This window comes from Pseudomonas sp. MF6394, from assembly GCF_002018845.1.
GTDB classification, from domain to species: domain Bacteria; phylum Pseudomonadota; class Gammaproteobacteria; order Pseudomonadales; family Pseudomonadaceae; genus Aquipseudomonas; species Aquipseudomonas lactis.
The window spans coordinates 1-57,671 of sequence record NZ_MVOJ01000006.1 but is presented as its reverse complement, the minus strand read 5'-3'; the positions used below and the strand labels follow the sequence as shown (position 1 = coordinate 57,671).

Below are 57,671 nucleotides of genomic sequence, written 5' to 3'. Positions count from 1 at the left end.
ATTCAATGTGGGAGCTGGCTTGCCTGCGATGGCATCGCCTCGGTGTATCAGACAGGCCGAGTCGCCTGCATCGCAGGCAAGCCAGCTCCCACAGTCTGGATTGCATTTCGGCAGGTGAGTTGGATTTGTCCCACAGGGTCTGTAGGACGTGTCTGGCAATTGGGCTTGTGCCTTGCAACCTTGCCTACAGCTACGCCAGAATCCGCCGGCTTGTGCGTCTGGATGGGCGTCTCTAAGGTTTGCCGGTCGCTGAATGTTCAGTGATCGGGTTTAGTAGCCCGTGGTGAGACGTACGGCAAATCGTCGATCAGGATCTTCCTGGATTCGATGGTGGCTGTACGGAGGGCGCTTTCGAGCGCGCCGGTTGCGTCTCCCCGGTCTACTAACTTGCGTACAGCTGCCACCCTCCGTTTAGTAGCGGGCTGGTTGCGGCTCCCCAACCCGGAGACGATCCATGGCTAACCTCTATACCGTGTCACCCAAACTCCCCACCGAAACCCTCGTGCTCAACAGCTACGAAACCTTCTCCTCGGTGCGCACCTTGCTGCTTAACCTGTCCAACGACCTCACCGGCGAACACCGCGACGTAGCGCTGGCCATCCACCAGTTAAGCGAACTGGGCGTCATGCTGGTCAGCCAGATGATGGACCGCGAAGCCCCGCTGACCTAAAGGTAAAGCGCGATCCAAATGTGGGAGCGGGCTTGCTCGCGAATGCGCCGTGCCAGTCGCCGTACAAGCTGACTGACCCACCCCTTTCGCGAGCAAGCCCGCACATGTGGCCAGTGTTGTTTTGTAGACCCAGTTATACCCCTTGGCTATGCAACCAACTCATCAACTGCGGCAACGGGAATGCCCCGCTCTGGCGCGCCACTTCGCGGCCGTTCTTGAACAGGATCAAGCTGGGAATCGAACGAATCCCCAGCTGCGCCGATAGCTGCTGGTTAGCTTCACTGTCCAGCTTCGCCAGCCGGCACTTGCCTTCCAACTGCCCGGCGGCCTGTTCGAATACCGGCGCAAACGACTTGCACGGCCCGCACCAGTCGGCCCACACATCGACCAAAAGCGGCAGGTCGCCCTTGATCTGGCTGGCATAGTCACCCTGTTTCAAATCAAAGGGTTTGCTCAGCAATACCGGCTGCTTGCAACGCCCACACTTGGGCGCGTCACCCAGGCGTTCGCCGGGGATGCGGTTGAGGCCGTTGCAATGTGGGCAGGGGATTACAAGAGATTCGGACATCGGAGGCTCCTGAGTTTGGCCAGTTGGGTATTTGGTGTCGAGACAGAGGTTTATCAAGGATATAGATACTTATCCGCTCACATTTTCGTTCTCGCCAGCGTGAGCGGTGTGGCTAGGCTTTTTGTTGTGCGCCACCGGTCTGTTTGCGGCTATAGCAAATTGCGATAGCTTGAATTCAGGTTTAACCTCCATAGCAAGATGCGATAAGGACGTTGCATGCGAGTCATCAGTGAAAGCAGGATCTGGGAAGCAAAGGGAAAATGGCCGCGCTCGGCAACAGCTTTGGATCAGTGGTATCGCGTGATCAAGCGCAACGCCCCCAAGGACTTCGCTGCGATGAAAGCCATGTTTCCCGCCACGGACAAGGTGGGTGAATTTCATGTGTTTGATATTGGCGGTAACAAGCTGAGGTTGATTGCGTCGGTGCAGTATCGAATGCAGCGCGTTTATATCAAGCACCTGCTTGACCATCGCGATTATGAGAAGGGCAAATGGAAGGAAAAAATCAGATGAGCGCACTTATACACGTTGCGGCAGAGCACTGGCCGTTCGTTTCGCCTGTGCTGCGCAAGCCGGAAAGCGAGGCAGACTACGACGCACTGGTATGCGGTTTGGATGAGCTATTGAGCCTGGTGGGTGAAGACGAGGACAGCCCGCTGATGAGCCTGGTCGACATTCTGAGCGACTGGATCGAAGCTTATGATCGTGAGCATCGCCCAATGCCCGTCGCCAGCGGGGTCGATGTGCTGCGCTACATGATGCGTGAGCACAACCTCACCCAGAGCGACCTTCCGGGCGTTGGGGCGCAATCAGTTGTCTCGGAGATACTGAGCGGAAAACGCCAGCTCAACGTGCGCCAGATTCGTTGGCTGGCCGAGCGTTTCGGGGTGTCAGTGGAGACCTTTATCTAAGAGGTCAAGACGAACAACTAATCTCCAAATGCTTACCCCAATCCGGCGGCCGTTGCGCGTACTGCTCCATCCCTGCTTGCTCCTCAAACGGCTTGGTCAGCACTTCATGCAGCCTTCGCACTTCGCTGTAGTCGCCGGATTCGGCGGCGGCGATGGCGTTTTGGGCCAGGTAGTTGCGCAGGATATACAGCGGGTTGACCGCGTGCATGCGCTCACGGCGCTGTTCCTGGGCGTAATCCCCGTCCCGCGCAACGCGGGCCTTGTATTGTTCGGCCCAGGCGTCGAACCCGGCCAGGTCGACAAAGTCATCACGTAGCCGCGTCACGGCCAGCGCCGCGGATTCATCGCCCAGGCGTCGGAAGAACAATGTGTAGTCCACGCCGCTGTTCTGCATCAGCCTGAGCAAGCGCTCCACCAACTGCTGGTCGTCGTCTTCGGCGGTGGTCAGGCCCAGGCGGCGGCGCATCAGGTCCAGGTAGTGCGCCTGGTACAGCGGCAGGTACAGGCCCAGGGCTTCCTTCAGCGCGTCAACGCTGATGAACGGCGTGAGCGCCTGGGCCAGAGCGCTGAGGTTCCACTGCCCGATCGGCACCTGGTTGCTGAAGGAGTAGCGGCCTTCATGGTCGGAATGGTTGCAGATGAAGTGCGCATCAAAATCATCGAGAAACGCGAAGGGCCCGAAGTCGAAGGTAATGCCCAGGATCGACATGTTGTCGGTGTTCATCACACCGTGGCAAAAACCATAGGCCTGCCACTTGGCGATCATTTCGGCGTTGCGCTCGACGATTTCGCGGAACATTGCCAGGTAAGGTTCGGGCTGCTCGCGGCACTCGGGGTAGTGCAGGTTCAGCACGTGTTCGGCCAGTTCGGCCTGCTGCTCGGGTTTCTTGGTGTAGTAGAAGTATTCGAAGTGCCCGAAGCGGATGTGGCTGTGGGCCAGGCGCAAAACCATGGCGCCGCGTTCCTGTTTCTCCCGCCATACCGGCGTGCTGGAGCCGATTACGCACAGGGCACGGCTGGTGGGGATGCCCAGCGCATGCAGGGCTTCTGAGGCGAGGAATTCACGAATCGAAGAGCGCAACACCGCCCGCCCGTCGCCCATGCGCGAGTAAGGCGTCATCCCGGCGCCCTTGAGGTGCAAATCCCAATGCTCGCCGGCCTCGTTATAGACCTCGCCCAACAGCAACCCGCGGCCATCGCCCAGTTGCGGGGTATAGCCGCCGAATTGATGCCCGGAATACACCATCGCCCGTGGTTCTGCCTCGGCCCATAGCTTATGGCCACCGAACAGCTCGGCAAATACCGGCGTTTGGGCCACGGCCGGGTCGAGGTCGAGCAGGGCCATGGCGGCCTTGCTCGCGACGACCAGGCGCGGCTCGTCGAGGGGCTCGGGCAATACGTGGGTCGAGAATGCGTCGCCCAGGCGTGCGAAGCGGTTGTCGAAGGTCAGTTCGTCGAGGGCTTTCACCGGCCATCTCCAGCAGAATGTCCGAGCATTCTGCTGGGGATAGGGCGTTTAGTCGAGTTTGCTGGGTGGCGGCTCCGGCGCATCCACCACTTTGCCTGCAGGAGGCTCGGGGGCGTCGGGCTTGTCGAGGGGCTCGGCAATGGTCTTGCGCTCGTCTTCGGCCGGCACCAATTTGTATTCCTGGCCGTGAAGGTTCTTCAGGTAGATCTCCATCTGCCGGAACGAGATGTTGATGTGCTGTTTCTTGAACTCACGATTGATGTAGCGGTTGACCTCGTCCAACACCGGGTTACGGTCGCCCAGATCGCGAACATGCATGCGCAGTTCGTGGTCGAGGGTGCTTTCGCCGAAGTTGAGGAAGTACACGTGGGGTTCCGGCTCTTTGAGTACCCGTGGGTTTTCTCGCGCCGCCTTGAGTAGCAATTCCTTCACCAGGTCCAGGTCGGAGCCGTAGTCCACGCCCAGTTTCAGGGTGACGCGGGTGATGGTGTCGGTCAGCGACCAGTTGATCAGTTGCCCGGTGATGAAGGTTTTGTTGGGGACGATGATGTCCTTGTTGTCGAAGTCGGTGATGGTGGTGGCGCGAATGCGGATCTTGCTCACCGTACCCGACAGGTTGCCGATGGTGATGGTGTCGCCAATGCGCACCGGGCGTTCGAACAAAATCATGATGCCGGAGATGAAGTTGGCGAAAATCTCCTGCATGCCGAAACCCAGGCCCACCGACAGCGCGGCAACCAGCCATTGCAGTTTGTCCCAGCTCACGCCGAGGGTGGAGAGCGTGGTGACAAAGCCCACGCCAGCAATGATGTAGGACAGCAAGGTGGTAGTGGCGTAGGCGCTGCCTTGGGCCAGGTCGAGCTTGGACAGCACCAGGACTTCCAGCAGGCCGGGCAGGTTGCGCGCCAGGGCGAAGGTGATGCCGATGATGATCGACGCGCCCAGCAGGTCGCCGATGCTGATGGGCACCATGCTGATATTCGTACCCGTGCCGCTGGTGTATTCGTACAGGGTGACATTATCCAGGTACGAAAATACCGAGATCAGGTCTGACCATACCCAGTACAACGCCGCGATAAAGCCGCCGAGCAGGGCCAGGCGGATCAGGCGCATGGACTGTTCGTTGACCTGCTCGATGTCCAGGGTCGGCTCTTCGATCACCGCTTCGCCGTCACCGGCCTCCTTGGCGGCCTGGCGTTTGGCCAGGGCGCGGGCGTAGGCCAGGCGCCGTGCGGCAACACCCAGGCCGCGCACGAAGGTGGCCTCGATCACCAGCCAGAACATCAGCAGGTACAGGGTGTTGATCAGCCGGTCGCTGAGCTTCAGCGCGGTGTAGTAATAGCCAAAGCACACGGCAATAAACAGCGCGATGGGCAGGGCGGTGAACACCACCCCGATCGCTTTGCGAAACAGCGAGGCCTTTTCGTGGGTTGGGCTGTTCAGCAGCAGGCGGCCCAGCAGCCAGGCCATCAGCCCGTAGCAGGTCAGTACCACGGCGATGCCCAGCACGTCGTCAGCCAGTGCCGCCGGCTGGTGTTCGGCAATCGCGACCACGGCCACCAACGCCAGTACCACCAGGCCAAGTTTGCGTATCCAGCCTTGGAGGAATTCGACCTGGGGCCTTTCCCAGCGAAAGTGCAGCTCCGCCACGCCGCCCGGCGCGAGGATGCGGTAGGCGGTGTAGAACACCAGCCAGGCCTGGGCGATCTGCAGCAAGGCCGCGCCCAGGTTGGCGTTTTGCCCGCGGGCGTCGATCTGCAACGCATAGCCGCACAGCGCCAGGCCCAGGGCCACGGGCATCGCCAGCAGGATGTTGATCAGGATGGCCTGCGGCGTATGCCACTGGCTGTCGCGCTTGAAGTGGCCGATGTCCTGGTGAACCTTTTTCAGGCGCACATACAGCGCATTGCGCCGCCACAACAGCGCGCCGATCAGCAACAGCAACGGCAGGAACAGCAGCGGGCGTTGGGTCAGGCCGTCATACAACTCGCTGACGCTGGACGCCCAGGGCAGGGTGGTGACCTGCTTGCTCAGGTGCGCCGGTACGGTTTCCAGCCATTCGGTGTCCAGCGGCTTGTTGCTGGGGATCCAGAACATTTGCTCGTCGAGCGTGGCGCGCAGGGTGCTGGCGGTGCTGAGCAGTTGTTTCTGGTTCAGTTGCAGGGTGATGGATTCGTTGAGCAGTGCGCTCAGTTCGCGGCTCAGGCGTTCCAGCAGGTCGCTGCGGGTGATCGCCACTTCCAGCAGGGTGCGGCGCAGTTGCGGGGTGACTTCATCTGGCGGCTGGTTGGCCAGCAGGTTGTCCACATAGGCGCTGGGGGAGGTGATCAGCTCACGCTGTTGGTTGACCTCGAACTGGTACAGGCGAATGTTGGCGATGTCGTCGGCCAGGTCTTTGTCCACGGTCAGACGCGGCAGGGCCTGCTTTTGTTTATAGAGAATCTTGGACAGCAGCAGGCTGCCCTTGAGCACGTTGATCTGCTCGTCCAGGGCCGAATCGCTTTGGGTCACGGTGTCCAGTTGCTGCTTGGTCTGCAGGTTTTTCTGGGTCAGGTCGTTGAGGCGGTCGGTGCTTTTGAGCAGGTAGTCGGACAGCTTGAGGTTGTCTGCGCTTTCCTTGGCCAGGATGCTACTGCCGCCGGCTTTCTGCGCTTCAATGGACTGTTGGGTCACCGTCTGCTGGGACTGGGCCAGGCGTTTCTGGTTGATCAGGGTTTGCAGGTCCTGGATTTCTTGCTCCAGGCGGGCGGTTTTTTCCTGGATCAGGTCGTGCTGGCTGTTGCCCAGGTCTTGCAGCTGGCTGTTGCCGGCCAATTCCTGGCGGCGCAGGGGAATCAAGGCATTCAGGGCCGCCAGTTCGGCGTTGAGCTGGTTGCGCTGGTCGCTGCTGAGGGGCTTGCCGTTGTCTTTGCCAAGCTTGAGCGTCGCGTTGATTTGCTGGATGCGCGTCTGGCTGCTGCTGATTTCGGTCTGGGCGCGCTCGGGGCGGGTCTGGGCGGCGATGGTCAGGCTGTTGGCGTCGGCCAGTTCTTTTTGCAGGTCGCCTTGCTGGGTGCTGCGTTGCACCAATAACTGCTCAAGCTGCGGCACCGGCAGGCTGGCGTAGCGCTGGGCCACCGGGATGATTTTGGTGGCCTTGAGGCGCGCCAGCTCACGCTGGTTCTCATTGGTCTGGCGCGGGGCCTCTTCCAGTTGGCGCTTGAGGTCGGCCAGGCGCTGCTCGTAGTCCTGCTGATTGCCCAGGTAGGTCAGGGTCTGTTGCAGGGTCGCCTGCAGCGCCTTCATGTCGGCGTCAGGCAGCTTGCGGTCGGGCAGTTTATCCAGGCTTTGCTGGACGGCTTCGGCGCTGGGCGGGTCGGCGGCGTATACGCTGCCAACACAAAGGGTCAGGCCCAGCAGGGCAGTGGCGAGAAAAGTACGCAGGGTTGGCATAGAGACCGGTCTTGCAAAGTGAAGAATCGGGGCGTCGTTGTCCCGCAGTTTAGAGGAAGAGTCCGGGGCCCGGGCGACTTCCTTCGGGGAATCTGACGCCGACTTTGCCAATCTTGTTCCCGTCCATGACGGCGACGGTCCAGATGGTGTTGTTCCATTCCACCTGGTCGCCGACTACCGGTGCACCGCCAACCTTTTGGGTAATGAAGCGGCTCAATGGCATGTCCGGGTCGATACCTTCAAGCTTGAGCCCGTACAAGGCCGAAACCGCGCCCAGCTGGGCGTCGCCTTCGAGTACGAAGTCGCCGAAGAAGCGCAAATCGAGGCCCCGTTGCGGCGCCTGGCTGAACAGTTTGCCCAGGGCCGGCAGGTTGTGTTCGTGGCCGATCACACAGAGCAAATCGCCGACTTCCAGCACTGTACTACCCGACGGATGGAGCAGTTGCTGGCCACGAAACAGCGCGGCGATGCGCGTGCCTTCGGGCATTTTCAGCTCGCGCAGGGCCGCGCCGATGCACCATTTTTCCGCGCCCAGGCGGTAGACGAACAGCTCCCACTCGCTGGTAACGTGCACTTCCAGGGCTGCGCGGGAGATCGGCGCCGGGTCTGGCGGTACGGTGACTTTGAGCAGCTTGGCCACCCACGGCAGGCTGGTGCCCTGCACCAACAGCGAGACCAGCACGATAAAGAACGCCAGGTTGAAGTACAGCTGTGCATGGGGCAGGCCGGCCATCAGCGGGAACACCGCGAGGATGATCGGTACCGCGCCGCGCAGGCCGACCCAGGCGATAAAGGCTTTTTCGCGGCCGTGGAACGCCTTGAATGGCAGCAGGCCAACCATCACCGACAGTGGCCGCGCAAACAGGATCATCCACAGTGCCAGGCCCAGTGCGGGCACGGCGATGGGCAGCAGGTCATGGGGCGTGACCAGCAGGCCCAGCACCAAGAACATACCGATCTGCGCCAGCCAGGCCATGCCGTCGAGCATATGCAAAATGCCATGGCGGCTGCGCACCGGGCGGTTGCCGATCACCAGCCCGCACAGGTACACGGCGAGAAAGCCGCTGCCGTGCAGGGCGTTGGTCAGGGCGAATACGAACAGGCCACCGGCGATCACCAGGATCGGGTACAGGCCGTTGGCCAGGTTGATGCGGTTGACCAGTTGCAACATCAACCAACCGCCGCCCAGGCCTACCAGGCCGCCGATGCCGAATTCACGGATCAGGTGCGTGAGCAGGCTCCAGTGCAGGCCGGTCTGGCCGCTGGCGAGCATGTCGATCAGGGTGACGGTAAGGAACACCGCCATCGGATCGTTACTGCCCGATTCGATTTCCAGGCTGGCGCTGACCCGCTCGTTGAGGCCCTTGCCGCCCAGCAACGAGAACACCGCCGCGGCGTCCGTGGAGCCGACGATGGCGCCGATCAGCAAGCCTTGAATGATGTTGAGGTTAAACAGCGAGGCCGCGGCCATGCCCGTGAGGCCGGTGGTAATCAACACCCCCACCGTGGCCAGGGACAAGGCCGGCCACAGCGCCACGCGGAAACTCGCCACCCGGGTGCGCAGGCCGCCGTCGAGCAGGATCACGGCGAGGGCGAGGTTGCCCACCAGGTAGGCGGTGGGGTAGTTATCGAAAATGATGCCGCCGCCATCGACCCCGGCGGTCATGCCCACGGCCAGGATAATCACCAGGATGGGGATGCCCAGGCGTGAAGAAAGCGAACTCACCAGAATGCTCGCAGTCACCAGCAACGCGCCGATCAAGAACAGGCTGTTGATGGTCGTCGCATTCAAAGGCAGTACTCCAGGGCAGGGGGGGCAGGACGCAAACTGACCATGCAGTCTGCGTGCCAGGGATTCTAACCTGTTGAATTGCTGCGCTGTCAAAAAGCTTTTTCTGATTCGCGCACAGGCAAATGTGCGAGGGGGCTGCCTCTGTAGGAGCGAGCAAGCTCGCTCCTACAAGGGTGGGGCGGTTTTTAGGGCTAGAGGCGGAAGCGGCCGACCATCCCATTCAAGTCCACCGCCAAGCGCGACAACTCACCGCTCGCCGCACTGGTCTGGCTGGCGCCCGTGGCCGATTGCACCGACAGGTCACGGATGTTCACCAGGTTGCGGTCCACTTCCCGCGCCACTTGGGCCTGTTCTTCCGCCGCGCTGGCGATCACCAGGTTGCGCTCGTTGATCTCCACAATCGCCGTGTTGATGGTGTCCAGCGACAGGCCCGCGCCGCGGGCGATGTTGAGTGTCGACTCGGCGCGCTCGGTGCTGTTGCGCATCGAGTCCACCGCGTGTTCGGTGCCTGTCTGGATGCTGCCGATCATGCGCTCGATTTCGCTGGTGGACTGCTGGGTGCGATGGGCCAACGCGCGCACTTCATCGGCCACCACGGCGAAACCACGCCCGGCTTCCCCGGCTCGGGCGGCTTCGATCGCGGCATTGAGGGCCAGCAGGTTGGTCTGGTCGGCCAGGCCACGGATCACGTCCAGCACTTTGCCGATATCCCGCGACTCATTAGCCAGGTCGCCAATCAGGGAGGCGGTGGCTTGCACGTCGGTACTCATGCGTTCGATGGCGCTGACGGTTTCTTGCACCAGGTCGCGGCCGTCACCGGCAGACGTGGTGGCGTTGCGCGAGGCTTCGGAGGTGCTCACCGCATTGCGTGCGACTTCTTCCACCGCGCTGGTCATCTCGTTGACGGCAGTGGCGGCCTGTTCGATTTCGTTGTTCTGCTGGGTCAGGCCACGGGCGCTTTCGTCGGTGACTGCATTGAGCTCTTCAGCGGCAGACGCCAGCTGGGTGGCGGAGCCGGCGATGCGTTGCAGGGTGTCGCGCAGTTTGTGCTGCATCTTGGCCATGGCCGCGAGCAGGCGCCCGGCTTCGTCGTTGCCGTCCACGGTGATCGGGCGCGTCAGGTTGCCTTCGGCCACTTCTTCGGCGGCTTCCAGCGCCTGGGCGATGGGCAGGGTGATGCTGCGGGTCAGCAACCAGGCGAACAGCAAGGTCAGCGCCGTGGCAACCACCAGCAGGCCTACCACCAGGTCAAAGGCCATGTCGTATTGGTCTTTGGCGCGCTGGTTGGTGGCGTTGGCGTCGTTGTTATTGATGTCCAGCAAGCGGGTCAACACGGCGTTGACCTGCTCGGAGTTGTCCAGCAACTCGGTGTTGAGCAGGGTGCGCAGCTCGTTGACCTGATTGGCGCGAGACAGGCTCTTCATGCGCTCTTCAATCTGACGGTACTGGCCCAATAGGCGCACGTACTCGTTGTAGGCGTTGCGCTCTTCGGTGCTGGAGATCAGTTTTTCATAGATGCCCTGGGCTGTACGAATCTGCTGATTGCGCAGTTCAAAGGCTTCCAGGGTCTTTTGCTGTACGTCCGGCTCGCGGTTGGTCAGCAAGCGGTACGACAGCACGCGCAGGCGCAGGGTCAGTTGGGTGAATTCATCCAGGGCGCGAATGCTGGGCACGCTGGCCGAGGTGATGTCCTCGGTGGCTGCACGAATTTTGCTCATCTGGTTCAGGGCGAACACACCGAGCAACAACATCAAGGCGCCAATAAACGCGAAGCCGAGGAAGGCCCTCGGGGCGATATTCATATTACGAAGAGACATGCTGGAGTCCTGGGGGAGGCGCTATCCATGCGGCCATGAGACGAGGTGTGCCCGCCTTATCGGCCCTGCGACTAAAGTCTTAAGGGGGCGCGCGCTTTTGTCGCATCGGACCAGGGGTTGGGTGAGTTCAGGAACCAGATCGGGTAAATGCAGTCACTAAGGCTCGAAAGTGCGGCCCGGCCTTGCAACATCGGGCTGCGCGGCCAGGGATAACCCTGGCATCCGAGGTGAATTTTCTTTATCGTCACCGCCCTTTTTAAACGCCCGAGAAATCAAAATGTTAGAAGCATCCCTCAGCCAATTGGAACAACTGGTCAGCGACCTCGTACAGCAGAATCAAGAACTGCTGGGCAGCAACGAATCCCTCAAGGCCGAGCTGGCTCGCGCCAAGGACGAAAACGAAAGCCTGCAACTGAACCTGATGGAACAGGAAGAAAAGCACGGCGCCACCGCCGCCCGCATCCAGGCGCTGGTTGAGCGTGTGAGTGCAGGGCCTGTCAGCGCATGAGTGAGGGCATAAAGGTCGTTTCGATTCTCGGAGAGGATTACTCGATCAAGGCACCGGCCGGCGAAGATCAGACCCTGATGCATGCCGTGACCATGCTCAAGGCCTCCCTGGCCGTTACCAAGAAAAAGTACCCGACCCTGATCGGTGACAAGCTATTGGTATTGGCCGCGCTGAACCTGTGCGCCGAGCAGATTGAAATGCAACAGGCGCACCAGCAGGAACTCGACCGTTACCAAGAGCAAGTCAGCGCCACGGTCGATGTGATTTCCAAGGTGATCGGTCAGCCTTAGAACCACTCGTCTTGCATGCCCAGGCACGTATCGTCGCGTGCCTCCAGAATCGCCAGTTCATGATGGCAGCTCGGTACTTCCCAGGTCAGGAAGTACCGGGCGGCCTGGAGCTTGCCCTTGTAAAAGGCCGCATCGGCCGCGTTGCCCTTGGCCAGCCCTTCTTCGGCGCGGATCGCCTGTTCCAGCCAGCGCCAGCCAATCACCGTGTGCCCGAACACTTTCAAGTACAGCGCCGAGTTCGCCAGGCTGCTGTTGACCTTGCCTTGGGCGAGATCGGTGAGTAGGCCAATCGTCACGCTTTGCAGCCGGTTTACCAGTTGCTCCAGGGGCTCTCGCAGTGCCGTGAGTGAAGGGTGCTTTTGCGCCCGGGCGCCGGTCTCGGCGATCAGGCGAATCAGTTGCTTCAAGCCGGCACCACCGTTCTGCGCCAATTTGCGCCCGAGCAGGTCCAGGGACTGGATGCCGTGGGTGCCTTCATGGATCGGGTTCAGGCGGTTGTCGCGGTAGTACTGCTCCACCGGGTATTCGCGGGTGTAACCGTGGCCGCCGAGAATCTGGATCGCCAACTCGTTGGCCTTGAGGCAGAACTCCGACGGCCAGGATTTGACGATTGGCGTGAGCAGGTCCAGCAGTTCGTGGGCGTGCTTGCGCTCGGTGTCGGTTGCCAGGGTGGTGGTGTCGTCGAACAGCCGCGCCGCGTAGAGGCCGAGATCGAAGGCGCCTTCCACATAGGCTTTCTGGGTCAGCAGCATGCGCTTGATGTCGGCGTGCTGGATGATCGCCACCGGGGCGGTGCTCGGGTCTTTGCTGTCGGGCAGGCGCCCCTGGGGCCGTTCGCGGGCGTAGTCCAGGGAATAAAGGTAGCCGGCGTAACCGAGCATCACCGCGCCCATGCCCACGCCGATGCGCGCCTCGTTCATCATCTGGAACATGCAGCTCAGGCCCTGGTGCGGTTTGCCCACCAGATAGCCGACGCAGTTGCCGTTATCGCCGAAGTTAAGCGCCGTGGACGTGGTGCCGCGCCAGCCCATCTTGTGGAACAGCCCCGCCAGCAGCACATCGTTGCGAGCGCCCAGGCTGCCGTCATCGTTGACCAGGAACTTGGGCACGATAAACAGCGAAATGCCCTTCACCCCCGCAGGTGCATCCGGCAACTTGGCCAGCACCATGTGCACGATGTTTTCCGACAGCGGGTGGTCGCCACCGGAGATAAAGATCTTGTTGCCCTTGAGCCGATAACTGCCGTCAGCCGCTGGTTCTGCACGGGTCCGAATGTCCGACAGGGAAGAACCGGCATGGGGCTCGGTCAGGGCCATGGTGCCGAAGAAGCGCCCGTCGATCATCGGCTGCAGGAAGCGCTGTTTCTGTTCCTCAGTGCCGAAGCTTTCGATCAGGTTGGCGGCGCCCATGGTCAGGAACGGGTAGGACGTCGAGGCGGCGTTGGCCGATTGGAAGTGCGCGAAGCAGGCCTGGGACAATAGCGTCGGCAGTTGCATGCCACCTGCTTCAAAGCTGCGGGCTGCGTTGAGGAAGCCGGCTTCAAGGAAGGCGTCCACCGCCGGTTTTACCTCAGGGATCAGGATCGCCTGGCCGTTTTCATAGCGCGGTTCGTTTTCGTCGTTCTTGCGGTTGTGCGGGGCGAAGTATTTTTCTGCGATGGTGCGCGCCGTGCTGATGGCGGCATCGAAGGTTTCGCGGTTGTGCTCGGCAAACCGCTCGCGCTGGGTCAGGCCCTCGGCATCGAGGACTTCATACAGCTCGAAAGCCAGATTGCGGGAACTGAGCAGCGTCTCGGACATGGCGGCGTACCTTTGAAGGAATTGGCCTGAGTCTAAGTGCGCGAATGGAGGGTGGATAGCAAGATTGATTTAAGTGATAGAAGGGCAGAACGCTGGCGCAAGGTGGAGCGCGATCAGTGGGGTGGCTTGTTTGCGATGGGCATAGGTATCTACACAACTTTGTGGGTTGTAACAGCAGACGGTAACCACGATGCGAAGCGAGCCGCTCTTGATCTTGATCTGCTTTTGATCTCAGGCGCCCCGTTAAACCACGCTGGCCGGAATTCGACAGTGATTTGGGGGGTAAACCGGCAGGGATGCCGGTTTAGCCGCCCCGCGCCATGGATGGCGCGTGGCGGCGGCCCCCCAAATCACTGGCGGATTACGGGCACACCGAGCCCAAGCGAGGTGCCGAGTGGTGGGGCAAGAGCGTTTTGCTTACTTTTGCGCTTTTCAAAAGTGAGCCGCCGTCAGGGCGGAACCCTAAGTGGCCGTTACCCCAGGAATGGATATGTACACAATCCAACTGCGTTGATTGCCAGACCGCCTTCGCGAGCAAGCCCGCTCCCACAGTTGGATCGTTGGGGTGTCAGGTAGATAGGCTTCGGCTGGCAGGCCGCTATCGCAGGCAAGCCAGCTCCCACACTTTTACTGCACTGTGTCAGTTAGCCGATGGTCATCAGGCTGGCGTTACCACCCGCTGCAGCAGTGTTAACGCTCAACGCACGCTCAATCACCAGACGCTCCAGCGCAATCGCCGTTTCGCCTTGCGACATACCATGCACCCCAACAATCGCCCCACCGCGCTGCGCCACTTGCTGGCACACCGCACGCAGTTGGTCGGAATCACCGTGATGCAGCACGGCGTCAAACACCACGTCGTCCTTGGTCCAGTCGGCCACGCGCTTGATCTTCGCCTGAATTTCTTTCGGCAAGCGCGGGAACAAGGCCTTGGTCAGCTCGGTTTCCGGCCATACCGCCGAACCGCCGACGGCCAATACCGCCGCCAGTTGGGTCAGCAGGTCGCCTTCCACGTCGGCCAGGCACAGCACGTGCTCGCGCGGCAGGATGGCGTAGCTGTTGCGCTCGCCGGTCGGGCCGGCCAGTTGGCGGGTGATACCGCTTTGCGACTGGGCGGCGAACTGCGTGCACAGGGCGCTCAGTTCACTGAACTTATGGCCGTCGGCCCAGGTTTTCAGGGCGGTCAGCGATTGGCTCATGGCATCACGCAGGCGCACGTCCGGCGCGGCCAACTTGTCACCTCGTACGAAGGATTGCTCGATCGCATCGGTAGGACGGGTCGACAACAAGCGGTACAGGTACAGCGGGCCACCGGCTTTCGGGCCAGTACCCGACAGGCCTTCGCCGCCGAACGGTTGCACGCCGACCACGGCACCCACAATGTTGCGGTTGACGTAGACGTTACCGGCATTGACGTTGTCGATCACCTTGGCGATGGTCTCGTCGATGCGCGTGTGCACGCCCAGGGTCAGGCCGTAGCCGGAAGCGTTGATCTGGCCGATGAGCTGGTCGATCTCTTTGCGCTTGTAGCGCACCACGTGCAGTACCGGGCCGAAGATCTCGCGTTGCAGTTCGTCGAAGCTTTCCAGCTCGATCAGGGTCGGCATCACGAAGGTGCCGCGCTTGATCTCTTCACCGTCGGCAATCGCCACCTGGTAAACGTTGCGGCCTTTGTCGCGCATGGCCTGGATGTGTTTCTCGATACCCGCCTTGGCTTCGGCATCGATCACCGGGCCGATGTCCACCGACAGGCGTTCCGGGTTACCCAGGCGGCATTCAGCCATGGCGCCCTTGAGCATTTCGACCACACGGTCTGCCGAATCTTCCTGCAGGCACAGTACACGCAGCGCCGAGCAACGTTGGCCGGCGCTGTCAAAGGCCGACGAGACGACGTCGATCACCACTTGTTCGGTCAGCGCCGAGGAGTCGACGATCATCGCGTTCTGGCCACCGGTTTCGGCGATCAACGGAATCGGGCGACCCTGGGCATCCAGGCGACCGGCGACATTGCGTTGCAGCAGGCGCGCCACTTCGGTAGAACCGGTGAACATCACGCCTTTGACGCGATCATCACCCACCAGGCGGGCACCGACGCTTTCGCCCTGGCCTGGCAGCAGTTGCAGCACGCCTTCCGGAATGCCAGCTTCAAGCAGGATGCGTACGGCCTGGGCAGCCACCAGCGGCGTCTGCTCGGCAGGCTTGGCCAGCACCGGGTTACCGGCAGCCAGTGCAGCAGCTACCTGACCGCTGAAGATGGCGAGCGGGAAGTTCCACGGGCTGATGCACACCACCGGGCCCAATGGGCGGTGGGCGTCATTGGTGAAGTCGTTGCGCGCCTGCACCGCGTAGTAACGCAGGAAGTCCACGGCTTCACGCACTTCGGCGATGGCGTTGGCGAAGGTCTTGCCGGCTTCACGGGCCAGTAAGCCCATCAGCGGCTGGATCTCGCCTTCCATCAGGTCGGCGGCGCGCTCCAGGATGGCAGCACGTTCGGCGGGCGGGGTGGCCTGCCAGATCGGCGCGGCGCTGATGGCGCACTGGATGGCGTTGTCGACGTCTTCGACGGTGGCTTCCTGTACCTGGCCGACCACGTCACGCAGATCGGACGGGTTCAGCACCGGTTGGGCCGCTTCATTGCTGGCGACGCAACCGAGCATCGGTGCGGCCTTCCAGTTGTTGTGAGCAGTGGCGAGCAGGGCGCAGGACAGCGAGGCCAGGCGATGTTCGTTGGCCAGGTCGATACCGGCCGAGTTGGCGCGGTCGCTGCCATACAGGTCACGCGGCAGCGGAATACGCGGGTGCGGCAGGCCGAAACCGCCTTCCTGGGTTGCCATTTGCTCGATGCTGGCCACCGGGTCGGCTACCAATTCCTGGATCGAGATGGACTGGTCAGCGATACGGTTGACGAACGAGGTGTTGGCGCCGTTTTCCAGCAGGCGACGAACCAGGTAAGCCAACAGTGTTTCGTGGGTGCCAACCGGCGCGTACACACGGCACGGACGGTTCAGCTTGCCTTCGGAAACCTTGCCTACAACCTGTTCGTACAGCGGTTCACCCATGCCGTGCAGGCACTGAAACTCGTACTGGCCGGGGTAATAATTCTGACCGGCGATGTGGTAGATAGCCGACAAGGTGTGGGCGTTGTGCGTGGCGAACTGCGGGTAGATGACTTCCGGCACCGACAGCAGTTTGCGTGCGCAGGCAATGTAGGAAACGTCGGTGTACACCTTGCGGGTGTAGACCGGGTAGCCTTCCAGGCCTTCGACCTGGGCGCGCTTGATTTCGCTGTCCCAGTACGCGCCTTTTACCAGGCGGATCATCAGGCGGTGGCGGCTGCGGCGGGCCAGGTCGATGACGTAGTCAATTACATACGGGCAACGCTTCTGGTACGCCTGGATCACAAAGCCGATACCGTTCCAGCCGGTCAGCTGCGGCTCGAAGCACAGGCGCTCGAGCAGGTCCAGGGACAGCTCCAGGCGGTCGGCTTCTTCGGCGTCGATGTTCAGGCCGATGTCGTACTGCTTGGCCAGCAAGGTCAGCGACAGCAGGCGCGGGTACAGCTCGTCCATCACGCGCTCGTACTGCGCACGGCTGTAGCGCGGGTGCAGGGCGGAGAGCTTGATGGAGATGCCCGGGCCTTCATAGATCCCGCGGCCATGGGAGGCTTTGCCGATGGAGTGAATGGCTTGTTCGTACGACGCCAGGTACTTCTGGGCGTCGTGTTCGGTGAGTGCGGCTTCACCGAGCATGTCGTAGGAATAGCGGAAGCCCTTGGCTTCGAATTTGCTCGCATTGGCCAGAGCTTCGGCGATGGTTTCGCCGGTCACGAACTGCTCGCCCATCAGGCGCATGGCCATGTCGACGCCCTTGCGGATCATCGGCTCGCCGCTCTTGCCGATGATGCGGCTCAGGGACGAGGTCAGGCCTGCTTCGTTGTGGGTCGACACCAGCTTGCCGGTCAGCAGCAGGCCCCAGGTGGCGGCGTTGACGAACAGCGATGGGCTGTTGCCCAAATGCGGCTGCCAGTTGCCGGTGCTGATCTTGTCGCGGATCAGTGCATCGCGGGTGCCTTTGTCCGGGATGCGCAACAGCGCTTCGGCCAGGCACATCAGCGCCACGCCTTCCTGGGACGACAGGGAGAATTCTTGCAGCAGGCCCTGAACAATACCGGCACGGCCGCCGGCACTCTTCTGATTGCGCAGTTTTTCGGCAATGCTCGCGGCCAGCTTGTTGGTGGCTTCGGCCATCGGGGCTGGCAGGCGCGCCTGTTCGATCAGCATCGGCACCACTTCCGGCTCGGGGCGGCGGTAAGCGGCGGTGATCGCGGCACGCAATACCGATTGCGGCAGGATGCTCTCGGCGAACTCAAGGAAGCACTGGTGGGCGTGGTCGGCCTGGACCTCGCCGGCATCGTCGGCCTCCTTGCTGCTCAAGCCATTGAGCTCGGACAGGGTTGCACCACCCTCGAGTTTCTCCAGGTAATTGAAAATCGCCTGCTTGATCAGCCAGTGCGGCGTGCGATCAATGGAGGTCGCGGCGGCCTTAAGGCGTTCGCGGGTCGGGTCGTCGAGTTTGACCCCAAGGGTGGTCGTTGCCATTTTTTTATCCTCATGGGTGCCACTACCGAGTGGCATCTGCTGGCGGCAAGATTAGCTTTGCCCATCCCGAGGTGCAACCGGGTGCAACCCTTTTGTTGGTTAAATGTTCGACGCTTGATCGGAAAAAAATAAACACACGACCGAATCCGCTCCGCGCTGGTGCATTTGCTTCTGAGATCGGCTGTTCTTGCTCCGAAAAGGAGCAAAAAAAGCGCGTTTGTCCTAAAACATACTTGGGTGCAACTTAATCGGCAGAAACTGGTTGCACCTTATTTGCTTTGTTGAATAGCATTCGCGCACCAAGGTGCAACCAACCCTGTGGGTGGGTTCATCGGCTGGCGGCTTTCCTGGGGAAACGCCAGTCATAAATGCGCGGCATGCAGGTTCGTCTATCCGGTTATCCACGGGTGGCCGTCCCCATGACCGTCGCTACATAAAAACAAAGCCAGGGCGTCACTCCTATGAGCGTTAGTAATCCAACCCTGATCACGTTCGTGATCTACATCGCAGCAATGGTGCTGATCGGCCTGATGGCCTATCGCTCCACCAACAACCTTTCCGATTACATCCTGGGCGGTCGCAGCCTCGGTAGCGTGGTGACAGCTCTGTCCGCCGGTGCTTCCGACATGAGCGGCTGGCTGTTGATGGGCTTGCCGGGCGCGATCTACATGTCCGGTCTGTCGGAAAGCTGGATTGCCATCGGCCTGATCGTCGGTGCTTACCTCAACTGGTTGTTCGTGGCCGGCCGCCTGCGCGTGCAGACCGAACACAACGGCGACGCCCTGACCCTGCCGGATTACTTCTCCAGCCGCTTCGAAGATAAAAGCGGCCTGCTGCGGATCATCTCCGCCGTGGTGATCCTGGTGTTCTTCACCATCTACTGCGCCTCCGGCATCGTCGCCGGCGCCCGCCTGTTCGAAAGCACCTTCGGCATGTCCTACGAGACCGCGCTGTGGGCCGGTGCTGCAGCGACCATTGCCTACACCTTCATCGGTGGTTTCCTGGCAGTCAGCTGGACCGATACCGTACAAGCCACGTTGATGATCTTCGCGCTGATCCTCACGCCGATCATCGTGCTGCTGGCCACCGGCGGTGTAGACACCACCTTCCTGGCCATTGAAGCCAAGGACCCGACCAGCTTCGACATGCTGAAAAACACCACCTTCATCGGGGTTATTTCGCTGATGGGCTGGGGCCTGGGCTACTTCGGCCAACCGCACATCCTCGCGCGTTTCATGGCGGCGGACTCGGTGAAGTCGATCGCCAAGGCGCGTCGTATTTCCATGACCTGGATGATCCTGTGCCTGGGCGGCACCGTGGCAGTGGGCTTCTTCGGTATCGCTTACTTCTCGGCGCACCCGGAAGTGGCAGGCCCGGTGACTGAAAACCCTGAGCGTGTGTTTATCGAACTGGCCAAGATCCTGTTCAACCCATGGGTTGCCGGTGTGTTGCTGTCGGCCATTCTGGCGGCGGTGATGAGCACCCTGAGCTGCCAATTGCTGGTGTGCTCCAGCGCCCTGACCGAAGACTTCTACAAGGCGTTCCTGCGCAAGGGCGCGTCCCAGCGTGAACTGGTATGGGTCGGTCGCCTGATGGTTCTGGTCGTGGCCTTGATCGCCATCGCCATGGCCGCCAACCCGGAAAACCGCGTACTGGGCCTGGTCAGCTACGCCTGGGCCGGTTTCGGTGCAGCCTTCGGCCCTGTGGTACTGATCTCGGTAATCTGGAAACACATGACCCGCAACGGCGCACTGGCTGGCATCCTGGTCGGCGCAATCACTGTGATCGTATGGAAACACTTTGAATTGCTGGGCCTGTACGAAATCATCCCAGGCTTCATCTTCGCCAGCCTGGCGATCTACTTCGTGAGCAAGATGGGCGCACCGACGGTGGGTATGGTCGAGCGTTTTGATGCTGCGGAAAAAGATTACAACTTGAACAAGTAATTCGTCGGCGTTTAACGTCTTGCTAACTGAAAAAGGCCCGCATCCCATGGACTGCGGGCCTTTTTTGCGGTTCACAGGCGTAGTGTACGGCTTAAAAATTCAGTTGATCCCTGAAATGAAAGACCGTCGCGCCAACGGCCCCGATCAGGCCGATAAAAGCTATGCCATGAAGCATAAGCTTGAGGTGTCGAGGGAATTCTTCGACCTGCCTTACGTTAATGACGCGACGTTTTGCATTCCACTTTGGCAGGGCGATCGCCACATAGACTACGCATAGCCTGGCTAATCTCCCTTGAAGGTTGTTCCCCAGAAGACATTTGTAGTCGTTCACAAGGCGGCATTGATTCAGCAGATGCTCCATCTTCTCTAGTTTGCGATAAGCCAGGAAAATGTCGAATATGACTGCTATGAGCATACAGCCTGCGGAGCTGAGCGCTATTTGGGCGCTTACCGAGAGATTGAGTAAGGACTCAGTACTCATATAAAACCTCTCCAGCCATGGCGCCCAACTCACTCCCCCAACTGCCTAAGGTTGCGCCTACCGCGCCCCCAGCTATCAACAGGCAGCTCAAGGCTAGTGGTCCGGTTGTTGGGGTCATGACCGCCACACACAAGCCCATGCCGATCTGACCTCCAATAATCCCTCCTGTAACCCCGAAAGTTAATTTACCCGCCTCCACATATTTCGCTTTTCTGCATTGTTCCTCTCTCCCGGTCGAACACGCCTCTTTTATCTCCAGCGCCGTCACCGTCGTACTCAATGCTATCCCCAACGGCGTCCCGTTTTTAAGCAGCTTCGCCGTCTTCGAAATCCGTGCGATGGTCTCTTGATACCGGCTTATCTCCCCCGTATGCAAATAGCTTCTGGTCGAGACACCTAGCATTTTCTTGATCGAGCCTTCATTGCGCAGCCCCGTGCCATAACGCGCAAAACCCCGCAGTTGAGCGTCCAGCCTTGCAAACAGTGTTCGGCGTCGTGCGAGAAACTCCTCTCTGGCGGCACCACCGCCCCGGCGTAGTGACTGTTTATGCAGGGCATCAATTTCTTCCAGGGTTTTTGCAATGTCTTGCAAATGCTTGCTCCAGGCATCACCTGCCGTGCCTATACCCAGTGAGGTATACCCCAGCAGCTTTTGCAGCAAATCATAGTTGTGCACTGCAAAGGCATCCCCGCCTTCGGCCATCACGCTGTGGCGAATATCCCAGGCGGCTCGCATCAAGCGTGACTCTTGCAGGGTACAGGCTGCGGTAGTGTCGTCGCCGATAATGACGAGTTGCCCCGGTAGCACCACCACATTGCGAATGTGCGCGTTGAGCGCGTCGAACTTGGCTTCGGCGTGCTTTCCTAAGCGTAATTTGGCCTTGAGTTCCACAGAGGTTTGTTGCTGGTCATTGATAAACGCATAGGGCTGGGACATTACAGATTCCCCAGCAATAGTGATCGGCTCGAAGAGTGGCGATTGCCTGCCATGAAAACATTCCTTTTGAATGAACATGGCTGCGCAATTTAAACAGGTGATGAGAGGGTGTCGTGGTTATGGAGGGGCGTTTCGGGGGGGGGGTTTACGTTTGGGAAACAGGCTACTGGGCTGCCGTAATATTCTGTCAGACGTGTGGATTTTTACCGCAATGGGGCTTCAGCACGCGGCTACCCCCCATTAAATGAAGACGGCGGTAGGACCTTACTGATTTACCCGGTATGAGCTCAGGCCGGCCGTAAGCTGGTGCAGAATCGACCGCCCACCCTTCGCAGAGAAACACCGGATGTTCGCTCCTGCCAACCAACCTGCATTTACCCTGGCCCTGGACGGGTCGCCCAGTGACTTCAAGGTGTTCGCGTTCAACGGCACCGAGGCCATCAGCCAGCCTTACCGGTTTGAACTTGAGCTGGTCTGCGAGCAGCCGGATATCGACCTGGAGGGCTTGCTGCATCGCCAGGTGTACTTGGGCTTCGATGAGCAGGGGCATGGCGTTCATGGCCTGGTGTATCGGGTTGCCCAGGGCGACTCGGGCCGGCGCTTGACGCGTTACCAGCTCAGTCTTGCGCCACATCTGGCGTACCTGGCACACAGCAGCCACCAGCGCATTTTTCAGCATAAGACGGTGCCGCAGATTGTTGCTCAGGTGTTGGCTGGGCAGGGGATTCACAGTGACCGCTTTGAGTTCCGGTTGAGCGGTGATTACCCGGAGCGTGAATATTGCGTGCAGTTCGGCGAGAGCGACCTGGCGTTCATTCAGCGCCTGTGTGCCGAGCTGGGGATTCACTATCACTTCCAGCATTCCCCCGAAGGGCACCTGCTGGTGTTTGGCGATGATCAGACGGTGTTTGCCCAGATGGATCAGCCTACGCCTTACCGGCCAGGTTCGGGAATGGTGGCCGATACTCCCGCGATCAAGCGCTTCACTTTGCAATTGGCAACCCGTACCACGGCGCTGAACCTGCGCGATTACGACTTTCGCAAACCCCATGTCGAGCTAGAAGGCGCAGCCGTCGACGAGTCATTGCCCAAGCTTGAAGCGCAGCACTACCCCGGCAACTTTTCCGACCGAGCCCAAGGCAGATGCCTAGCCCAGCGTGGCCTGGAGCGGCACCGCAGCGACTATCGCAGTGCCCATGGTCAGGGCGATGAGCCTGCGTTGGCCAGTGGCCGGTTTTTGCAGTTGCGTGAGCACCCTCGCGAGGACTGGAATGACTTGTGGCTGGTGACGCAGGTGCGCCATGAAGGCAAGCAGCCCCAGGTGCTGGAGGAGGCGGTCACCGAGGAGGATGGAGGGGAACTGCGCCAGGGCTATCGCAACGCATTTGTGGCCGCGCCATGGGATGCGGTGTTTCGTCCGCCCTTGCCAGAGCAGCCGCGCCCGACGGTGTCGGGGTATCAAAGCGCGGTGGTCACTGGCCCGGTTGACAGTGAGGTTCACTGTGACGAATACGGCCGGGTCAAGGTGCAACTGGCCTGGGATCGCATTGGCGAGCACAACGACCATTCCAGTTGCTGGTTGCGGGTAGCCAGTGGCTGGGCCCATGACCGTTATGGTGTGGTGCTGATCCCCCGGGTGGGCATGGAAGTGCTGGTGGGGTTCGTCAATGGCGACATGGACATGCCGCTGGTGGTGGGATGCCTGCCCAACGCCGCCACGCCTGTGCCCCTCGACCTGCCAGCGGACAAGACCCGCAGTCTCTTGCGTAGCCGGAGCAGCCCGGGCGGTGGCGGCTACAACGAACTGCGTATCGAGGACCGCAAGGGCGCCGAAGAGATCTACCTGCGCGCCCAGCGCGACTGGACCCAGCATGTGCTGCATGACCAACAGGTACAGGTCGATAACCAGCGTCGCGTGCAGGTGGGCGGCGAGTCGCGCCATGAGTTGCAGGGCCAGGAGCAGCGCATCACCCACGGCAACCGTTTGACGGAACTCAAGCAGGATGACCATCTGGTGGTCGGCGGTTCGCAGCACATGCGGGCCGGGCAGACCATTGCGCTGGGCGCCGGGCAAAGCATCATCATTGATGCGGGTGCCAGCGTGACGATCCAGGCGGGCGGGCAGTCGATCACGTTATCAGCGGGCGGGATATTCAGCAGCGTGCCGATCCAGCTCGGCAGCGCGCCTGCCCCGACACCGGTGCCGTTGATGCCTGGATTGAACGAGACTTTATTGGCGGTGGTGCCCGCGCCGTTAAGCCGCGCACAAGTGGTCAGCCTGAAACGCAGCGCGCTGTTCTGCGAAGAATGCGAGCGCTGCAAGAACGGCCAGTGTGACATCGGCGCCCCTGTGCGGAGTGCGTCCTGATGCCTGCACCCTTGACGCCCAGTGCCTGGCTGGCGCAATACCCGTTGCAGCCAGATGAACAGCTGTACGCCGTGCTGGGCAATGCCAGCGACGCCAAGCCGCTCGCCGCCTGGCAAGCCAGGGCCGCGGCAAAGATGCCGCGACCGATCTGGGCGGGCACGGCCTACGCTGACTGGGATGAGGTCATGCCCTACGTTGGCGTCGTGGAGCCGGGCAGTGCCTTTCTCGAGTGGATAGCCACCACCCAAGCGACGGATTGGGGCTGGCTGGCGGTCTCATCCAGCCCGCTGGAGGTGGTGATCGCGCATTTGCAGGGCTTGACCCAGGTGTACCTGCCGGAAAACCAGCCGGTGTTTTTGCGTTTCTGGGACGGTGCGCACCTTTTGCCGATGTGGCAGTCATTAGGCGACGAGGCGGCGCGCGTGTTGCCGGTGTTCCAGCGCTACCTGGTCAACGGCCAGCCGCTGTCCGTGGCGCCCCAATCAGTCACTGCGGCTCCAACCAGCCCGTGGTGGCAGGTACCGGCATCGTTGCTGACGCATATGGCCCAGCAATCACCGCAGGTGCTGGTCGACAACCTGCTGCAATGGCTCCAGGAGCAGCGTCCTGACCTCTACACTGCGTTTACGCCAGCCACCTTGCAGCACAAGGTCGCCTACTTCACACGCAGGCCGCAAATCAGCCATGGCGCATTGGCTGATTACCTTGCCTCGCAACTCGGTTGAGCCCCTGGTGATAGCGTGACATCCGTGTCGCCTGCCGTGCGGCCCTGCACCTTTGCGTCGGTAGAAGGTAAACTTCGCCCCCTGCGCAGGAGCAACCATGAATTATCGTCACGCCTTTCACGCCGGCAACCATGCCGATGTCTTCAAACACCTGACCTTGACCCGCCTCATCGCCCTGATGTCGCGCAAGGAACAGCCGTTCGCCTACCTCGACACTCACGCAGGCATTGGCTTGTACGACTTGCAGGGCGACCAGGCCAACCGCACCGGTGAGTACCTGGAAGGCATCGCCCGCCTGTGGGGCGCAAGCGACCTGCCGCCGCTCACCGCCGACTACATGCGCGTGCTGCACGAGATGAACCCGGATGGCCAGTTGCGCTACTACCCCGGCTCACCGGAACTGGCGCGCCGCCTCACGCGGCCCCAGGACCGTGTGCTGCTCAATGAGAAGCACCCGGAAGATGGCGTGCTGCTCAAGGACAACATGAAGGGTGATCGCCGCGTCAAAGTGCACCTGGGCGAAGGCTGGCACGTGCCACGGGCCTTGCTGCCGGTGCCGGAAAAGCGCGCGCTGATGTTGATCGACCCGCCGTTTGAAAAGCTCGACGAAATGCAGCGTTGCGCGGCGTCCCTCAAGGAAGCCGTCAGCCGTATGCGCCAGACGGTCGCGGCGATCTGGTACCCGGTGAAAGACCAACGCATGTTGCGCCGTTTCTACCAGGACCTGGCCGGTACCGGTGCGCCGAAGCTGCTGCGTGTGGAGTTGCTGGTGCATCCGCTGGACACGCCCAATACCCTCACTGGCTCGGGCCTGGCGATTGCCAACCCGCCGTGGGGCTTGGAAGAGGAACTGCGTGAGTTGCTGCCGTGGTTGTCCAAGCAACTGGGCCAGACCCAGGGTGGCTGGCAGATGGATTGGCTCATCGCCGAATAACCGATCTAAATCCAAACGCAGGACCCAATGTGGGAGCGGGCTTGCTCGCGAAAGCGGTATATCAGTCAGCCAATTCAGTGACTGACACTCCGCTTTCGCGAGCAAGCCCGCTCCCACATTTTGGTTTGTGTAGCTTCCTAGATCGGGCAGGTCACGCCAGTGCCGCCGATCCCGCAGTAACCCTGGGGATTCTTCGCCAGGTACTGCTGGTGATACGCCTCGGCGAAGTACACGGTCGGGGCCTCTTCGATTTCCGTGGTGATCTCACCCAGGCCGGCCTTGCTCAGCTCTTGCTGATACGCCGCGGCACTGGCTTTGGCCGCCGCCAGTTGCTCAGGCGTGGTGGCGTAGATCACCGAGCGGTACTGGCTGCCGATGTCATTGCCCTGGCGCATGCCCTGGGTCGGGTTGTGCAGTTCCCAGAACATTTTCAGCAGGTCTTCGTATTTCACCTTGGCCTGGTCATACACCACCAGCACCACTTCGCTGTGGCCGGTCAGGCCCGAGCAGACTTCTTCATACGTCGGGTTGGGCGTAAAGCCGCCGGCGTAGCCGACCACGGTGCTGACCACGCCATCGCGCTGCCAGAACTTGCGTTCCGCGCCCCAGAAGCAGCCCAGGCCGAAGATCGCAAAGCCGACGTCATCCAGGAACGGGCCCAGCAGTGGGTTGCCGTTGACGAAGTGCGTTTCGGGCAACTTCATCGGGGTTTCACGGCCAGGCAGAGCTTGTTCTTGAGTAGGCAGCACGTTTTTGTTCACCAGAATTTCCGAGCGCAAGACCATGATCAGTCCTCTCGTCAGGTTGAGTAACAGTAAATTGTCAGACAGCCAGTGTGCCCGAGTGTTACAGCGCTGTCAGGCGATTGGCCCGCGCGGGTAGCGTTTAAGCCTCTGCAGCAGCTCGGCACCCGGGATCGGGCGGTCGAACAGATAGCCCTGGCCCACGTCGCAACGGTGCCGGCGCAGGAACGCCAACTGCTCAGCGGTCTCGATGCCTTCGGCCACCACCTTGAGCTTGAGGTTGTGGGCCATGGCGATCACCGCCGAGGTGATTTCCATGTCGTCCTGGTTGTCCGGGATTTCATGAATAAAGCTGCGATCAATCTTAATGATGTCGATGGGGAATTTTTTCAAGTAGCTCAGCGACGAGTAACCGGTGCCGAAGTCGTCCATCGCCAGGGTCAGGCCAAAGCTCTTGAGCTGGTCCAGTTGCAGGCGCGTATCTTCGGTGGCTTCCAGCAGCAAGCCCTCGGTCAGCTCCAGCTCCAGCAGGTTGGCCGGCAGCTCTTCCTCCTTGAGGATGGTGGCAATCGACGCTACCAGGTCCGGGTCGGAGAATTGCTTGGGCGACAGGTTGATGGCCACCTGCAAGTTGCCCAGGCCTGCGGCCGTCAATTGCCGGCTCATGCGGCAAGCCTGGCGCGCGATCCATTTGCCGATGGGGATGATCAGCCCGGTCTCTTCAGCCACGCTGATGAACTGGTCGGGGCGGATCATGCCTTTTTCCGGGTGGTTCCAGCGCAACAGCGCTTCCATGCCCAGCAGGCGACCGCTGCGCAGGCACAGCTTGGGCTGGTAGAACACGTCCAGCTCGTTCTGGGTCAGGGCACGGCGCAGGTTGTTTTCCACGAACAGCTTGTAGCTGGCCTCGGCATTCAACGCTTCGGTGAACACTTGCACCTGGTGCTTACCATTGGCCTTGGCCTTGTGCAGGGCCAGGCCGGCGTTGCGCATCAGGGTCTGCGGGTCGCGGCCATGCAGCGGCGCGCAGGCCAGGCCCACGGAGCCGGTGACGCTGATCAGCTGGTTGTCGACGAACATCGGCTTGTCGAGGGTGGCCAGCAACTGGCTGGCCACCTGCTGGCCGGTCTCAAGGTCGGCGTCGTCCAACAGCACCGCGAATTCGTTACTGGCAAAGCGCGCCAGGCTGCCGCCGCTGCTCAAGCTGTTGCGCAGGCGGCGCGCCAGGCTGATCAGCAACTTGTCGCCAGTCTGGTGGCCGAGGCTGTCGTTGATGCGCTTGAAGTTGTCGATGTCCACCAGCAGCAGGCTGATCGGGCTATCGCTGTCGCGGGCAAAGCGCTCGTCGAGGTTGCGAATAAACGCCGGGCGATTGCCCAGGTTGGTCAGGTTGTCGGTGTAGGCCAGGCGTTCGATGCGCTGCTGCGCCAGCTTGGTCTGGGTGATGTCTTCGTAGATGCCGATGTAGTGGGTCAACTCGCGGTTGTCGCCATACACCTTGGAAATCGACAGCTGGCCCCAGTAGGGCTCCAGGTTCTTGCGGCGGCTCTTGAACTCACCTTGCCAGCTGTTGCTTTTGGCCAGGGCCGAGGGCGCGTCGAACAGCAATTCGCTGAGGTTTTCCAGGGCCGGCAGTTGGGCCAGGCGATGGCCGTGGACTTCTTCGGCGCTGTACTGGGTAATCGCGGTGAAGCTGGGGTTGACGTACTCCACCACACCATCGCAATTGACCAGCAAAAACGCGTTGGCGCTTTGTTCCACGGCGCGCTGGAACAGGTGCAGGGCGCTGGTGGCGGTGCGGCGGTTGTGGTTGTTGATGACCTGGGCGAACTGGTCTGCCAGCTCGCCGGCGAACGCGATCTCATCGGACTGCCAGGCGCGCGGGCTGCCGCCTTGTTCCAGGCACAGCACGCCGACGACCTGGCCGTCGACACGGATGCTGGCGTCGAGCATCGCGTGGACGTCCTTGGCGCGCAGGCTTTCGGCCATTTCCCGGGTACGTGGGTCGCGCAGGGCGTGGGTGGCATCGATGGCGCGGCTCGAATGCAGGGCTTCCAAGTAATCCGGGAAGCCACTGGCGTCGATGGCTTCGGGCAGGTGGTGTTGTTGATCGGCGCGGTGATAGGCCGAGATGGGTACCAGGTGATGGCCTTCGAGGTTCCAGATGCTGGCGCAGTCGATCTGGTAGATGTCGCACGCGCTGCGAGTGATCAGCTCAGCGGCTTCTTGCAGGGAGTTGGGCGTGGTGTAGCGTTGGCGCGCCAGCAGCAGGATCAATTCCTGCTGGGCACGCACTCGCTCCAGGTGCTGCAACTGTTCCTGCTGCGCTCGCTGGTTGAGCTCCAGGGCGATTTGCAGGCGACTGTTCTGGTTTTCCAGGTCGACGGTCGGAGCGGGCGTGCTGGTCTCGCTGAACAGCCCCTCAACCACCATCAGGTAGCCGCGCACCAGGTGGCGGTTATGTTGTTTATAGGCTTCGCCCATCTCCAAAACGCTTAGCGGGCCGTCATGGGTGTGCAGGGTGTAGCGCACCAGATAATGGGGGCTCTGGGCCAGTTGCTGCTGGATCGCATCGTGCAACTGGTAGCGCGCCTGGGGTTCCATCAGGCTGGCGTAGGGCGTGCCGATCAAGGCGCAGAGTTCAACCGCTGGCAGGCCGAACTGGCGCTCGCAATTGGGGTCGAGGTAGAGCAGGGCCCAGCTTGCCTCATTAAGCCGCTCGAAACGCAGCATACCGAGGCGCGAAGGCACCGGTAATTGCGTCACTACCTCGGCCGCCATACGGGCGACATCGGGTTGGCTTTTCATGGGGAAACTCGCTTGGGAAAATGCGCACTGCGCTGGGCTCACGCCCTCTTGACTGTCGACTGCGGCAAGGTTGCATCATGCAGCACGCAGTGACAAGAGAGGATGAAGGCTAAGTGCTATAAGCCTGTTATCGGCCGCATGGGTGATTTCTGTAATTGGGGTGATCGGTGGTTTATGCCTTTCCTCTGTAGGAGCGAGCTTGCTCGCGAAGTTCGTCAACGATGACGCAGGTCTTCTGGTTAAACGCGGCGTCCTGACGATCTTCGCGAGCAAGCTCGCTCCTACAAAAAACACAGGCAAAAAAAAGCCCCGCCAAGTGGCGGGGTTGAGGTACGAGCGTGGCGCTCGGAAATCGGTGTGGCAAGGGCCTTCCCGGTAACAGGAAGGCCCTGCGACTTACAGCAGGATGGTGCGGATGTCGTTCAGCAACTGGCTCAGGCGCTGGGTGAAGCGCGCAGCCGCGGCGCCGTTGATCACACGGTGATCGTAGGACAGCGACAGTGGCAGCATCAGCTTGGGTTGGAACGCTTTACCGTCCCATACAGGCTGGATAGTGGCCTTGGAAACACCCAGGATCGCCACTTCCGGCGCGTTGACGATTGGCGTGAAGCCAGTGCCGCCAATGTGGCCGAGGCTGGAGATGGTGAAGCAGGCGCCCTGCATGTCGTCCGGGGTGAGCTTCTTGTCGCGGGCCTTGGCAGCCAGTGCGGCCGCTTCGCCAGCCAGTTGCAGCAGGCTCTTCTGATCGACGTTCTTGATGACCGGTACCAGCAGGCCATCCGGGGTGTCGACCGCAAAGCCGATATGCACGTACTTCTTGCGAATGATCGCCTTGCCGCTTGGCGCCAGCGAGCTGTTGAAGTCCGGCAGTTCCTTGAGCAGGTGTGCACAGGCCTTGAGCAGCAGTGGCAGCACGGTCAGCTTCACGCCGGCCTTCTCGGCCACGGCTTTCTGCGCAACGCGGAACGCTTCCAGGTCGGTGATATCGGCCTGGTCGAATTGGGTCACGTGCGGGATGTTCAGCCAGCTGGCGTGCAAGCCTGCCGCGCCGATTTGCATCAGGCGGGTCATCGGCACTTCTTCGATTTCGCCGAAACGGCTGAAATCCACGGTACGGATCGGCGGAATGCCCGAACCACCGGTAGCGCCGCCGGCAGCCGGAGCTTCCTTGGCTTTTTGCATCATGGCTTTGACGTAAACCTGCACGTCTTCCTTCAGCACACGGCCGTGAGGGCCGCTGGCTGCAACAGCGCTCAGCTCGACGCCGAATTCACGGGCCAGCTGACGCACGGCTGGGCCGGCGTGAACCTTGGCACCGCTTGGCGCAGGTGCAGCCGCCGCAGGGGCTGGCGCAGCTTCGGCTTTTGCGGCCGGCGCAGGGGCAGCAGCGGCAGGCGCCGCTTCAGCCTTGGCCGCCGGAGCAGCAGCCGGTGCGGGTGCGGCGGCCGGTGCAGCGCCTTGTACTTTGAGCTTGAGGATGAAGTCACCGGTGCCGACTTCGTCTTCGAGCTTGACCGCAATGCTTTCCACCACGCCGGCAGCCGGTGATGGGATCTCCATGGAGGCCTTGTCGGACTCCAGGGTGATCAGCGACTGGTCGGCTTCGACGGTGTCGCCGACCTTGACCAGCAGCTCGATGATCTTGGCCTTGCCCGACGAGCCGATGTCCGGGACGTGAATGTCCTGGACGGTCGCGGCGGCAGGTGCAGCAGCGGGGGCTGGAGCAGCCTCGGCAGCGGCAGGTTTTTCAGCAGCAGGTGCAGGTGCAGCGGCGGCCGGAGCCGCGGCCGCAGGGGCTGCATCAGCAGCACCTTCGATTTCCAGTTCCAGCAGTTCGTCGCCTTCTTTCAGGCGGTCGCCCAGCTTCACTTTCAGGCTCTTGACCACGCCGGCCTTGGGAGCAGGGATTTCCATGCTCGCCTTGTCCGACTCCAGGGTCAGAATGCTCTGGTCGGCTTCGACGGTGTCGCCGACCTTCACAAACAGCTCGATTACTTCACCTTCACCGCTGCCGATGTCAGGTACGCGAATGAGTTCGCTCACAAAAAATCTCCTCAGCAGTCCAGTGGGTTGCGTTTTTCCGGGTTGATCCCGAACTTGACGATAGCGTCAGCCACCACCTTAGGTTCGATCTCACCACGGTCAGCCAAGGCTTCCAGGGCTGCCAACACCACGAAGTGACGGTCGACTTCGAAGAAGTGACGCAGCTTCTTGCGGCTGTCACTGCGGCCGAAACCATCGGTGCCCAGGACTTTGAATTCCTTGGACGGGACCCACTGGCGAATTTGTTCAGCAAACAGTTTCATGTAGTCGGTAGAGGCAATGACTGGACCCTTACGGCCGGCCAGGCACTCTTCGACGTAGCTCTTGGCTGGCTTCTGACCAGGGTGCAGGCGGTTGCTGCGCTCCACGGCCAGGCCGTCACGGCGCAGTTCGTTGAAGCTGGTAACGCTCCACACGTCGGCACCGACGTTGAACTCGTCACGCAGGATCTTCGCCGCTTCACGCACTTCGCGCAGGATGGTGCCGGAGCCCATCAGCTGTACGTGGTGCGCCGCTTCCTTGGTGTCTTCTTCGAGCAGGTACATGCCCTTGATGATGCCTTCTTCCACACCGGCCGGCATGGCTGGCTGCTGGTAGGACTCGTTCATCACGGTGATGTAGTAGAAAACGTCCTGCTGCTCTTCGGTCATCTTCTTCATGCCGTCCTGGATGATCACCGCCAGCTCATAGCCGTAGGTTGGATCAAAGGTGCGGCAGTTCGGGATGGTGGCAGCCAGGATGTGGCTGTGACCGTCTTCGTGTTGCAGGCCTTCGCCGTTCAGCGTGGTACGGCCGGCGGTACCGCCGATCAGGAAACCACGGGTGCGGCTGTCGCCAGCGGCCCAGGCCAGGTCGCCGATACGCTGGAAGCCGAACATCGAGTAGAAGATGTAGAACGGCAGCATTGGCTGGTTGTGGCTGGAGTACGAAGTACCGGCAGCGATGAAGGAGCTCATGGCGCCCGCTTCGTTGATGCCTTCTTCGAGGATCTGGCCCTTCTTGTCTTCCTTGTAGAACATCACCTGGTCTTTATCGACTGGCTCGTAGAGCTGGCCGACGGAGGAGTAGATGCCCAACTGACGGAACATGCCTTCCATACCGAAGGTACGGGCTTCGTCCGGGATGATCGGGACGATGCGCGGGCCGATGTCCTTGTCCTTGACCAGCTGCGCCAGAATACGCACGAAGGCCATGGTGGTGGAGATTTCACGGTCGCCCGAGCCGTCAAGGATAGCCTTGAGGGTGCTCAGGTCTGGCGTCGGTACGCTGAAGCTGTTGGCGCGGCGCTGTGGCACGAAACCGCCCAGTGCACTGCGACGCTCGCTCAGGTAGCGGGCTTCGGCGCTGTTTGGCTCTGGCTTGAAGAACGGCAGGTTCTCCAGCTCTTCGTCCTTGACCGGAATGTCGAAGCGGTCGCGGAACAACTTCAGGCTGTCGACATCGACTTTCTTGGTGTTGTGCGCGGTGTTCTTCGCTTCGCCGGCACCGGTGCCATAACCCTTGATGGTCTTGGCCAGGATGACGGTGGGTTGTTCTTTGTGGTTGACCGCTTCGTGGTACGCCGCGTAGACCTTGTACGGGTCGTGGCCGCCACGGTTGAGCTTCCAGATCTCGTCGTCGGACAGGTCGGCAACCATCGCCTTGAGTTCAGGCGTGTTGAAGAAGTGCTCGCGAACGAACGCGCCGTCTTTGGCTTTGTAGTTCTGGTACTCGCCGTCGATGACTTCGTCCATGCGACGTTGCAGGATACCGTCGACGTCCTTGGCCAGCAGTGGGTCCCAGAAGCGGCCCCAGATGACTTTGGTCACGTTCCACTGAGCACCGCGGAACACGCCTTCGAGTTCCTGGATGATCTTGCCGTTGCCGCGAACCGGGCCGTCGAGGCGCTGCAGGTTGCAGTTGATGACGAAGATCAGGTTGTCGAGCTTCTCGCGGCCAGCCAGGGAGATGGCGCCCAGGGATTCCGGCTCGTCGCACTCGCCGTCGCCCAGGAAGCACCAGACTTTCTGCTTGCCTTCAGGGATGAAGCCACGGGCTTCCAGGTACTTCATGAAGCGTGCCTGGTAGATCGCCTGGATCGGGCCCAGACCCATGGAAACGGTCGGGAACTGCCAGAAATCAGGCATCAGCCAAGGGTGCGGGTAGGACGACAGGCCCTGACCGTCGACTTCCTGGCGGAAGTTGTTCATTTGTTCTTCGCTGATGCGACCTTCCATGAACGCACGGGCGTAGACGCCTGGCGAGGTGTGGCCCTGGAAGTAGATCAGGTCGCCGCCGTGTTCGTCGGTCGGGGCCTGGAAGAAGTAGTTGAAGCCGATGTCATACAGGGTTGCGCTGGAAGCGAAGCTGGAGATGTGACCGCCCAGGTCCGAATCTTTCAAGTTCGTGCGCATTACCATCGCCATGGCGTTCCAGCGTACCAGCGAGCGAATGCGGCGTTCCATGAACAGGTCGCCAGGCATGCGTGCTTCGTGGGTAACGGGGATGGTGTTGCGGTATGGCGTAGTGATGGCGTAAGGCAGTTGCGAGCCGCTGCGGGTCGCGAGTTCGCCCATACGGGTCATCAGGTAGTGAGCACGGTCTTCGCCTTCTTTGTCGAGAACCGATTCCAGGGCGTCCAGCCATTCCTGGGTTTCGACGGGATCGAGGTCTTGCATGGCTTGCTCCAGGGCGGAAAGGCTACCAGAATCGGTTGCCTGAAGTTTGCGACTGGCCTTGTGGGCAGACGACATAAATTCTTGGATGGCCGAAGGTTGCTTCGGCGTCCTGTAGTTTTACTACAAATCGTCGGCCATTTCAGCCTTTCGAATGTATATACGAGTAGTAAAACTACACAAGACTGAGCGTATGGCTCGGTCTTGCTGGTGAGCATAATCGTTATTGTTGGTCTATTGCGAACAAGAAAAGGTGAAACTTTGATGTTGCCTGCCAAGATTAGTTTAATTTCAGCTATTTCTAACCTTTGTTCGACAGTCCTTCACCGAGCATGGCTCTTGCCTTCACAACTACACGCCATTTACACGCCGATCAAGGATAGACCATGAGCCTTCCAACGCTGGCCGAACTGCCGGCCATTCTGTTGCCTTACGCCAACCGGGCCGAGCAGTCATTTCGTGACGCGGTGGCCGCGCTGGACGACGATCATGGCCTTTCTGCGTGGACGCCGCAACGGTGGGCCGACTTCGCCCGCGTATGCGCCGCCAGTGATTTCGTCATTGAACAGAGTGTTCGTGACCCTTTGATGTTGCTTGAGCTAGCGGCCTGGGGCGAGCTGGACCGCGGGTTTGCGCCCGGCGAGCTGTGCAGCCAGATAGCCGGCGCCGTGCAACAGGCCGAAACAGAAGACGAGCTGGGCCGCGTACTGCGCCGCCAGCGCACGCGCCAGCAGGTGCGCATCATCTGGCGCGACCTCACACGCCAGGCCGACCTGGTGCAAACCTGTCGCGACCTGTCCGACATGGCCGACGCCTGCATCGACCAGGCCTATCAATGGCTGTACCAGCGCCACTGCGCCCAATTCGGCACGCCGACTGGCGCACGCAGCGGCGAGGCGCAGCACATGGTCATCCTCGGCATGGGCAAGCTCGGTGCGGTGGAGCTGAACCTGTCGTCGGATATCGACCTGATCTTCGCCTATCCCGAAGGCGGCGAAACGGTAGGCGTGAAGCGCGCCCTGGATAATCAGGAGTTCTTTATTCGCCTGGGTCAAAAACTGATCAAGGCCCTGGACCCGATGACCGTCGACGGTTTTGTCTTCCGCGTCGACATGCGGCTGCGTCCCTACGGTTCGGCCGGCGCCTTGGTGCTCAGCTTCAACGCGCTGGAGCAGTACTACCAGGACCAGGGCCGGGACTGGGAGCGCTACGCCATGATCAAGGCGCGGGTAGTGGCCGGCGACCAGGTGGCTGGCGCGCAACTGCTCGACATGCTGCGCCCGTTTGTCTATCGCCGTTATCTGGACTTTTCGGCCATCGAAGCGCTGCGCACCATGAAGCAACTGATCCAGCAGGAAGTGCGGCGCAAGGGCATGGCCGACAATATCAAGCTGGGCGCGGGCGGCATTCGTGAGGTGGAATTTATCGCCCAGGCCTTCCAGTTGATCCATGGCGGCCGCGACCTCAGCCTGCAGCAACGCCCGCTGTTGAACGTGCTGGGCACCCTGGAAGGCCAGGGTTATTTGCCCGCGGCGGTGATCAGCGAGCTGCGCAGCGGTTACGAGTTTTTGCGTTACACCGAACATGCGATCCAGGCGATTGCCGACCGCCAGACGCAAATGCTGCCGGACAGCCCCGAAGACCAGGCGCGCATTGCCTTTATGCTGGGTTTCAGTGACTGGGCGGCGTTCCACGAGCGCCTGATGTACTGGCGTGGCCGTGTGGACTGGCACTTTCGCCAAGTGATTGCCGACCCTGATGAAGAAGAGGGCGAAGAAAGCGAATTGGTGGTCGGTGGTGAATGGTTGCCGCTGTGGGAGGAATCCCAGGATGATGACGCCGCGTGCCGCCAATTGAGTGAAGGCGGTTTCACCGATGCCCCCAAGGCCCTCAAGGCCTTGGCCAGCCTGCGCGCCAGCCCGCAGTTGCGCGCCATGCAGCGTCTGGGGCGTGAGCGCCTGGATGCGTTTATCCCGCGCCTGCTGGCCCAGGCCGTTGAACATGCCAACCCGGACCTGGTGCTGGAACGCGTGTTGCCGCTGGTGGAAGCCGTGGCCCGGCGTTCGGCCTACCTGGTGCTGCTCACCGAGAACCCTGACGCTCTGCGCCGCCTGCTGACCTTGTGCGCAGCCAGCCCGTGGATCGCCGAACAGATCACCCGCTTCCCGCTGTTGCTGGATGAATTGCTCAACGAAGGCCGCTTGTTCAAGCCGCCGCTGGCGCCGGAACTGGCTGCGGAGTTGCGCGAGCGCCTCACGCGCATTCCCGAAGATGACCTTGAGCAACAGATGGAAGCCTTGCGCCATTTCAAACTGGCGCACCGCCTGCGGGTGGCTGCCTCCGAAATCGCCGGCAGCCTGCCGTTGATGAAGGTCAGCGACTACCTCACCTGGCTGGCCGAAGCCATTCTTGAACAAGTGCTGGCCCTGGCCTGGCGCCAGACGGTCGCCCGTCACGGCTCGCCGCAGCGACTGGACGGCACCCTGTGCGATCCTGGCTTCATCATTGTCGGTTATGGGAAAGTCGGCGGCATCGAACTGGGGCATGGTTCGGACCTGGACCTGGTGTTCATCCATGACGGCGACCCCCAGGCCAAGACGGACGGTGCCAAGCCGATCGATGGCGCGCAGTTCTTTACGCGCCTGGGCCAGCGCATCATTCACCTGCTGACCACCCAGACCAACTCCGGCCAGCTGTATGAAGTGGATATGCGCCTGCGACCTTCCGGCGCATCGGGCTTGTTGGTGAGTTCCCTGGGCGCGTTTGACCGCTATCAACAAAATGAAGCCTGGACCTGGGAACATCAGGCCCTGATCCGCGCACGGGTGCTGGTGGGCAGCCAGGATGTGGGCCAGGCGTTCGAGCAGGTACGGGCCAACGTGTTGGGGCGTGAACGGGACTTGGAGAAGCTGCGCCAGGAGGTGAGCGAGATGCGTGCCAAGATGCGCGACAACCTGGGCACCAAGGCCACGACGGCCGGCAGGGGCGCCAATGCCTTCGAGGCCACGGCGCTGTTCGACCTCAAGCAGGACGCCGGAGGTATCGTCGATATTGAATTTATGGTGCAATACGCGGCTTTGGCGTGGTCTGCGCAACATCCATCGTTGCTGCGCTACACCGACAATATCCGCATTTTGGAGGGCCTGGAGCAGGTCGGGCTGATGCCCGCCGCCGATGCCCATTTGCTGCGTGAGGTGTACAAGGCCTACCGCTCCGCCGCGCACCGCCAGGCTTTGCAGAACGAGGCCGGCACGGTCGCCGGGGACCAGTTCGCCGACGAGCGGCGACAGGTGATGCGAATCTGGCAAGCGCTGGGCTTAAATTGAAACTCGACTGATTGGCGACGCCAATTTTTATATGGGATGCGGATTAATGTGGGAGCCGGGCTTGCCCGCGATGCAGGCGCCTCGGTTTATCAGTGATACCGAGGTGATGCAATCGCAGGCAAGCCAGCTCCCACATAAAGATGCTCCCTGGCGCACCGCGATCTACAGTAATTATCGAGGCGGGGAGGCATAAGCCTCCCCGCATCGTTTGTGGAAACTACATGAATATTCTGATCGTTGGGCCCAGTTGGGTCGGTGACATGGTGATGGCACAGACACTGTTTCAGTGCCTGCGCCTGCGCTATCCAGACTGCCAGATCGACGTGCTCGCCCCTGAGTGGAGCCGGCCGATCCTTGAGCGTATGCCCCAGGTGCGCAAGGCCTTGAGCTTCCCGCTCGGCCACGGCGCCCTGGAACTGGCGACCCGCCGACGTATCGGCAAGTCCATGGCCGGCCAGTACGACCAGGCGATCCTGCTGCCTAACTCGCTGAAGTCGGCGCTGGTGCCGTACTTTGCCGGTATCCCCAAGCGCACCGGCTGGCGCGGCGAGTTTCGCTATGTGCTGCTCAATGACGTACGCACCCTGGATAAAGCCCGCTACCCGTTGATGATCGAACGCTTTATGGCTTTGGCCTACGAGCCGGGCGCTGAACTGCCCAAGCCGTACCCGCGCCCCAGCTTGCAGATCGACCCGGTGACCCGCGACGCGGCGTTGGCCAAGTTTGGCCTGACCCTGGATCGGCCCGTATTGGCTCTGTGCCCTGGCGCCGAGTTTGGCGAGTCCAAGCGCTGGCCGTCGGAGCATTACGCCAAAGTTGCCGAGACGAAGATCCGCGAAGGCTGGCAGGTGTGGCTGTTCGGTTCCAAGAACGATCACTCGGTGGGTGAAGACATCCGCCAGCGCCTGATTCCCGGCCTGCGTGAAGAGGCGGTGAACCTCAGTGGCGACACGTCCCTGGCCGAGGCCATCGACCTGTTGTCGTGCGCCGACTCGGTGGTGTCCAACGACTCCGGCCTGATGCATGTGGCGGCGGCGCTGAACCGTCCGCTGGTGGCGGTGTACGGTTCGACCTCCCCAGGCTTCACTCCGCCGTTGGCCGACAAGGTCGAGGTGGTGCGCCTGGGCCTGGATTGCAGCCCGTGCTTTGAGCGTACCTGCCGTTTCGGCCACTACAACTGCCTGCGCCAGTTGCTGCCCCAGCCGGTCACCGATGCCTTGCAGCGTTTGCAGGGCGACGTGGTCGAGGTTCATTGAGTTGCGGGTTCTGGTAATCAAGACCTCATCCCTGGGCGACGTGATCCATGCCTTGCCGGCGCTCACCGACGCGGCGCGGGCGATTCCCGGCATTCGGTTCGATTGGGTGGTGGAAGAAGGCTTTGCCGAAATCCCCACTTGGCACCCGGCGGTGGACAAGGTCATCCCGGTGGCGATTCGCCGCTGGCGCAAGAACCTCTGGCAAACCGTCAAGAGCGGCGAATGGCGGCGCTTCAAGCAGGCGGTGCAGTCGACCAAATATGATCTGGTGATCGACGCCCAGGGCTTGCTCAAAAGCGCCTGGCTGACCCGCTATGTGCGGGCGCCCATCGCCGGCTTCGACAAAGATTCTGCGCGAGAACCGCTGGCTGCGCGCTTTTATTCCCGGCGCCTGGCCGTGGCCCGTGGGCAACATGCGGTGGAGCGTTTGCGCCAGTTGTTCGCCGTGGCGCTGGGCTACGACCTGCCTCAACGCCTGGGCGACTACGGCCTGAGCGTCGAAAAACTGCTCGGCCTGCCGCCGAAAAAACCGTTCGTATTGCTGCTGCACGGCACCACCTGGGACACCAAGCACTGGCCCGAAGCCTATTGGCGTGAGCTGGCCGAACGCATGGGCCGCCTGGGCGTGGACGTAAAGCTGCCGTGGGGTAACGCCGCCGAAAAGGCGCGGGCCGAACGCCTGGCCCTGGGCCTGCCCAACGCCGAAGTGTTGCCCAAGCTCAACCTGGCGGGCGTGGCGCGTATATTGGCGAGCGCCCGTGCCTGCGTGGCCGTCGACACCGGCCTCGGCCACTTGGCGGCGGCGCTCGACGTGCCGACCATTTCCCTGTTCGGTCCCACCAACCCAGGCCTCACCGGTGCCTATGGCAAAGGCCAGATCCACTTGGCCAGCGACTGGCCATGTGCGCCTTGCCTGCAAAAACAGTGCACTTATCAACCTACTGCCGACGACCTGCGGCGGTTCGACATCGCGCGCGAGTCGCCCCTGTGCTTCACGCGCTTGAACCCTGAGCGTGTCGCAAGCCGGCTGAGCACGTTGTTACTGGCCGAGGAGCAGCACTGATGCAACTGGCTTTTGTTCTGTACAAGTACTTCCCTTTCGGTGGCCTGCAGCGCGACTTCATGCGCATCGCCCTGGAGTGCCAGCAGCGCGGCCACAAGATTCGGGTGTACACCCTGATCTGGGAAGGTGATATCCCGCCAGGCTTTGAGGTGCTGGTGGCGCCGGTCAAGGCCTTGGTCAACCACCGCCGCAACGAAAAGCTCTACGCCTGGATCCAGGCCGACCTGGCCAAGCGGCCGGTGGACCGTGTGGTGGGGTTCAACAAGATGCCGGGGCTGGACCTGTACTTTGCCGCCGACGGTGTGTTCGAGGACAAGGCCCAGACCCTGCGCAACCCGATGTATCGCTGGTTCGGGCGCTACAAGCACTTTGCCGAATACGAGCGCGCCGTGTTCGATAAGAACGCCAAGACGCAGATCATGGTGTTGTCCGAGCATCAGCAGCAGTTGTTCACCCAGTATTACGGTACCCAGGCAGAGCGTTTTCACCTGTTGCCACCGGGTATCGCCCGCGACCGCCGCGCGCCGCCGAACGCCGCCGAGATCCGCGCCGAGTTCCGCGCTGAATTTCGCTTGGCTGAAGACGATTTGCTGTTGGTGCAAATCGGTTCGGGGTTCAAGACCAAGGGCGTCGACCGCAGCCTCAAGGCGCTGGCCGCACTGCCTTCGCGCCTGAAGAAACGCACCCGGCTATTTGTAATCGGCCAGGACGACCCCAAAGTATTCCAATTGCAGAGCGCGGCGCTGGGCCTGGGCGACCAGGTGCAGTTCTTCAAGGGCCGCAATGATATTCCGCGTTTCCTGCTGGGGGCCGACCTGTTGATTCACCCCGCGTACAACGAGGCGGCCGGCATGGTGCTGGTCGAAGCGGTGGTCGCCGGCCTCCCGGTACTGGTGAGCCCGGTGTGCGGCTATGCGTTCTACATCGACAAGGCCCAGAGCGGCCGGGTGTTGGACGAGCCGTTCGAGCAAACCCAGCTCAACCAGTATCTGGTCGATATGCTCGACGACCCACAAGCGCGTGCGACCTGGAGTCGCAATGGTCTGGCCTTCGCAGAGACGGCCGACCTCTTTAGCATGCCGCAGTACGCTGCGGACCTGATTCTGGCGGAGCCAAACCGATGAAGTTGATTCTAGCCGAACCCTTCAAGACCCTCTGGAACGGGCGCGATGCGTTCGCCGAGGTCGAGAAGCTGGAAGGCCAGGTGTTCCGCGAACTGGCCGCTCGCCGTACGTTGCGTACGGTGGTCGAGGGCCAGCCTTATTTTGTGAAGATCCACCGTGGGATTGGCTGGGGCGAAATCCTCAAGAACCTGGTCACCGCCAAATTGCCGGTATTGGGCGCGGGCCAGGAGTGGGTGGCGATCCAGCGCTTGCAGGCGCTTGGCGTACCGACCATGACCGCCGTGGCATTCGGTGAAAAAGGCAGCAACCCGGCCGACCAGCACTCGTTCATCATCACCCAGGAACTGACCCCCATCATCAGCCTGGAAGACCTGACCCTGGACTGGGTCAAGCAACCGCCCGTGCCGGCCATCAAGCATGCCTTGACCCTTGAGCTGGCGCGTACCGTCGGCGCGATGCACCGCGGTGGCGTCAACCACCGTGACTGCTACCTGTGCCATTTTCTGCTGCACACCGACCGGCCCATCAGCGTCGATAACCTCAAGCTGTCGGTGATCGACCTGCACCGCGCCCAGGTGCGTGCAACGATCCCCGTGCGCTGGCGCAACAAAGACTTGGCCGGCCTGTATTACTCCGCGTTGGAGATCGGCTTGACCCAGCGCGACAAGCTGCGTTTTCTCAAGGCGTACTTCCAGCAGCCGCTGCGCCAGATCCTGGCGGAGCAAACCGCGCTGCTATCTGCGCTGGAACGCATGGCAGCAAAGCTGTATGCGCGTAAACAACGATACGGGGATGCGATCTGATGGCGGGTTGGAACCTGGAACCTGCCTACGCCGCCCTGGCGGATGACTTTGGAAGCCTGGACGCGGTGTTCGCCCTGCAAGGCGAGCGGCTGACCCGCGACCCGTTGTCGGAAGTGATCCGGGTGGAGCGTGGCGGGGTCAATTATTACGTCAAGCGCTACGTAGGCGCCGGCAAGGGCCTGCGTCGTTACCTGGGCCGGCCACGGGTGAAATCCGAATGGCAGAACCTCAAGCGCTTCGCCAAGTGGGGCATCCCCACCGCCGACGTGGTGGCCTGGGGCCTGGACCGCAAGGGCCTGGCCTATAATCGTGGCGCCATGATCACCCGCGAACTGCCCAAGACCGAAGATCTGTCGGTGCTGGCCGAGCGTCACGATGAGCGCCTCAAAGACCCCCGATGGGTCGATGGCATCAGCCGCCAGCTCGCCGAATACACGCGCACCATGCACGATCACCGCTTCACCCATAACGACTTGAAGTGGCGCAATCTGCTGGTGGACGACCAACGTACCCTGTACCTGATCGACTGCCCCAACGGTGATTTCTGGCGCGGTTTCTGGCTCAAGTACCGCATTACCAAAGACCTGGCCTGCCTGGACAAAGTCGCCAAGTATCACTTGTCGGCCACCCAGCGCCTGCGCTTCTACCTGCAATATCGTCAGCGCGCGCACCTGACCGCGTCGGACAAACAGCGAATTCGCCATGTGGTGAAGTTTTTCGAGGGACGCGAATGAGTGACTTCCTGGCGGCCGAAGACCGCGCTCTGCTTGAGCGCAACGGCCTGGCGACCTTCGACGCGCTGTGGGCCAAGCAACTGGATGCAGTGGACGAGCCGAACACCAGCGGCGACGGTTGGAGCAGCGTGTATCGCCTGGAGCTTGAGGGGCAGGGTTACTACCTCAAGCGCCAGAGCAACTACCTCACGCGCACCTTGCACCGCCCGTTTGGCGAGCCGAGTTTTGCCCGCGAGTTTCGTAACATCAGCCTGTATCGAAAGCTCGGCATACCGGCCCTGCAAGCGGCGTTCTTCGGTGAGCGCAAGGTCAAGGGCGAGCGCCGGGCGATGCTGCTCACCCGTGCGCTGGATGGCTGGAATGACCTGGACTCGTTGCTGGAGCAGTGGTCGCAATTGAGCGCAGCCCAGCACAGTGCGATCCTGTTGGCGTGCGGCAAGCTGGCGCGTCATCTGCACAGCGTCGGGCAGGTGCATGGCTGTTTTTACCCCAAGCACATCTTCCTGCAGCCTGCCGGTGAGGGGTATGCCGCGCAGTTGATCGACCTGGAGAAAACCCGCCCGCTGCTGTTTGGCTGGCGTGACCGGGTCAAGGACCTGGAACCGCTGCTGCGCCGCGCGCCGCAATGGTCGGATGCGCAGGTGCGCCAACTGCTGGCGGCGTACCTTGAGCAGCCCGAGGACAGTGCCTTGGTCGCCACTTGGCACCAGCGCCTGACCGCACGCCGCAGCCACAAGGAGAACCGCTGATGCGCTTATCCGAGCTGAAAACGGCTGGGCGTACCCCCAGCCTGCCGCTGACCCTCGACCTGGCGGATGCCGCCGGCCCTGGGCAATTGCAATTGCTGAGCCTGCTGCGGGTGTTGCCGGGGCAGCGCTACGTGGGCGCCGCCGTGTGGCGTGGACGCCCGGTGCTGGCCAAATTGTTGGTGGGCAGCAAGGCGGCGCGGCATTTTCAGCGTGAGCTCACAGGTGTACGCCTGTTGGCTGAGCAGGGCCTGACCACGCCGTTGCTGCTGGCCGATGGCTTGCAGGACGGCGAGGGTGGCTGGCTGCTGTTTGAATTTATCGAGGGGGCCCAAAGCCTGTCCGACGCTTGGCTCGCCGTCGAAAACCTGCCGCCGTTGGCGGACGAACAAACCGCCGTGCTCGCCGAAGCGCTGGGCGCGATTGCCCAGATGCATGCCAAGGGCCTGTGGCAGGAAGACCTGCACCTGGACAACCTGCTGCGCAAAGACGGCAAGCTGTATTTGATCGATGGCGCCGGCATTCGTGTCGAAGAGGCGGGCAAGCCGCTGTCACGCAATCGAGTACTGGAAAACCTCGGGGTGTTCTTCGCCCAACTGCCCAAGAACCTTGAGCCGTTTACCGAAGAATTGCTGGTGTATTACCTGCTCGCCAACGGCGAACACGCCTTGCCAATGCAAGCCCTGGAAAAGCAGGTGCGTAAAGTCAGTGCCTGGCGCTTGAGAGACTACCTGGACAAGACCGGCCGCGAATGCACGCTGTTCAGTGTGGTGCGCGGCGCTTTTGGCCTGCGTGCGATCCGCCGCGAAGAAGAAGCCGCCATGGTGCCGGTGCTGGAGCAGGCCGATGCGTTGCTCGACCAGGGGCACCTGTACAAGACCGGTGGCGCGGCGAGCGTGGCCAAGGTCGACGTGGCCGGCCGGCCGCTGGTGATCAAGCGTTACAACATCAAGGGCTTTGCCCATTGGCTCAAGCGCTTCTGGCGCCCAAGCCGCGCCTGGCACTCCTGGCGCGAAGGCAACCGCCTGGCCTTCCTGGGTTTTGCCACGCCCAAGCCGCTGGCGGTGCTGGAGAAACGGTTCCTGTGGTTGCGCAGCCGTGCCTACCTGGTCACCGAGTACCTGCCGGGGCCGGACATCATCGAGCGCTTTGCTCCGTATGTGGAAAGCGGCGATGCGCCCGAGAGCGAATTGCAGGCGCTGGACCAGTTGTTTGCCGAGCTGATCCGCGAGCGCATCAGCCATGGGGATTTCAAGGGCCATAACCTGTTCTGGAATGACGGGCGTTGGGCAATGATTGACCTGGATGCCATGTGCCAGCACCGTTCTGTTGCCAGCTTTGCGCCGGCATACGCCAAGGATCGGGCGCGGTTCATGCGCAATTGGCCGCAAGACAGTGCGTTGTATCGAGTGATTGATCAGCGGTTGCCCAAAGAGATCAGTATCGTCAGTTGAAGCGGGCCCTGTGGGAGCGGGCTTGCTCGCGAAAGCGGTGGGTCAGTCAATATTGGTGTTTGCTGGGCCGACGCCTTCGCGAGCAAGCCCGCTCCCACATTTGATCTTCATTGTTTTGAGTAGGGTGTTCGCTTAACTGATCGGTATTGGGGGTCAGAACTGATACTGCGCCCCGGCCCCCGCATACCACGAGCGCCCCGGTGCCGCTTCGTAATAGCGGCCATTGCCATCCCCCACGATCACCGACCCTACGTACTGACGGTCCAGCAGGTTATCCAGGCGCAAGGTCTGGTGAAGGGTCCAGTGCTCGACCTTCTGCTCAAACCGCGCGCGCCAGTTGAAGACGCTGTAGGCCGGTGCGGCGTGTTGCTGGTTGGTGTCTTCTACGTAGACCTTGCTGCGGTACAGGCCTTCGATGGCGGTGCTGACCCAGTCCCGTGGTTTCCAGTTCAGTTCGGCGAACAGGGTGGTTTGTGGCACGCCGGGGAGGTAGTTGCCTTTATCGATGGTGTTGGCGCCGCTGGCAAAATCGCTGTCGTAGGTGGCGTGCAGGCGGGTGTAGGCGAGGCTGGTGCTCCAGTGGTCGCTCAGTTGGCTTTCAACACCTAGTTCGAAGCCGCGGCGCAATGTGCGACCGGCGTTCTGGTAGCTGGTACGGCCACCAATGGATTGCTGCACCACCAGTTCGTCCTCGGTGGTGATCTGGAAAACGGCGGCGTTGATCCGCGTGTTGTTCAGTTGCGCTTTCACACCCATTTCATATTGCGTACTTTCAGACGGCTTCAAGCCGAAGTTGAAGCCCTCGGCGTTGCCCGGTGCATAGGCCAGCTCGGCCTGGGTCGGGGTTTCAAAGCCTTTGCCTGCGCTGACGTAGCCGTGCAGGTCGGGGGTGAACGCATACATCACGCTCATCGACGGTGTGTTTTTCTGGTAGGTCTTGTTGCCGCTGGCGTCGCCATTGCTCAGGAACTGATCGTCAACGTCCATCTGCATCGTGCTGTGGCGCACGCCGGCTTGCAGGGTCCAGCGGTCGAGGGCCCAGTTGGCCTGGATATACGGGTCGAGGCTGCGAGCCGTGTCGATTTCGTCGCGGCGTAGTTGGCCTTTCACGCCGAGGGTGTTGCCGCTGTAGTTCTGATAGCCATGGCGGCTGTCTTCGCTTTGGTCGAAGTCCAGGCCGGTAATGATCATCAGCTCGCCAGGCGCGCTTTCGATGGGCTGCATCCAGCGCACGCTGCCGCCGTAGAACTTACGGTCAAATTGCACCACGCCACCGCCGCGTTCGTTGGCGGGCGTGCCCTTGGGGATCGACAGGTACTGAATCACACTACGGCGTCCGGTATAGGCATTGACCTGCAAGGTCGCGCCACCGAAGTACCGCTCGTAATTCATCCCCAATTGCTGATGATCGATACTTTTGCGCGTGTTGTAGTTCAGCGCATTGGCGCTCACCGAACGCGGGTCGGCCTTGTACGCTGCCCAGGTCTGCCCCAGTGGATCTTGCGTACCGTTCTGCTCCAGGCTGCTGTAGATCAATGCCAGCTTGCTGTCGTCATCGGGCTCGACATTGAGCTTGGCGAAGGTCTGGTCGCGGCGCGCGCTGCTGTGATCGCGGTAGCCGTTGGTGTCCATGCGCGAGGCGTCGAGCACAAACCCGGCGCCATTCGCCGCGCCCTCGGCGCTCAGGTGGTTCTTGTTCAGCCCGTCGCTGCCCACCAGGGTTTCGGCGCCGATGCGCGGCGGGCCTTCGCCGTCGCGGGAGAACATTTGGATAACACCGCCGGCGTTACTGCCATACAGCGTCGCCGCCGGGCCGCGCAACACTTCGATACGCTCGGCGGTGTCGAGGTTGAAGGTGGCGGCCTGGCCCTGACCGTCCGGGGTACTGGCGGGGATGCCATCGGCGACCAGCTTGATGCCGCGCACGCCGAATGCCGAACGGGCGCCGAAGCCGCGGGAAGAAATTTGCAGGTCCTGCGCATAGTTCTGGCGGTTCTGCACCACCAGGCCGGGCACGCGGGATAGGGCTTCGGAGGCGTTGATGCCGAGTTGGCTGTCACTGATCTGTTCGCGGCTGATGCCGTCCACGGAGTAGGGCAAATCAAACGTTGGGCTGGCGCTACGCGAACCGCTGACGACGGTGGGGGCGAGGGTCAGTGGCGAATCATCGCCCTGCACGGTGCTGCTCAAGGCCAGCAGGCCAGGCAGCAAGAGGGAAAAACGAGCGTGCATTTTTTTCATAAGGCAGCCAGAGTCTTGGGCACGCATAGCGAAGGCGCGCAAAAAGTGCGCAAGTTTAAACAGTCAGGCAGGTTTTACCATTTCGGATTTTTCCTACGCAATGCAGCGGCGTCTCTGGGGTGAATGAGCCAATCTCTCGGTGCTAGCGTGGCTGACCGTTTGCGAGGCTAGGATATGACAAGAAAAATAATGGCTGCACTGGGTGTAAGTGTCGCTGCGCTGTTATTAAGCGGCTGTGGAACTGTTAATAGCGTCATGCGTAAAGAGGGCGACACGGCGCGTGAGCTCAGGCTCGCAAAAACCTATTGCCAATCCATTCCCCGCGCTTACAGCGGCGTGGCCTTTGATTTCTGCATGCTGCACGCGGCCCCGGACCCCACCGGGTTCCTCATACCCTTCGTGCTCGTAGATATTGCGGTGTCCGCGGTTGCCGATACGGTGGTTTTGCCCTATACGATTTATCGACAATCGGCCGACGGTAATATCAGCATCTATTGGCGTCCGGGCCGTTCATAAGCCTATGGGTATAAAAGCACCTGCCCAGCTCATCTACTGGGGAAAGGAGTTGTCCGTGAGTCGTGGTTTCAGAATTCTGCTGGTTTCAACCTTGTTATTGGCTTCCGGCTGCGGAACGATCAATACCGTCTTTCGTCCGGATGCCGTGGCCAGCCAGAACCTCAAGGAGTCACGCAGCCACTGCGAAAACGTGCCGCGTATCTACAGTGGGGTGATTTACGGCTTTTGTACCCTCAATGGCGAGCCTGCACCGGACAAAAGCCTGAAGGACCAAAGCCTGCTGGATCGCCAAGGCAATGCCTTCCCGATCATCGCAATTGAATTTGTCGCCTCTGGTGTCATGGACACCCTGATGCTGCCTTATACGATCTACCGCCAGAACAAGGACGGCAGCATCGAGATCTTCCGCTAGCCCCTCTCGGCGCTTGCCGCTAACAGCTTCCCACTGCTTTTAAGCTATAATCCCGCCCTTTAGCTGTTTCCCGCCCGGGCGGGAAGCACACTTTTTTCAGGCGCGATGCGCCTGCATGCAGACTAAAAGAGGCTAGACCCCAGTGGCATTGACGATTCTTGGCCTGTCCGGCGCCCTTAGCCATGATCCTTCCGCAGCCCTGTATATCGACGGCAAGCTGATTGCGGCCGCCGAAGAAGAGCGCTTCGTACGCGACAAACATGCAAAGAACCGCATGCCCTACGAGTCGGCGAAGTTCTGCCTGGAACAGGCCGGCATCAAGCCTTCGGACGTTGATGTGGTGGCGATCCCGTTTGCCCCGATCAGCCTGTTCGGCGAGGCGCGCTGGCACTATGCCAAGCGCTACTGGTACGCCCCGGACCGCGCCCTCGACGCGATCCTGATGGGCAACCGTCGCTACAAGCGCTATCGCAACAAGATCGTCTGGTGCCTGGAGCAACTGGGCTTCGATCCGAAGAAAATCAAGATCGAACCGGTTGAACACCACCTGGCTCACGCCTCCAGCGCCTACCACTGCTCGGGCTTCCAGGAAAAAACCGCGATCCTGGGCATCGATGGCAAGGGCGAGTACGCCACCACCTTCTTCGGCTACGGCGAAAACGGCAAGATCCACAAGATCAAGGAATTCTACGATCCGGACTCCCTCGGCGGCCTGTACGGCGCAATCACCGAGTTCCTCGGTTTCGAGATGCTCGACGGTGAGTTCAAGGTCATGGGCATGGCGCCGTACGGCGATGCCAGCAAATACGACTTCTCGCGCCTGGCCTCCTTTGAGAACGGCGAGTTGGTGATCAACACCGACTACGCCAACGTCATCGGCCTGCGCCGCTACAAAGAGAAGGGCAAGGGTTTCTACTTCTCGCCAAAACTGATCGAGTGGCTGGGGCCGAAACGCGAAGGCGACATCGCCGACGAGCCGTACATCCACTACGCGGCCAGCATGCAGGCGCTGTTCGAAAAACTGGCCTTGCAGATGATCGACCACTACCTGGGCGACATCCTCAAGGACACCGGCAAGCTGGCCTTCGCCGGCGGCTGTGCGCTGAACGTCAAGCTGAACCAGAAAATCATTGCCCGTGACGACGTAAAAGAGCTGTTCGTGCAACCGGCCTCCGGCGATGCCGGTACCGCTGTCGGTGCGGCTGCCTATGTGTCCCATGCCCGTGGCGTACCGGTCGAGAAGATGGAACACGTCTACCTCGGCCCGTCCTACAGCAACGAAGACGTGATTGCCGCGTGCGCCAAGCACGAGAGCAAGCCGAACTGGCGCAAGATCGAAAACATGCCTAAGCGCATTGCCAAGATCATGGTCGACGGCAACCCGGTGGCCTGGTTCCAGGGCCGCATGGAGTTTGGCCCGCGTGCGTTGGGCGGACGTTCGATCATTGGTTGCCCAAGTGCGACCGGCGTTGCAGATCGCATCAACCACCAGATCAAGTTCCGCGAGCGCTGGAGGCCTTTCTGCCCGTCGATGCTCGACACCGTGGCCCCGCAGATGATCAAGGTCGATCACCCGGCGCCGTTCATGACCTTCACCTTTGAAGTCGCCGAAGAATGGAAGACTCGCGTACCGGAAGTGGTGCACGAAGACGGTACTTCCCGGGCCCAGGTGCTCAAGCGCGAATACAACCCGCGCTACTACGACATGATGAAAGAGCTGGAAGTACTGACCGGCAACGGCGTGTCCCTGAACACCTCGCTCAACCGTCGTGGCGAAGCGATGATCTGCTCGCCGACCGACGCGCTGAACATGTTCTTCGGCTCGGACCTGCAGTACCTGATCATGGAAGACATCCTCGTGGTCAAGGACGGCGTAGACCCTTATGACGCCGTGGTTTAAATGCTGAACCGCTTCCAGGGCTGGCGTGAACGTGGCTGGGCGCCTGTCGAGGCCGAGGTTTACGCCCAGGTCTGGCAGCGTTACGGCGGCAGCGTGGCGACCCATCCCCAGGTGATCGAACGCTTGGCCGGCCTGGCGCAGATACCCGTGCGCTACCTGGGCTGGGAACAAGGTGGTGAACTCAAGGGGGCAATCGCCACCTGGGGACGCGACCTGGCGCTGTCCAAGGACGTGCTCAAGCGCAGCGGCAAGAAAGGCCTGTTTGACCTGGGCAACGCCGAGATCATCCTGCCGATTGCCGCCGATGCGCAGGTGCCGTTGCGGCATCGTGCACGCTACCTCTCGGCGCTGAACGAGGGGCGCGTGAGCACCCTCAAGCCCCAGGCCGAGCAGTTGGCTATGGCGCGTACGCCTGAAGACCTGTCGAAGAAGTTTCGCTACAACCAGCGGCGTGAACTGCGCCTGTTGGAAGAGGCGGGTGGCGTGGTACGGGCGGTCAGTGAGTTCTCGAGCGTAGAGCTGGCGGCGATTTATTGCGATTTGTTCCAGCGCCGTTGGGGCTTCCCGGCGGCGGGCGCGGCGCGCCTGGCCGAGGTGCTGGAATTGCTCAAGGAGTTTTTGTTCGGCTCGGTGCTGTTTCTGAACGACGCGCCGATTGCGGTGCAATTGGTGTATCAGGTGCAGTCCAACGAGTGGTTCAGCGCCGAGTATGTCAACGGCGGCGTCGACCCTGAAACCCGCGCCTTCAGCCCCGGCAGCGTGCTGAGTTTTCTCAATACCCAAAGTGCCTGGGAACAGGCGCGGGCGGCGAACAAGTCGCTGCGCTTCTCCTTCGGGCGTTCCGACCGTGAATACAAGGAGCGCTGGTGCAACCCGGTGCCGGTGTTCAGTGTATGAGCCGTAAACAGCAACTGCTCAAGCGTCATCGGCGTAACAAGCGTATTGCGCTGCTGATCGGCGTGCTGGTGCTGGTCGCCACCGGCGTACTGGTTGCCTGGTGGTTGCCGCTGATCCTTGCGGTGCTGCTGTGGGCCGCCCATGAAGCCTGGTTTGCCGATCACCTGTTTTACTCGCCCAAAGACAGCTATGAATATGCCTTTCCGGCCGGCAGCGAACAGCCCGGCTTGCGCCTGGAGGCGGGCCGGCTGCTGCTGGATGCGCCGTTGGCGGCGGATGAAACCCTGATCGTCGGCGTTGAGTTGAAAAGTACCTGGCTGGGGCGTTTCTTCGACCCTGCGGTGGACCTTTTGGGCCTGGCCAGCCCGGACCGGCAAGCCTTCGAACGCGGCGTCGCCGGGCGGCGTTATCTGAACCTGACCGGCGCCGCCGAAGCCTTGGCGGCGGGCAACCTCCAGTTGCGCGGGCGTTTTTGCCGGATCAAGGGGCAGCCGACGCTGTGGCGCTTTCGCCAGCCGGACTATCGCCAGCAACGTGTGATGGTGATCGCGCCCCATGCCGACGATGCCGAACTGGCTGCGTTCAGCCTTTACAGCCAGGCGACTGAAAGCTGGATCGTCACGCTGACGGCTGGTGAAATCGAAGCCGAGCATTATCAGCATATGGGCCTGCCCAAGGCTGAAGCTGCGCGCCTCAAGGGCCGTTTGCGGGCCTGGGACAGCGTCGCGGTGCCGCGCTGGGCGGGCGTACCCGAGGCGCAGTGCGTGCAGTTGGGCTACTTCTGCATGCAGTTGCAAGCCATGCAAGCCGCGCCGGATCAGCCGCAAGCCTCTCGCGAAGCGGATTTGGCCGATACGCGGCTGTTTCGCCAGTTCAATGGTTTTGCCCTGCCTGGCGATGCTGATGGTGCGCCGACCTGGCACAACCTGATCGCCGACCTGCGGGCGCTGCTGCTCAAGGCGCGGCCCCAGGTCATCGTCTTGCCCACGCCGTTGCTGGACCCTCACGCCGACCATATCTGCGCCCACGCGGCAGTGCTGGAAGCCTTGCAGGGGCTGGCGTGGCAGCCCGACACATTGCTCGGCTACGCCAATCACCTGCATGATAACGACCGTTGGCCCATGGGTGATTCCGGCGCTGGCGTGGCGCTGCCGCCGCGTTTCGATGGCGCTGTGGAGCTGGTGCCGTGCAGTTTCGCCCTCGCGTTGAGCCAGCAGCAGGACAAGGCCATGGCCCTGGGCATGATGCACGACCTGCAGCCGCCAGCGCCGTTCAAGCGTCGTGTGCGCCGCTGGTTGCAGCAACTGCTGGCAGGCCGTAGCCCATCGCCCTATGGCGAGAACGAATTCTTTCGCAAGGCCGTGCGCCGTCACGAGCTGTTGTGGGTCCTGAAGCAGGACTGAGAGCCGATTGAAGGCAGGCCGGTATGCGCCTGTCGCCCTTTTTACCGGGCTGCGTGCCCGTAGCCAGATCGCTGCATGGAGAGTTATGAAGCCTCGTTTCAAGGTTTTGCAGTTACAGCCGGACTACAACGTCAAGACCCATGACTTCGCGGACTTGGGTGAGCAAATCGTCAAATCCCTGCCGGCTGAGCGCTTCGAGGTGACCTCTGGATTTCTCAGCGGGCGCCCGCTGCCCGGCCAACCCCTGAGCGTGGCCGAGCACTCGCATTATTTCGAGCTGCCGGAGAAGTCCCTCAAGGGCATTCGCTTTGGCGCCATGTGGCAGATCTACAAGTACTGCCGCGAGCAGAAGTTCGACGTGGTCATCTGTAACCGCTTCAAGTCGGTGAACATGATGCTGTCGCTCAACCGCTGGTTGAAGATCCCGCTGTGCATCGGCATCTCCCACGGTTTTGGCGAGTACGCCCGTGGTTACCGTCGGCGCCAGACCCAGCGCTGGGTCAGCCCGGCGTGGCGCTTTGTCGGTGTGTCCGAGGCGGTCAAGGACTACCTGGTAGACCTCAACTGCGGGTTCACCCGCGAGAACACCACCTACGTCACCAACGCGATCGACATTCCCCAGGCAGAGGCTTTGCAGCTGTCCCGCGAGGACGCGCGCAACGCCCTGGGCCTGCCCATGGATGCACGGATGATCGGCGCACTGGGGCGCCTTGTGCCGATCAAAGGCCATACCCATCTGCTGCAAGCCTTCGCCACGCTCAAGGACAAATACCCTGAGGCGCAGGTGGGCATCATTGGTTCCGGCCGTGCCGAAGCCGACCTGCGCGCCGACATCGAGCGCCTGGGCCTGACCGGCCGTGCGCACTTGCTGGGTTTTCGCGAAGACGGCATGAAGTACGTGCGTGGCTTCGATATCTGGACCATGCCGTCGCTGTTCGAAGGCCTGGGCCTGGCCCTGCTGGAAGGCATGAGCGGCCATCTGCCGGTGATCGCCTCCAACGGCCCGGCGATGCTGCCACTGGTAGAGGGCGCGGGCGGCTTGTCCCACGACCCGGGCAATGTCGAACAACTGGCTGCGGCCCTGGACACTTACCTGGCGTTGAGCGATGAACAATTACGTGCCAAGGGTGAAGAGGTGTTCCGCTATCTGGAGGCCAACCACACCCTCGACGAGTTCAAGCACAAGTACCTGACCCTGATTGAAACCGGTTTGCGTGAAGTAGGTAGAGCATGAATCAGCCACAACCCCTGGTCTCGGTGATCATCGCCTCCTACAACCATGGCCAGTACATCGAACAGAGCATCCTCAGCGTGTTGGGGCAGACCTACCCCAATATCGAGCTGTTGGTGGTCGACGACGGCTCCAAGGATGACAGCGTCGAACGCATCCGGCGTTTGCAGGCCGAGCACGGCTTTGATTTCCAGGTGCAGCAGAACCAAGGGCTCAGCGCCACCTTGAACGGTGCGATTGCTCGCGCCAAGGGCAGCCTGATCGCACCGTTCGGCTCGGATGACATCATGTTGCCGGACCGTATCGCCACCCAGGTGGCGTATATGGACGGCAAGCCGACGGTGGGCATGTGTGCCGGCAATATCGAGCTGATCGACGGTGACGGCAACCTGCACCCGGAGAAGAAGCAGCGTCGCGATGTGCCGTTTCGCCGTCTGGATTTCGACGACCTGTTCCTGGACCGCAAGCCGTTCCCGCCGGCGCCGACCATGCTGATTCGTCGCGAAGTGCTGGAGGAGGTCGGTGGTTTCGATCCGCAGATTCCTCTGGAAGACCTGCTGATCCAGCTGAAGATCACTGCGGCGGGCTATACCATCGACGCCCTTGACGTGGTGATGGCCCAGTATCGCCAGCACGCCAGCAACACGTACAAGAACCACCGCTACATGATCCAGAACATCCTCAAGACCTATGCCAAGTTCAGCGAGCACCCGGCCTATGACGCGGTTCGCTACAACTTCCTGAACTCGATGTTCCTCAAGACCGCCGACCGCGACCGCCCGTTGGCGCGGGAGATTCTCAAGCAGATCCCGTTGAAGTTCTGGGGGCGCAAGACCTTGCGTGGGCTGGTGCGGTTGTATCTGGCACCACTCAAAAACTGAACCGCCACCGCACCCTGTAGGAGCGAGCTTGCTCGCGAAGAACGTCAACGATAACGCGTGCTTCCTGAATAAACGCGGTGCCGGTGAGTTTTTCGCGAGCAAGCTCGCTCCTACAGAGGGTGTTTACAGGGTCTGGACCTGCTCGCGGATTTTCGCGGTGGCGGCGGGGCTTGCCACCGAGGCGTAACCCTTGACCAGTTGTTCGAAGTGCGTTTCGAACAGCCAGTTGCGGTCCTGGGGATAACGCTGCATGTGGCGCAGGTTACGTTGGCGCAACGCGTAACGCAGTGAAGACGGGTAGATACGCAGGTCGGCCACGTCGATCAGGGCGAATTCACCATCGTCCATCAACAACACGTTACCCAAGTGCAGCGAACGGAAGTACACGCCGCACTCGTGCAGTTGCGCCATGAACCGGCCAAAGCGCTCCACCAGTGATTCACGCAGGCTGCTGTCCAGGCTTTGCAACGCCTGGCGCAACGTCAGGCCGGGCAACGGCGTGTAGCGCACTGCGCTGCTGGCGTCGCTCAGGCGGTAGAGCCCGAGGATGTGCGGCGTAGGAATGCCCAGGGTGCGCAAGTGCTCGCTGTTGCTGGCAAAGCGCTCGGAGTACGGGTTGAAGCTGCCGGAGGTGTACCAGCGGCGTGGGCGGAACAGCTTGAGGAAACTGCCGTCCTCCAGGCGCAGGACTTTGGGCCCCAGGCCATCGGCTTCAATCACATGGGCGTTGCTGCACAGCTGTTCAAACGCGGCGGGTTTGAGGTTCTGCACCGGCATGCGCAGCAGACTGCGATGGCGCTGGGCGATGCTCAGGCCGGTGATGATTGCCAGGGGGATCCACAGCAGGAACCAATGCTCCTTAGGGCGTGACAGGATGCCGCCGCCTTCGGTCAGGCCCGCTCCGATGCCGTAGGCCAGCAGTGACGAAGCCAGGATGAATAGCGGCTGTGCGCGTTGCTGCAGGCCTTTATACAAGCCCCAGCCGAGCATGAAGGCCCATGGAATGAAACCGATGATGCCGACGTAATACAGTACGCCGAGGGCAAAGCTGTGGGGTTCGCGCAGTTGATAGCCGTCTGCCAAAGTCAGGAACAACTCGGAGTCGTAACTATGGCCGATCCACGGATGCTCGGCGATAAGCTGCAAAGACATGCTCCACAGTTCCAGGCGGAACGAGCTGCCACGCATAATGATTGATTCAGGATAGAACAGGATCAGCCCGACGATGCCCAAGGCGGTGCCTGCGAGCAGTAGCATTGAGCGGCGGTTACGGCTGACAAAGCTCATCCAAAGTATGGCCAGCGTCAGCGCCACCAGCGGCGTGCGTGAGCCGGTCGCCAGCACCGCAGCGGTCATGATTGCCAGGGCCGGTACGCTGAACCACAGCACGTTGAGACGCTGGGTGGTCATGCAGACGTACAGCCAGTACACCGTGAAAAAACCGAACAGGTGCGAGCTGAGCAGCGGGTTGTCGAGGGCGCCCAGCCCGCCGATCATGCGCATGCCAGGTTGATAGCCCTTGGCGAACGCCACCAGGTTACCCAGGCTCACCACCAGCGCAATCACCGCAGCGCTGAAGAAGATCGGCTTGAACAATTCGTTGCGGTAATGCAGCAGCAATCCGCAGCCACCAAACAGCATGAAGGTATTCAGCGGCCGCTTGAACAGGTCGGTATCGGAACTGGGTTCAGGGCTCCAGAGCAGGCTGGTCAACGCCCAGGCGGAGAACGCCAGAAATGCGATCGCCAGGGGCTCGCGCAGCAGGTCCTTGAACTCCCGAGGGCGCATGCACAACAGAAACAAGGTCGGTACGCTGAACAGGATGTAGACAATGCGGTGCAGTACATTGCGATTGCCGACAAAGAACAGTGCACTCAGGAGCAGCAGCAAGCCAACAGGCAAAATCCATAGGACCAGGAAGTCGAAAACGCGATTTGAGCCATAGGTAAGGCGCTTGGAGTGCATACAGTAAAGCCATTCCAGAAAGAGAAAGCCGACCATTTTAAGCTAGTGGCTAAGTAATGTCGCCGGTAGGATCCAACCGGGCCGCGGCTTACGCCGGGTGCAAGTACAACAGAGAAGCTGTGCTAAAGTCAGCCTCCTTTTTCAAAACGCCGCGTGATATGACCGACTCCAGTCCGAGCGCAAGCCCTTCGAGCTTGAAAATATACTTCCGCCTGCTCAGTTACGTTAAGCCCTATATGGGCTTGTTCGCGTTGAGTATCCTTGGATTTCTGATTTTCGCGTCGACCCAACCGATGCTGGGTTACATCCTCAAGTACTTTGTCGATGGTCTCTCCAATCCGGAAGCTGTGCTGTTCCCGACCGTGCCCTTTTTGCGCGACCTGCAATTGCTGCAGGCGGTGCCGCTGCTGATCATCCTGATCGCGGCCTGGCAAGGCCTGGGCTCTTTCCTGGGCAACTACCTGTTGGCCAAGGTCTCCCTGGGGCTGGTCCACGATTTGCGGGTGCAGTTGTTCAACAACCTGCTGACGCTGCCCAACCGTTATTTCGATAACCATAACTCCGGGCATCTGATTTCCCGCATCACCTTCAACGTGACCATGGTCACGGGTGCCGCGACCGATGCCATCAAGGTGGTGATCCGCGAAGGCATGACGGTAATCTTCCTGTTCGCCTCCTTGCTGTTCATGAACTGGCGCCTCACGTTGGTGATGATCGCGATCCTGCCGTTGATTGCTGTGATGGTCAGTACCGCCAGCAAGAAATTCCGCAAGCAGAGCAAGAAGATCCAGGTGGCCATGGGCGACGTGACCCACGTGGCCTCGGAGACCATCCAGGGCTACCGCGTGGTGCGCAGCTTCGGCGGCGAAGTCTATGAACAGAAGCGCTTTTTCAAGGCCAGCCAGAGCAACACCAACAAGCAACTGCGCATGACCCGCACCGGGGCGATCTACACCCCGGCGCTGCAATTGGTGATCTACTCCGCCATGGCCGTGCTGATGTTCCTGGTGCTGTACCTGCGTGGCGACGCCTCGGCGGGCGACATGGTGGCCTACATCACCCTGGCCGGCTTGTTGCCTAAGCCAATTCGTCAACTCTCGGAGGTCAGCTCGACCATCCAGAAAGGTGTGGCGGGCGCCGAAAGCATCTTCGAACAGTTGGACGAAGACGTTGAGGTCGACCACGGCACTCTCGAACGCGACAAAGTCAGCGGTCGCCTGGAAGTGCGTCACCTGAACTTCACCTACCCTGGCACTGATCGCCATGTGCTCAAGGACATCAGCTTTACCGCCGAGCCTGGGCAGATGATTGCGCTGGTGGGGCGTTCGGGCAGTGGCAAGTCGACCCTGGCCAGCCTGATCCCACGTTTCTACCACCATGAAAGCGGTGAAATCCTGCTCGATGGCATCGAGATCGAGGACTACAAGCTGCTCAACCTGCGCAAGCACATTGCCCAGGTTACCCAGCATGTGACGCTATTCAGCGATACCGTGACCAACAACATCGCCTACGGCGACCTGGCCGGTGCGCCTCGTGCCGACGTTGAAGCGGCGGCGGCGGATGCCAATGCCAAGGACTTCATCGATCAGTTGCCCAAGGGCTTCGATACCCAGGTGGGCGAGAACGGTGTGTTGTTGTCCGGCGGCCAGCGTCAGCGCTTGGCGATTGCCCGTGCATTGCTCAAGAATGCGCCGTTGCTGATTCTCGACGAGGCCACCTCGGCCCTCGATACCGAGTCCGAGCGGCATATCCAGGCGGCACTGGATAAGGTCATGCAAGGCCGCACGACCTTGGTGATTGCGCACCGTTTGTCCACCATCGAGAAGGCTGACCTGATCCTGGTGATGGACGACGGGCGGATTGTCGAGCGTGGTACCCACGGCGAGTTGTTGGCGCAGAACGGCTATTACGCCCGCCTGCATGCCATGGGCCTGGATGCGCCGGTGCAGGCTGATATCACCTGATCCAACAGGTGTACACAGCGCTGCTGTGGGGAGGGGGCTCTCTACCTGACACCCCTCGATCAAACTGTGGGAGCTGGCTTGCCTGCGATGACGGCCTGCCAGCCGACCCATATCTACCTGACACCCCACAATCCCACTGTGGGAGATTCTATGGTTGAGGGGCAACCCTCAACCAACCTTTGGCTGATATTCGCTTTGCCCTTTCAGTAGAGCGAACACCACTCGAGCAAGCTTGCGAGCCAATATTACCAACGCTTGAGTGG

General features: G+C 61.2%; 40 protein-coding genes and 1 pseudogene. 25 read left to right on the top strand and 16 right to left on the bottom strand.

All coding sequences use genetic code 11. The features are described 5' to 3' along the window. Nucleotides 1–454 precede the first annotated feature (454 nt). The gene (locus MF6394_RS08680) at nt 455–670 is read left to right on the top strand and encodes a DUF6124 family protein (protein WP_078466508.1); all 216 of its coding nucleotides are present in this window, start codon (nt 455–457) and stop codon (nt 668–670) included. A gap of 133 nt (nt 671–803) precedes the next feature. On the opposite strand, the gene trxC is transcribed toward MF6394_RS08680, so the two are convergent. After that, on the bottom strand, nt 804–1,238 hold the full coding sequence (trxC, locus tag MF6394_RS08675) for a thioredoxin TrxC (RefSeq protein WP_044270835.1): 435 nt from the start codon (nt 1,236–1,238) through the stop codon (nt 804–806). 216 nt (nt 1,239–1,454) lie between these two features. On the opposite strand from trxC, the gene MF6394_RS08670 reads away from it, so the two are divergent. Together MF6394_RS08670 and MF6394_RS08665 are read left to right on the top strand one after the other, a co-directional pair. Continuing rightward, nucleotides 1,455–1,751 (top strand): type II toxin-antitoxin system HigB family toxin, encoded by a 297-nt coding sequence (locus tag MF6394_RS08670; RefSeq protein WP_078466507.1) that lies wholly within the window; start codon nt 1,455–1,457, stop codon nt 1,749–1,751. After that, nucleotides 1,748–2,149 carry a helix-turn-helix domain-containing protein gene (locus MF6394_RS08665; protein ID WP_078466506.1) on the top strand — a complete coding sequence of 134 codons (402 nt, stop codon included), beginning with the start codon at nt 1,748–1,750 and terminating at the stop codon, nt 2,147–2,149. Before MF6394_RS08670 ends, MF6394_RS08665 begins: the two co-directional genes overlap by 4 nt. A 4-nt stretch (nt 2,150–2,153) precedes the next feature. Here the strand turns inward: MF6394_RS08665 and selO are convergent, their stop codons facing one another. The 5 genes and pseudogenes from selO to MF6394_RS35155 form a co-directional block, all read right to left on the bottom strand. Beyond that, entirely contained in the window at nt 2,154–3,617 is a 1,464-nt protein-coding gene (selO, locus tag MF6394_RS08660) for a protein adenylyltransferase SelO (protein WP_078466505.1), read from the bottom strand. 48 nt (nt 3,618–3,665) lie between these two features. Next, a complete protein-coding gene (gene mscK, locus MF6394_RS08655) occupies nt 3,666–7,049 on the bottom strand; it encodes a mechanosensitive channel MscK (RefSeq protein WP_044270841.1) in 3,384 nt (1,127 codons plus the stop codon). Nucleotides 7,050–7,098: 49 nt separating this feature from the next. Then, nucleotides 7,099–8,841, bottom strand: a complete 1,743-nt coding sequence (locus MF6394_RS08650) for a potassium/proton antiporter (RefSeq protein ID WP_078466504.1) — start codon at nt 8,839–8,841, stop codon at nt 7,099–7,101. Nucleotides 8,842–9,032: 191 nt separating this feature from the next. Beyond that, entirely contained in the window at nt 9,033–9,896 is an 864-nt protein-coding gene (locus MF6394_RS35160) for a methyl-accepting chemotaxis protein (RefSeq protein WP_371101677.1), read from the bottom strand. Next, a pseudogene (locus MF6394_RS35155) lies at nt 9,888–10,643 on the bottom strand (MCP four helix bundle domain-containing protein); the annotation flags it as partial. The gene MF6394_RS35160 and the pseudogene MF6394_RS35155, both read right to left, overlap by 9 nt. Before the next feature lie 292 nt (nt 10,644–10,935). Here MF6394_RS35155 and MF6394_RS08640 point away from each other — a divergent pair. Beyond that, nucleotides 10,936–11,166, top strand: coding sequence for a hypothetical protein (locus MF6394_RS08640; RefSeq protein WP_044270846.1), 231 nt, complete (start codon nt 10,936–10,938; stop codon nt 11,164–11,166). Then, on the top strand, nt 11,163–11,456 hold the full coding sequence (locus tag MF6394_RS08635; protein ID WP_003187971.1) for a cell division protein ZapA: 294 nt from the start codon (nt 11,163–11,165) through the stop codon (nt 11,454–11,456). The genes MF6394_RS08640 and MF6394_RS08635 overlap by 4 nt, the downstream gene beginning before the upstream one ends. Here the strand turns inward: MF6394_RS08635 and MF6394_RS08630 are convergent. Continuing rightward, the gene (locus MF6394_RS08630; protein WP_078466502.1) at nt 11,453–13,255 is read right to left on the bottom strand and encodes an acyl-CoA dehydrogenase; all 1,803 of its coding nucleotides are present in this window, start codon (nt 13,253–13,255) and stop codon (nt 11,453–11,455) included. The genes MF6394_RS08635 and MF6394_RS08630 overlap by 4 nt on opposite strands. Nucleotides 13,256–13,899: 644 nt before the next feature. Beyond that, complete coding sequence (gene putA / locus MF6394_RS08620; RefSeq protein ID WP_078466500.1) at nt 13,900–17,853, bottom strand: trifunctional transcriptional regulator/proline dehydrogenase/L-glutamate gamma-semialdehyde dehydrogenase; 3,954 nt, start codon at nt 17,851–17,853, stop codon at nt 13,900–13,902. Nucleotides 17,854–18,314: 461 nt separating this feature from the next. Between putA and putP the strand changes: the two genes are divergently transcribed. Further along, nucleotides 18,315–19,799, top strand: a complete 1,485-nt coding sequence (putP, locus tag MF6394_RS08610) for a sodium/proline symporter PutP (RefSeq protein ID WP_014716616.1) — start codon at nt 18,315–18,317, stop codon at nt 19,797–19,799. 91 nt (nt 19,800–19,890) lie between these two features. On the opposite strand, the gene MF6394_RS08605 is transcribed toward putP, so the two are convergent. Together MF6394_RS08605 and MF6394_RS08600 are read right to left on the bottom strand one after the other, a co-directional pair. Next, nucleotides 19,891–20,280, bottom strand: a complete 390-nt coding sequence (locus MF6394_RS08605) for a hypothetical protein (RefSeq protein WP_078466499.1) — start codon at nt 20,278–20,280, stop codon at nt 19,891–19,893. Further along, nucleotides 20,270–21,217 (bottom strand): hypothetical protein, encoded by a 948-nt coding sequence (locus MF6394_RS08600; RefSeq protein WP_078466567.1) that lies wholly within the window; start codon nt 21,215–21,217, stop codon nt 20,270–20,272. Before MF6394_RS08600 ends, MF6394_RS08605 begins: the two co-directional genes overlap by 11 nt. A 346-nt stretch (nt 21,218–21,563) precedes the next feature. Between MF6394_RS08600 and MF6394_RS08595 the strand changes: the two genes are divergently transcribed. The 3 genes from MF6394_RS08595 to MF6394_RS08585 all read left to right on the top strand — a co-directional run bounded on the left by MF6394_RS08595 (nt 21,564) and on the right by MF6394_RS08585 (nt 25,244). Further along, nucleotides 21,564–23,585 carry a type VI secretion system Vgr family protein gene (locus tag MF6394_RS08595; protein ID WP_078466498.1) on the top strand — a complete coding sequence of 674 codons (2,022 nt, stop codon included), beginning with the start codon at nt 21,564–21,566 and terminating at the stop codon, nt 23,583–23,585. Continuing rightward, complete coding sequence (locus MF6394_RS08590; RefSeq protein WP_078466497.1) at nt 23,585–24,310, top strand: DUF4123 domain-containing protein; 726 nt, start codon at nt 23,585–23,587, stop codon at nt 24,308–24,310. Before MF6394_RS08595 ends, MF6394_RS08590 begins: the two co-directional genes overlap by 1 nt. Nucleotides 24,311–24,407: 97 nt before the next feature. Next, on the top strand, nt 24,408–25,244 hold the full coding sequence (locus MF6394_RS08585) for a 23S rRNA (adenine(2030)-N(6))-methyltransferase RlmJ (RefSeq protein WP_032893901.1): 837 nt from the start codon (nt 24,408–24,410) through the stop codon (nt 25,242–25,244). Between the two features lie 137 nt (nt 25,245–25,381). Here the strand turns inward: MF6394_RS08585 and msrA are convergent, their stop codons facing one another. From msrA to aceE, 4 genes are all read right to left on the bottom strand, one after another. Beyond that, the gene (msrA, locus tag MF6394_RS08580) at nt 25,382–26,029 is read right to left on the bottom strand and encodes a peptide-methionine (S)-S-oxide reductase MsrA (protein WP_032893900.1); all 648 of its coding nucleotides are present in this window, start codon (nt 26,027–26,029) and stop codon (nt 25,382–25,384) included. A gap of 72 nt (nt 26,030–26,101) precedes the next feature. Beyond that, nucleotides 26,102–28,795, bottom strand: coding sequence for a putative bifunctional diguanylate cyclase/phosphodiesterase (locus tag MF6394_RS08575; RefSeq protein WP_078466496.1), 2,694 nt, complete (start codon nt 28,793–28,795; stop codon nt 26,102–26,104). 396 nt (nt 28,796–29,191) lie between these two features. Continuing rightward, nucleotides 29,192–30,838, bottom strand: a complete 1,647-nt coding sequence (aceF, locus tag MF6394_RS08565) for a dihydrolipoyllysine-residue acetyltransferase (protein ID WP_054918893.1) — start codon at nt 30,836–30,838, stop codon at nt 29,192–29,194. Between the two features lie 11 nt (nt 30,839–30,849). Next, a complete protein-coding gene (gene aceE, locus MF6394_RS08560) occupies nt 30,850–33,495 on the bottom strand; it encodes a pyruvate dehydrogenase (acetyl-transferring), homodimeric type (RefSeq protein ID WP_003187985.1) in 2,646 nt (881 codons plus the stop codon). 383 nt (nt 33,496–33,878) lie between these two features. On the opposite strand from aceE, the gene glnE reads away from it, so the two are divergent. The 8 genes from glnE to MF6394_RS08520 all read left to right on the top strand — a co-directional run bounded on the left by glnE (nt 33,879) and on the right by MF6394_RS08520 (nt 43,998). Further along, nucleotides 33,879–36,818: a bifunctional [glutamate--ammonia ligase]-adenylyl-L-tyrosine phosphorylase/[glutamate--ammonia-ligase] adenylyltransferase gene (glnE, locus tag MF6394_RS08555; protein ID WP_078466494.1), complete on the top strand. Its 2,940-nt coding sequence runs from the start codon at nt 33,879–33,881 to the stop codon at nt 36,816–36,818. A gap of 221 nt (nt 36,819–37,039) precedes the next feature. Then, nucleotides 37,040–38,074, top strand: a complete 1,035-nt coding sequence (gene waaF, locus MF6394_RS08550) for a lipopolysaccharide heptosyltransferase II (protein WP_044270868.1) — start codon at nt 37,040–37,042, stop codon at nt 38,072–38,074. Between the two features lies 1 nt (nt 38,075). Further along, entirely contained in the window at nt 38,076–39,137 is a 1,062-nt protein-coding gene (gene waaC, locus MF6394_RS08545; RefSeq protein WP_032893895.1) for a lipopolysaccharide heptosyltransferase I, read from the top strand. Further along, nucleotides 39,137–40,261 carry a glycosyltransferase family 4 protein gene (locus MF6394_RS08540; RefSeq protein WP_078466493.1) on the top strand — a complete coding sequence of 375 codons (1,125 nt, stop codon included), beginning with the start codon at nt 39,137–39,139 and terminating at the stop codon, nt 40,259–40,261. The genes waaC and MF6394_RS08540 overlap by 1 nt, the downstream gene beginning before the upstream one ends. Further along, complete coding sequence (gene rfaP / locus MF6394_RS08535; protein WP_044270874.1) at nt 40,258–41,064, top strand: lipopolysaccharide core heptose(I) kinase RfaP; 807 nt, start codon at nt 40,258–40,260, stop codon at nt 41,062–41,064. Before MF6394_RS08540 ends, rfaP begins: the two co-directional genes overlap by 4 nt. After that, a complete protein-coding gene (locus tag MF6394_RS08530) occupies nt 41,064–41,798 on the top strand; it encodes a lipopolysaccharide kinase InaA family protein (protein ID WP_003187993.1) in 735 nt (244 codons plus the stop codon). Before rfaP ends, MF6394_RS08530 begins: the two co-directional genes overlap by 1 nt. Next, nucleotides 41,795–42,547: a lipopolysaccharide kinase InaA family protein gene (locus MF6394_RS08525; protein WP_032893894.1), complete on the top strand. Its 753-nt coding sequence runs from the start codon at nt 41,795–41,797 to the stop codon at nt 42,545–42,547. Before MF6394_RS08530 ends, MF6394_RS08525 begins: the two co-directional genes overlap by 4 nt. Next, on the top strand, nt 42,547–43,998 hold the full coding sequence (locus tag MF6394_RS08520) for a lipopolysaccharide kinase InaA family protein (RefSeq protein ID WP_044270875.1): 1,452 nt from the start codon (nt 42,547–42,549) through the stop codon (nt 43,996–43,998). The genes MF6394_RS08525 and MF6394_RS08520 overlap by 1 nt, the downstream gene beginning before the upstream one ends. Nucleotides 43,999–44,151: 153 nt before the next feature. On the opposite strand, the gene MF6394_RS08515 is transcribed toward MF6394_RS08520, so the two are convergent. Next, a complete protein-coding gene (locus tag MF6394_RS08515; protein ID WP_078466492.1) occupies nt 44,152–46,239 on the bottom strand; it encodes a TonB-dependent receptor family protein in 2,088 nt (695 codons plus the stop codon). Nucleotides 46,240–46,428: 189 nt separating this feature from the next. Here MF6394_RS08515 and MF6394_RS08510 point away from each other — a divergent pair, with 189 nt between their 5' ends. From MF6394_RS08510 to MF6394_RS08480, 7 genes are all read left to right on the top strand, one after another. After that, on the top strand, nt 46,429–46,755 hold the full coding sequence (locus tag MF6394_RS08510; protein WP_078466491.1) for a YceK/YidQ family lipoprotein: 327 nt from the start codon (nt 46,429–46,431) through the stop codon (nt 46,753–46,755). Between the two features lie 55 nt (nt 46,756–46,810). Next, the gene (locus tag MF6394_RS08505; RefSeq protein WP_044270881.1) at nt 46,811–47,167 is read left to right on the top strand and encodes a YceK/YidQ family lipoprotein; all 357 of its coding nucleotides are present in this window, start codon (nt 46,811–46,813) and stop codon (nt 47,165–47,167) included. Between the two features lie 142 nt (nt 47,168–47,309). After that, entirely contained in the window at nt 47,310–49,067 is a 1,758-nt protein-coding gene (locus tag MF6394_RS08500; RefSeq protein ID WP_014716634.1) for a carbamoyltransferase family protein, read from the top strand. Then, on the top strand, nt 49,068–49,964 hold the full coding sequence (locus tag MF6394_RS08495) for a GNAT family N-acetyltransferase (RefSeq protein WP_078466490.1): 897 nt from the start codon (nt 49,068–49,070) through the stop codon (nt 49,962–49,964). Continuing rightward, entirely contained in the window at nt 49,961–51,367 is a 1,407-nt protein-coding gene (locus tag MF6394_RS08490) for a PIG-L family deacetylase (protein WP_078466489.1), read from the top strand. The genes MF6394_RS08495 and MF6394_RS08490 overlap by 4 nt, the downstream gene beginning before the upstream one ends. An 85-nt stretch (nt 51,368–51,452) precedes the next feature. Beyond that, complete coding sequence (locus MF6394_RS08485) at nt 51,453–52,601, top strand: glycosyltransferase family 4 protein (RefSeq protein WP_078466488.1); 1,149 nt, start codon at nt 51,453–51,455, stop codon at nt 52,599–52,601. After that, a complete protein-coding gene (locus tag MF6394_RS08480) occupies nt 52,598–53,479 on the top strand; it encodes a glycosyltransferase (RefSeq protein ID WP_078466487.1) in 882 nt (293 codons plus the stop codon). The genes MF6394_RS08485 and MF6394_RS08480 overlap by 4 nt, the downstream gene beginning before the upstream one ends. A gap of 123 nt (nt 53,480–53,602) precedes the next feature. Here MF6394_RS08480 and MF6394_RS08475 read toward each other — a convergent pair whose 3' ends face one another. Beyond that, nucleotides 53,603–55,444 carry a bifunctional O-antigen ligase/aminoglycoside phosphotransferase family protein gene (locus MF6394_RS08475; RefSeq protein WP_078466486.1) on the bottom strand — a complete coding sequence of 614 codons (1,842 nt, stop codon included), beginning with the start codon at nt 55,442–55,444 and terminating at the stop codon, nt 53,603–53,605. A 158-nt stretch (nt 55,445–55,602) separates the two neighbouring features. Here MF6394_RS08475 and msbA point away from each other — a divergent pair, with 158 nt between their 5' ends. Further along, entirely contained in the window at nt 55,603–57,408 is a 1,806-nt protein-coding gene (gene msbA, locus MF6394_RS08470) for a lipid A export permease/ATP-binding protein MsbA (protein WP_044270929.1), read from the top strand. The last annotated feature ends 263 nt before the right edge of the window (nt 57,409–57,671 follow it).

What these genes read in the sequence shown, in the direction of transcription:
- MF6394_RS08680 (WP_078466508.1), top strand. Translation starts at nt 455, where the DNA reads ATGGCTAACCTCTATACCGTGTCACCCAAACTCCCCACCGAAACCCTC.
- trxC (WP_044270835.1), bottom strand. Translation starts at nt 1,238, where the DNA reads ATGTCCGAATCTCTTGTAATCCCCTGCCCACATTGCAACGGCCTCAAC.
- MF6394_RS08670 (WP_078466507.1), top strand. Translation starts at nt 1,455, where the DNA reads ATGCGAGTCATCAGTGAAAGCAGGATCTGGGAAGCAAAGGGAAAATGG.
- MF6394_RS08665 (WP_078466506.1), top strand. Translation starts at nt 1,748, where the DNA reads ATGAGCGCACTTATACACGTTGCGGCAGAGCACTGGCCGTTCGTTTCG.
- mscK (WP_044270841.1), bottom strand. Translation starts at nt 7,049, where the DNA reads ATGCCAACCCTGCGTACTTTTCTCGCCACTGCCCTGCTGGGCCTGACC.
- MF6394_RS35160 (WP_371101677.1), bottom strand. Translation starts at nt 9,896, where the DNA reads ATGCAGCACAAACTGCGCGACACCCTGCAACGCATCGCCGGCTCCGCC.
- MF6394_RS08640 (WP_044270846.1), top strand. Translation starts at nt 10,936, where the DNA reads ATGTTAGAAGCATCCCTCAGCCAATTGGAACAACTGGTCAGCGACCTC.
- MF6394_RS08635 (WP_003187971.1), top strand. Translation starts at nt 11,163, where the DNA reads ATGAGTGAGGGCATAAAGGTCGTTTCGATTCTCGGAGAGGATTACTCG.
- MF6394_RS08630 (WP_078466502.1), bottom strand. Translation starts at nt 13,255, where the DNA reads ATGTCCGAGACGCTGCTCAGTTCCCGCAATCTGGCTTTCGAGCTGTAT.
- putA (WP_078466500.1), bottom strand. Translation starts at nt 17,853, where the DNA reads ATGGCAACGACCACCCTTGGGGTCAAACTCGACGACCCGACCCGCGAA.
- putP (WP_014716616.1), top strand. Translation starts at nt 18,315, where the DNA reads ATGAGCGTTAGTAATCCAACCCTGATCACGTTCGTGATCTACATCGCA.
- MF6394_RS08605 (WP_078466499.1), bottom strand. Translation starts at nt 20,280, where the DNA reads ATGAGTACTGAGTCCTTACTCAATCTCTCGGTAAGCGCCCAAATAGCG.
- MF6394_RS08600 (WP_078466567.1), bottom strand. Translation starts at nt 21,217, where the DNA reads ATGTCCCAGCCCTATGCGTTTATCAATGACCAGCAACAAACCTCTGTG.
- MF6394_RS08595 (WP_078466498.1), top strand. Translation starts at nt 21,564, where the DNA reads ATGTTCGCTCCTGCCAACCAACCTGCATTTACCCTGGCCCTGGACGGG.
- MF6394_RS08590 (WP_078466497.1), top strand. Translation starts at nt 23,585, where the DNA reads ATGCCTGCACCCTTGACGCCCAGTGCCTGGCTGGCGCAATACCCGTTG.
- MF6394_RS08585 (WP_032893901.1), top strand. Translation starts at nt 24,408, where the DNA reads ATGAATTATCGTCACGCCTTTCACGCCGGCAACCATGCCGATGTCTTC.
- msrA (WP_032893900.1), bottom strand. Translation starts at nt 26,029, where the DNA reads ATGGTCTTGCGCTCGGAAATTCTGGTGAACAAAAACGTGCTGCCTACT.
- MF6394_RS08575 (WP_078466496.1), bottom strand. Translation starts at nt 28,795, where the DNA reads ATGAAAAGCCAACCCGATGTCGCCCGTATGGCGGCCGAGGTAGTGACG.
- aceE (WP_003187985.1), bottom strand. Translation starts at nt 33,495, where the DNA reads ATGCAAGACCTCGATCCCGTCGAAACCCAGGAATGGCTGGACGCCCTG.
- glnE (WP_078466494.1), top strand. Translation starts at nt 33,879, where the DNA reads ATGAGCCTTCCAACGCTGGCCGAACTGCCGGCCATTCTGTTGCCTTAC.
- waaF (WP_044270868.1), top strand. Translation starts at nt 37,040, where the DNA reads ATGAATATTCTGATCGTTGGGCCCAGTTGGGTCGGTGACATGGTGATG.
- MF6394_RS08540 (WP_078466493.1), top strand. Translation starts at nt 39,137, where the DNA reads ATGCAACTGGCTTTTGTTCTGTACAAGTACTTCCCTTTCGGTGGCCTG.
- rfaP (WP_044270874.1), top strand. Translation starts at nt 40,258, where the DNA reads ATGAAGTTGATTCTAGCCGAACCCTTCAAGACCCTCTGGAACGGGCGC.
- MF6394_RS08530 (WP_003187993.1), top strand. Translation starts at nt 41,064, where the DNA reads ATGGCGGGTTGGAACCTGGAACCTGCCTACGCCGCCCTGGCGGATGAC.
- MF6394_RS08525 (WP_032893894.1), top strand. Translation starts at nt 41,795, where the DNA reads ATGAGTGACTTCCTGGCGGCCGAAGACCGCGCTCTGCTTGAGCGCAAC.
- MF6394_RS08520 (WP_044270875.1), top strand. Translation starts at nt 42,547, where the DNA reads ATGCGCTTATCCGAGCTGAAAACGGCTGGGCGTACCCCCAGCCTGCCG.
- MF6394_RS08515 (WP_078466492.1), bottom strand. Translation starts at nt 46,239, where the DNA reads ATGAAAAAAATGCACGCTCGTTTTTCCCTCTTGCTGCCTGGCCTGCTG.
- MF6394_RS08510 (WP_078466491.1), top strand. Translation starts at nt 46,429, where the DNA reads ATGGCTGCACTGGGTGTAAGTGTCGCTGCGCTGTTATTAAGCGGCTGT.
- MF6394_RS08495 (WP_078466490.1), top strand. Translation starts at nt 49,068, where the DNA reads ATGCTGAACCGCTTCCAGGGCTGGCGTGAACGTGGCTGGGCGCCTGTC.
- MF6394_RS08490 (WP_078466489.1), top strand. Translation starts at nt 49,961, where the DNA reads ATGAGCCGTAAACAGCAACTGCTCAAGCGTCATCGGCGTAACAAGCGT.
- MF6394_RS08485 (WP_078466488.1), top strand. Translation starts at nt 51,453, where the DNA reads ATGAAGCCTCGTTTCAAGGTTTTGCAGTTACAGCCGGACTACAACGTC.
- MF6394_RS08480 (WP_078466487.1), top strand. Translation starts at nt 52,598, where the DNA reads ATGAATCAGCCACAACCCCTGGTCTCGGTGATCATCGCCTCCTACAAC.
- MF6394_RS08475 (WP_078466486.1), bottom strand. Translation starts at nt 55,444, where the DNA reads ATGCACTCCAAGCGCCTTACCTATGGCTCAAATCGCGTTTTCGACTTC.
- msbA (WP_044270929.1), top strand. Translation starts at nt 55,603, where the DNA reads ATGACCGACTCCAGTCCGAGCGCAAGCCCTTCGAGCTTGAAAATATAC.